The organism is Marispirochaeta aestuarii, from assembly GCF_002087085.1.
Classification (GTDB): Bacteria; Spirochaetota; Spirochaetia; order JC444; family Marispirochaetaceae; genus Marispirochaeta; species Marispirochaeta aestuarii.
On the sequence record NZ_MWQY01000009.1, the window covers coordinates 57,672 to 114,544 of the forward strand.

The 56,873-nt window shown below is 51.2% G+C and carries 60 protein-coding genes and 1 tRNA gene (2 of these 61 cut by a window edge); 20 read left to right on the forward strand and 41 right to left on the reverse strand.

Translation table 11 applies throughout. The features are described from left to right. The 4 genes in view from B4O97_RS09190 to B4O97_RS09205 are tightly spaced (at most 11 nt apart) and all read right to left on the reverse strand, a layout consistent with a single transcriptional unit that may run on beyond the window. Positions 1-946: the 5' portion of an NADH-quinone oxidoreductase subunit NuoF gene (locus tag B4O97_RS09190; protein ID WP_083050254.1), read on the reverse strand. It extends 842 nt beyond the left edge of the window; only the first 946 of its 1,788 coding nucleotides appear in the window; its start codon is at positions 944-946; the stop codon falls past the left edge of the window. 1 nt (position 947) lies between these two features. After that, entirely contained in the window at positions 948-1,340 is a 393-nt protein-coding gene (locus B4O97_RS09195; protein WP_083050256.1) for a (2Fe-2S) ferredoxin domain-containing protein, read from the reverse strand. An 11-nt stretch (positions 1,341-1,351) separates the two neighbouring features. After that, positions 1,352-1,915: an ATP-binding protein gene (locus tag B4O97_RS09200; protein WP_083050257.1), complete on the reverse strand. Its 564-nt coding sequence runs from the start codon at positions 1,913-1,915 to the stop codon at positions 1,352-1,354. Next, the gene (locus B4O97_RS09205; RefSeq protein ID WP_083050259.1) at positions 1,915-2,400 is read right to left on the reverse strand and encodes an NADH-quinone oxidoreductase subunit NuoE family protein; all 486 of its coding nucleotides are present in this window, start codon (positions 2,398-2,400) and stop codon (positions 1,915-1,917) included. Before B4O97_RS09205 ends, B4O97_RS09200 begins: the two co-directional genes overlap by 1 nt. A gap of 198 nt (positions 2,401-2,598) precedes the next feature. Between B4O97_RS09205 and B4O97_RS09210 the strand changes: the two genes are divergently transcribed. After that, entirely contained in the window at positions 2,599-3,255 is a 657-nt protein-coding gene (locus tag B4O97_RS09210; protein ID WP_083050261.1) for a redox-sensing transcriptional repressor Rex, read from the forward strand. A gap of 15 nt (positions 3,256-3,270) precedes the next feature. Further along, a complete protein-coding gene (gene rmuC, locus B4O97_RS09215; protein WP_083050262.1) occupies positions 3,271-4,146 on the forward strand; it encodes a DNA recombination protein RmuC in 876 nt (291 codons plus the stop codon). A gap of 13 nt (positions 4,147-4,159) precedes the next feature. On the opposite strand, the gene B4O97_RS09220 is transcribed toward rmuC, so the two are convergent. The 3 genes from B4O97_RS09220 to B4O97_RS09230 are packed head-to-tail and all read right to left on the reverse strand — an operon-like array spanning position 4,160 to position 6,779. After that, on the reverse strand, positions 4,160-5,182 hold the full coding sequence (locus B4O97_RS09220) for an endonuclease/exonuclease/phosphatase family protein (protein ID WP_143305622.1): 1,023 nt from the start codon (positions 5,180-5,182) through the stop codon (positions 4,160-4,162). A gap of 51 nt (positions 5,183-5,233) precedes the next feature. Beyond that, the gene (locus B4O97_RS09225) at positions 5,234-6,190 is read right to left on the reverse strand and encodes a phosphoribosylaminoimidazolesuccinocarboxamide synthase (protein ID WP_083050266.1); all 957 of its coding nucleotides are present in this window, start codon (positions 6,188-6,190) and stop codon (positions 5,234-5,236) included. Between the two features lies 1 nt (position 6,191). After that, positions 6,192-6,779 carry an ATP-dependent Clp protease proteolytic subunit gene (locus tag B4O97_RS09230; RefSeq protein WP_083050267.1) on the reverse strand — a complete coding sequence of 196 codons (588 nt, stop codon included), beginning with the start codon at positions 6,777-6,779 and terminating at the stop codon, positions 6,192-6,194. 101 nt (positions 6,780-6,880) lie between these two features. Between B4O97_RS09230 and era the strand changes: the two genes are divergently transcribed. Next, positions 6,881-7,777, forward strand: coding sequence for a GTPase Era (era, locus tag B4O97_RS09235; protein ID WP_083050269.1), 897 nt, complete (start codon positions 6,881-6,883; stop codon positions 7,775-7,777). Between the two features lie 137 nt (positions 7,778-7,914). Then, positions 7,915-8,733: a cytidylate kinase-like family protein gene (locus B4O97_RS09240; RefSeq protein WP_083050270.1), complete on the forward strand. Its 819-nt coding sequence runs from the start codon at positions 7,915-7,917 to the stop codon at positions 8,731-8,733. A 50-nt stretch (positions 8,734-8,783) separates the two neighbouring features. Here the strand turns inward: B4O97_RS09240 and B4O97_RS09245 are convergent, their stop codons facing one another. The 5 genes from B4O97_RS09245 to B4O97_RS09265 form a co-directional block, all read right to left on the reverse strand. After that, positions 8,784-9,923, reverse strand: coding sequence for a hypothetical protein (locus B4O97_RS09245; RefSeq protein WP_083050272.1), 1,140 nt, complete (start codon positions 9,921-9,923; stop codon positions 8,784-8,786). A gap of 55 nt (positions 9,924-9,978) precedes the next feature. Beyond that, positions 9,979-11,556 (reverse strand): lysine--tRNA ligase, encoded by a 1,578-nt coding sequence (gene lysS, locus B4O97_RS09250; protein WP_083050274.1) that lies wholly within the window; start codon positions 11,554-11,556, stop codon positions 9,979-9,981. 45 nt (positions 11,557-11,601) lie between these two features. Then, positions 11,602-12,330, reverse strand: a complete 729-nt coding sequence (locus B4O97_RS09255; protein ID WP_083050275.1) for a hypothetical protein — start codon at positions 12,328-12,330, stop codon at positions 11,602-11,604. Beyond that, positions 12,327-14,099, reverse strand: a complete 1,773-nt coding sequence (locus B4O97_RS09260; protein ID WP_083050277.1) for a hypothetical protein — start codon at positions 14,097-14,099, stop codon at positions 12,327-12,329. Before B4O97_RS09260 ends, B4O97_RS09255 begins: the two co-directional genes overlap by 4 nt. A gap of 101 nt (positions 14,100-14,200) precedes the next feature. Then, positions 14,201-14,395, reverse strand: a complete 195-nt coding sequence (locus B4O97_RS09265; RefSeq protein ID WP_083050279.1) for a hypothetical protein — start codon at positions 14,393-14,395, stop codon at positions 14,201-14,203. 50 nt (positions 14,396-14,445) lie between these two features. Between B4O97_RS09265 and B4O97_RS19485 the strand changes: the two genes are divergently transcribed. Beyond that, on the forward strand, positions 14,446-15,081 hold the full coding sequence (locus B4O97_RS19485) for a septal ring lytic transglycosylase RlpA family protein (RefSeq protein WP_083050280.1): 636 nt from the start codon (positions 14,446-14,448) through the stop codon (positions 15,079-15,081). 23 nt (positions 15,082-15,104) lie between these two features. Here B4O97_RS19485 and B4O97_RS09275 read toward each other — a convergent pair whose 3' ends face one another. From B4O97_RS09275 to B4O97_RS09290, 4 genes are all read right to left on the reverse strand, one after another. Then, complete coding sequence (locus tag B4O97_RS09275; RefSeq protein ID WP_158084229.1) at positions 15,105-15,677, reverse strand: chemotaxis protein CheD; 573 nt, start codon at positions 15,675-15,677, stop codon at positions 15,105-15,107. A gap of 149 nt (positions 15,678-15,826) precedes the next feature. Beyond that, positions 15,827-16,456, reverse strand: a complete 630-nt coding sequence (locus B4O97_RS09280) for a class I SAM-dependent methyltransferase (protein ID WP_083050283.1) — start codon at positions 16,454-16,456, stop codon at positions 15,827-15,829. Between the two features lie 115 nt (positions 16,457-16,571). Next, positions 16,572-16,877 (reverse strand): AzlD domain-containing protein, encoded by a 306-nt coding sequence (locus B4O97_RS09285; protein ID WP_083050285.1) that lies wholly within the window; start codon positions 16,875-16,877, stop codon positions 16,572-16,574. Next, the gene (locus B4O97_RS09290) at positions 16,874-17,572 is read right to left on the reverse strand and encodes an AzlC family ABC transporter permease (RefSeq protein ID WP_158084230.1); all 699 of its coding nucleotides are present in this window, start codon (positions 17,570-17,572) and stop codon (positions 16,874-16,876) included. The genes B4O97_RS09285 and B4O97_RS09290 overlap by 4 nt, the downstream gene beginning before the upstream one ends. 83 nt (positions 17,573-17,655) lie before the next feature. On the opposite strand from B4O97_RS09290, the gene B4O97_RS09295 reads away from it, so the two are divergent. Continuing rightward, positions 17,656-17,982, forward strand: coding sequence for a thioredoxin family protein (locus tag B4O97_RS09295; RefSeq protein ID WP_083050289.1), 327 nt, complete (start codon positions 17,656-17,658; stop codon positions 17,980-17,982). 9 nt (positions 17,983-17,991) lie between these two features. On the opposite strand, the gene B4O97_RS09300 is transcribed toward B4O97_RS09295, so the two are convergent. Then, on the reverse strand, positions 17,992-19,173 hold the full coding sequence (locus tag B4O97_RS09300) for a CsgG/HfaB family protein (RefSeq protein WP_083050290.1): 1,182 nt from the start codon (positions 19,171-19,173) through the stop codon (positions 17,992-17,994). 100 nt (positions 19,174-19,273) lie between these two features. On the opposite strand from B4O97_RS09300, the gene B4O97_RS09305 reads away from it, so the two are divergent. From B4O97_RS09305 to B4O97_RS09315, 3 genes are read left to right on the forward strand one after another with little or no spacing between them, the layout of a single operon-like run. Further along, complete coding sequence (locus tag B4O97_RS09305; protein WP_083050292.1) at positions 19,274-20,743, forward strand: NAD(P)/FAD-dependent oxidoreductase; 1,470 nt, start codon at positions 19,274-19,276, stop codon at positions 20,741-20,743. After that, positions 20,740-22,029: an NAD(P)/FAD-dependent oxidoreductase gene (locus tag B4O97_RS09310; protein ID WP_083050293.1), complete on the forward strand. Its 1,290-nt coding sequence runs from the start codon at positions 20,740-20,742 to the stop codon at positions 22,027-22,029. Before B4O97_RS09305 ends, B4O97_RS09310 begins: the two co-directional genes overlap by 4 nt. Beyond that, positions 22,026-22,385 carry a DUF1667 domain-containing protein gene (locus B4O97_RS09315; RefSeq protein ID WP_083050295.1) on the forward strand — a complete coding sequence of 120 codons (360 nt, stop codon included), beginning with the start codon at positions 22,026-22,028 and terminating at the stop codon, positions 22,383-22,385. The genes B4O97_RS09310 and B4O97_RS09315 overlap by 4 nt, the downstream gene beginning before the upstream one ends. Before the next feature lie 51 nt (positions 22,386-22,436). On the opposite strand, the gene B4O97_RS09320 is transcribed toward B4O97_RS09315, so the two are convergent. The 6 genes from B4O97_RS09320 to B4O97_RS09345 form a co-directional block, all read right to left on the reverse strand. Next, entirely contained in the window at positions 22,437-23,114 is a 678-nt protein-coding gene (locus B4O97_RS09320; RefSeq protein WP_083050296.1) for an RraA family protein, read from the reverse strand. A 105-nt stretch (positions 23,115-23,219) separates the two neighbouring features. Then, complete coding sequence (locus B4O97_RS09325; protein WP_198947046.1) at positions 23,220-24,395, reverse strand: enolase C-terminal domain-like protein; 1,176 nt, start codon at positions 24,393-24,395, stop codon at positions 23,220-23,222. Further along, the gene (locus B4O97_RS09330; protein ID WP_083050300.1) at positions 24,382-25,902 is read right to left on the reverse strand and encodes a tripartite tricarboxylate transporter permease; all 1,521 of its coding nucleotides are present in this window, start codon (positions 25,900-25,902) and stop codon (positions 24,382-24,384) included. Before B4O97_RS09330 ends, B4O97_RS09325 begins: the two co-directional genes overlap by 14 nt. Positions 25,903-25,914: 12 nt before the next feature. Beyond that, positions 25,915-26,394 (reverse strand): tripartite tricarboxylate transporter TctB family protein, encoded by a 480-nt coding sequence (locus tag B4O97_RS09335; RefSeq protein ID WP_083050302.1) that lies wholly within the window; start codon positions 26,392-26,394, stop codon positions 25,915-25,917. 68 nt (positions 26,395-26,462) lie between these two features. Then, positions 26,463-27,443, reverse strand: a complete 981-nt coding sequence (locus B4O97_RS09340; RefSeq protein ID WP_158084231.1) for a tripartite tricarboxylate transporter substrate binding protein — start codon at positions 27,441-27,443, stop codon at positions 26,463-26,465. A gap of 342 nt (positions 27,444-27,785) precedes the next feature. Next, on the reverse strand, positions 27,786-28,793 hold the full coding sequence (locus B4O97_RS09345) for a uroporphyrinogen decarboxylase family protein (protein ID WP_158084232.1): 1,008 nt from the start codon (positions 28,791-28,793) through the stop codon (positions 27,786-27,788). Positions 28,794-29,126: 333 nt separating this feature from the next. Between B4O97_RS09345 and B4O97_RS09350 the strand changes: the two genes are divergently transcribed. The 5 genes from B4O97_RS09350 to B4O97_RS09370 all read left to right on the forward strand — a co-directional run bounded on the left by B4O97_RS09350 (position 29,127) and on the right by B4O97_RS09370 (position 32,043). Next, entirely contained in the window at positions 29,127-30,308 is a 1,182-nt protein-coding gene (locus B4O97_RS09350; protein ID WP_083050307.1) for a uroporphyrinogen decarboxylase family protein, read from the forward strand. Then, entirely contained in the window at positions 30,292-30,504 is a 213-nt protein-coding gene (locus B4O97_RS09355) for a hypothetical protein (RefSeq protein ID WP_083050308.1), read from the forward strand. Before B4O97_RS09350 ends, B4O97_RS09355 begins: the two co-directional genes overlap by 17 nt. Positions 30,505-30,516: 12 nt before the next feature. Beyond that, the gene (locus B4O97_RS19820; RefSeq protein ID WP_408606641.1) at positions 30,517-30,642 is read left to right on the forward strand and encodes a hypothetical protein; all 126 of its coding nucleotides are present in this window, start codon (positions 30,517-30,519) and stop codon (positions 30,640-30,642) included. Positions 30,643-30,887: 245 nt separating this feature from the next. Beyond that, on the forward strand, positions 30,888-31,238 hold the full coding sequence (locus B4O97_RS19825) for an NAD(P)-dependent oxidoreductase (RefSeq protein ID WP_083050310.1): 351 nt from the start codon (positions 30,888-30,890) through the stop codon (positions 31,236-31,238). Positions 31,239-31,425: 187 nt separating this feature from the next. Next, positions 31,426-32,043, forward strand: a complete 618-nt coding sequence (locus B4O97_RS09370) for a GntR family transcriptional regulator (RefSeq protein WP_083050312.1) — start codon at positions 31,426-31,428, stop codon at positions 32,041-32,043. Here B4O97_RS09370 and B4O97_RS09375 read toward each other — a convergent pair. The 5 genes from B4O97_RS09375 to B4O97_RS09395 all read right to left on the reverse strand — a co-directional run bounded on the left by B4O97_RS09375 (position 32,029) and on the right by B4O97_RS09395 (position 37,524). Beyond that, the gene (locus B4O97_RS09375) at positions 32,029-32,736 is read right to left on the reverse strand and encodes a GntR family transcriptional regulator (protein WP_083050313.1); all 708 of its coding nucleotides are present in this window, start codon (positions 32,734-32,736) and stop codon (positions 32,029-32,031) included. The genes B4O97_RS09370 and B4O97_RS09375 overlap by 15 nt on opposite strands. A 93-nt stretch (positions 32,737-32,829) precedes the next feature. Beyond that, entirely contained in the window at positions 32,830-33,933 is a 1,104-nt protein-coding gene (locus tag B4O97_RS09380) for a carbohydrate ABC transporter permease (RefSeq protein ID WP_096348873.1), read from the reverse strand. Next, positions 33,930-35,012 carry a carbohydrate ABC transporter permease gene (locus B4O97_RS09385; RefSeq protein ID WP_083050315.1) on the reverse strand — a complete coding sequence of 361 codons (1,083 nt, stop codon included), beginning with the start codon at positions 35,010-35,012 and terminating at the stop codon, positions 33,930-33,932. The genes B4O97_RS09380 and B4O97_RS09385 overlap by 4 nt, the downstream gene beginning before the upstream one ends. Positions 35,013-35,093: 81 nt before the next feature. After that, the gene (locus B4O97_RS09390) at positions 35,094-36,428 is read right to left on the reverse strand and encodes an ABC transporter substrate-binding protein (protein WP_083050316.1); all 1,335 of its coding nucleotides are present in this window, start codon (positions 36,426-36,428) and stop codon (positions 35,094-35,096) included. Between the two features lie 58 nt (positions 36,429-36,486). Further along, positions 36,487-37,524, reverse strand: a complete 1,038-nt coding sequence (locus tag B4O97_RS09395; protein WP_233143005.1) for a LacI family DNA-binding transcriptional regulator — start codon at positions 37,522-37,524, stop codon at positions 36,487-36,489. A gap of 233 nt (positions 37,525-37,757) precedes the next feature. On the opposite strand from B4O97_RS09395, the gene pgmB reads away from it, so the two are divergent. The 3 genes from pgmB to B4O97_RS09410 all read left to right on the forward strand — a co-directional run bounded on the left by pgmB (position 37,758) and on the right by B4O97_RS09410 (position 40,971). Further along, complete coding sequence (gene pgmB, locus B4O97_RS09400) at positions 37,758-38,408, forward strand: beta-phosphoglucomutase (protein WP_083050319.1); 651 nt, start codon at positions 37,758-37,760, stop codon at positions 38,406-38,408. Positions 38,409-38,460: 52 nt separating this feature from the next. Further along, positions 38,461-40,845 (forward strand): tetratricopeptide repeat protein, encoded by a 2,385-nt coding sequence (locus B4O97_RS09405; RefSeq protein ID WP_083050321.1) that lies wholly within the window; start codon positions 38,461-38,463, stop codon positions 40,843-40,845. Positions 40,846-40,897: 52 nt separating this feature from the next. After that, a tRNA-Ile gene (locus B4O97_RS09410) sits at positions 40,898-40,971 on the forward strand. 229 nt (positions 40,972-41,200) lie between these two features. On the opposite strand, the gene B4O97_RS09415 is transcribed toward B4O97_RS09410, so the two are convergent. The 3 genes from B4O97_RS09415 to B4O97_RS09425 form a co-directional block, all read right to left on the reverse strand. Further along, positions 41,201-42,067: an aldo/keto reductase gene (locus B4O97_RS09415; protein ID WP_083050322.1), complete on the reverse strand. Its 867-nt coding sequence runs from the start codon at positions 42,065-42,067 to the stop codon at positions 41,201-41,203. A 65-nt stretch (positions 42,068-42,132) separates the two neighbouring features. After that, positions 42,133-42,576 (reverse strand): cupin domain-containing protein, encoded by a 444-nt coding sequence (locus B4O97_RS09420; RefSeq protein WP_083050324.1) that lies wholly within the window; start codon positions 42,574-42,576, stop codon positions 42,133-42,135. 383 nt (positions 42,577-42,959) lie between these two features. Further along, positions 42,960-43,718: a carboxymuconolactone decarboxylase family protein gene (locus tag B4O97_RS09425; RefSeq protein WP_083050326.1), complete on the reverse strand. Its 759-nt coding sequence runs from the start codon at positions 43,716-43,718 to the stop codon at positions 42,960-42,962. Positions 43,719-43,909: 191 nt separating this feature from the next. Between B4O97_RS09425 and B4O97_RS09430 the strand changes: the two genes are divergently transcribed. Next, on the forward strand, positions 43,910-44,794 hold the full coding sequence (locus B4O97_RS09430) for an AraC family transcriptional regulator (RefSeq protein WP_083050328.1): 885 nt from the start codon (positions 43,910-43,912) through the stop codon (positions 44,792-44,794). 22 nt (positions 44,795-44,816) lie between these two features. Here B4O97_RS09430 and B4O97_RS09435 read toward each other — a convergent pair whose 3' ends face one another. Continuing rightward, positions 44,817-45,182 (reverse strand): cyclophilin-like fold protein, encoded by a 366-nt coding sequence (locus tag B4O97_RS09435; RefSeq protein WP_198947047.1) that lies wholly within the window; start codon positions 45,180-45,182, stop codon positions 44,817-44,819. Positions 45,183-45,664: 482 nt separating this feature from the next. On the opposite strand from B4O97_RS09435, the gene B4O97_RS09440 reads away from it, so the two are divergent. Both B4O97_RS09440 and B4O97_RS09445 read left to right on the forward strand, forming a co-directional pair. Continuing rightward, positions 45,665-46,780, forward strand: a complete 1,116-nt coding sequence (locus B4O97_RS09440) for a pyridoxal-phosphate-dependent aminotransferase family protein (RefSeq protein WP_198947048.1) — start codon at positions 45,665-45,667, stop codon at positions 46,778-46,780. A gap of 72 nt (positions 46,781-46,852) precedes the next feature. Continuing rightward, the gene (locus B4O97_RS09445) at positions 46,853-48,340 is read left to right on the forward strand and encodes a B12-binding domain-containing radical SAM protein (RefSeq protein WP_083050331.1); all 1,488 of its coding nucleotides are present in this window, start codon (positions 46,853-46,855) and stop codon (positions 48,338-48,340) included. Between the two features lie 57 nt (positions 48,341-48,397). Here the strand turns inward: B4O97_RS09445 and B4O97_RS09450 are convergent, their stop codons facing one another. From B4O97_RS09450 to citF, 9 genes are all read right to left on the reverse strand, one after another. Continuing rightward, a complete protein-coding gene (locus tag B4O97_RS09450; RefSeq protein ID WP_143305626.1) occupies positions 48,398-49,522 on the reverse strand; it encodes a helix-turn-helix domain-containing protein in 1,125 nt (374 codons plus the stop codon). Positions 49,523-49,554: 32 nt separating this feature from the next. Then, a complete protein-coding gene (locus B4O97_RS09455; protein ID WP_083050334.1) occupies positions 49,555-50,109 on the reverse strand; it encodes a hypothetical protein in 555 nt (184 codons plus the stop codon). Positions 50,110-50,196: 87 nt separating this feature from the next. Then, the gene (locus B4O97_RS09460; protein WP_083050336.1) at positions 50,197-51,675 is read right to left on the reverse strand and encodes an acyl-CoA dehydrogenase family protein; all 1,479 of its coding nucleotides are present in this window, start codon (positions 51,673-51,675) and stop codon (positions 50,197-50,199) included. A 71-nt stretch (positions 51,676-51,746) separates the two neighbouring features. Continuing rightward, positions 51,747-52,268 carry a citrate lyase holo-[acyl-carrier protein] synthase gene (gene citX, locus B4O97_RS09465; protein WP_083050337.1) on the reverse strand — a complete coding sequence of 174 codons (522 nt, stop codon included), beginning with the start codon at positions 52,266-52,268 and terminating at the stop codon, positions 51,747-51,749. Next, on the reverse strand, positions 52,255-53,193 hold the full coding sequence (locus B4O97_RS09470) for a triphosphoribosyl-dephospho-CoA synthase (protein WP_143305628.1): 939 nt from the start codon (positions 53,191-53,193) through the stop codon (positions 52,255-52,257). Before B4O97_RS09470 ends, citX begins: the two co-directional genes overlap by 14 nt. Further along, complete coding sequence (locus B4O97_RS09475) at positions 53,150-54,655, reverse strand: tripartite tricarboxylate transporter permease (RefSeq protein WP_083050340.1); 1,506 nt, start codon at positions 54,653-54,655, stop codon at positions 53,150-53,152. The genes B4O97_RS09470 and B4O97_RS09475 overlap by 44 nt, the downstream gene beginning before the upstream one ends. 9 nt (positions 54,656-54,664) lie before the next feature. Then, positions 54,665-55,129 (reverse strand): tripartite tricarboxylate transporter TctB family protein, encoded by a 465-nt coding sequence (locus tag B4O97_RS09480; protein ID WP_083050342.1) that lies wholly within the window; start codon positions 55,127-55,129, stop codon positions 54,665-54,667. 72 nt (positions 55,130-55,201) lie between these two features. Continuing rightward, entirely contained in the window at positions 55,202-56,206 is a 1,005-nt protein-coding gene (locus B4O97_RS09485; protein ID WP_083050343.1) for a Bug family tripartite tricarboxylate transporter substrate binding protein, read from the reverse strand. Between the two features lie 54 nt (positions 56,207-56,260). Then, positions 56,261-56,873 carry the 3' portion of a citrate lyase subunit alpha gene (citF, locus tag B4O97_RS09490; RefSeq protein WP_083050345.1) on the reverse strand. It continues 926 nt past the right edge of the window, so only the last 613 of its 1,539 coding nucleotides appear in the window; its start codon lies beyond the right edge, outside the window — the gene reads right to left on this strand; its stop codon occupies positions 56,261-56,263.

Here is a 56,873-nt window from a genome sequence, read left to right on the forward strand (position 1 = left end):
TGGGCTTGCCCCAGATACCCTGAACTGCGGGAAAAGGAGGCCTGACTCTCGGCATACCCCGTTCTCCCTCGAGGGAAGCGATCAGGGCGGTTTCTTCACCGCAGACAAAGGCTCCGGCACCGAGGCGAATCTCTATATCGAAATTGAAACCGCTCCCCAGTATGTCATCACCCAGCAGATTCATATCCCGCGCCTGCTGCATGGCGGTTTTGAGGCGCTTGATCGCCAGGGGATACTCGGCACGGATGTAGATATATCCCTTGCTGGCACCGACGGTCCGACCGGCAATGGTCATGGCCTCGAGAATGGAGTGAGGGTCTCCCTCGAGGGTCGAACGGTCCATGTAGGCACCGGGATCGCCTTCATCGGCGTTACAGGCGATATACTTTTCGCTCTCATCCACATCCTTGGTGAACTTCCACTTCATCCAGGTGGGAAAGCCGGCGCCGCCGCGTCCCCGGAGTTTGGACTTTTTCAGTTCCTCCAGGACATCCTCGGGGCTCATTTCGAAAAGAACCTTCTCCAGGGCGGCATACCCGTCCCGGGCAATGTATTCGTTTATATCATCGGGGTTGATGAATCCGCAGTTCCTTAAAACGATACGGAACTGCTTCTGATAAAATTCGATATCCTCGAGGCCGGTACGGCTCATGCTCAGGGACTTGTCATAGAGCAGCCGGGGGACCTCGCGGCCTTTTACAAGGTGTTCAGCGACGATCTCTTTGGCGTCGTCCGGTTTTACCTGCACGTAAAAGGATTCGTCGGGAAGAACTTTAACGATGGGGCCCTGTTCACAAAAACCGAAACATCCGGTCTTGAGAATCTGGACTTCTTCGCGGATTCCAGCCTTTTCAGCTTCGTGGATAAGGTTCCTGAAGATATCATCGGCCTTCGCGGACTCGCATCCGGTACCACCGCAGACAAGTACATAATGTTTGAAGCTCATCCTACTTTTCCCCCTTCTCGATGATGTCGACGGCGGGCCGGTCGTAGATATGATCGTTCACCAGCTCATGTGCCATTATATGTTTGTGAACAATCTTGCGGGCCACCTCGTCATTCACATTCCCGTATATCACCGTCGGCATGCCGGGCATCAGAACTTCCACCGTCGGTTCTGCGTGGCAGAGCCCCAGACAGCCGGTCTGCTTGACGACAACGTCGGTCAGATTATTCTCTTCCAGTTCATTCAAAAAGGCTTCGTGGGTTTTTCGGGCTCCGGCGGCAATACCGCAGGTTCCTCCACCCACAACAATCTGGATGCTTTTTCCGGAAACATCCCGCCTGTCCATCTCTCTCTTTTTTTGCTCCCGCAGGGCGCGCAGCTCTTCCAAAGTCATGGTACCGCTCCTTATTTCTCTTTACCTTGTATCTCTTCTTCATGGGACGCCATATATCGGCGAACCAGGTTCTGGGAGGCAACACTTTCCAGCTCTCCCAGAGCATCTGTCAGTTCCGATCGTGTAATCCGGTAACTCCGCTCTCCTGAGCTGTCAAGTACACGGTGCAGCAGAACCGCTTCGTACTCCGTCGGTTTCAGTACAGCCCCGGCGAATGTTTCCGCCAGGTCTCCGACCGGGGGGGTATCGATATTATCAGCAGGAAAGGAGAAGAAAACCTCCGTGCCCTTTCCAGGTACTGACTCAATCCTGAAATCCCCGCCGCACTGTTCAGCCGCATGTATCAGAAAGGGAATTCCCAACCCGACCTTTCGTCCGGGGTGCTTTATTCCATCGGTGAAATAGGGATCCCGAATCCGGGACAACAGTTCCCTGTCCATTCCTGTGCCGTTGTCCCGCAGGGTGACCGAAATCTCCTCATTCGATTCAAGGATCTCAACCTCAACCAGGTTTGCGCCTGCTTCGAGGGAATTATCCACCAGATCGATGATAAAATCACCGACGGAAAAATGCATCAGGTATTCCGGAACTGGGCAATAACGTCGGGCAGGACGTCCTTTGTTACCTTACCGAAAACCTCTTCCCCTACAACCATTACCGGTGCGAGTCCGCAACAGCCGACACAGCGTACAGCCTCGATGGAGAATTCCCCGTCGTCGGTAACCTGGTTCACCCCTATTCCAAGGAGGTTTTCCAGTTCCTGCAGCAGATCTTCTCCGCCTTTCAGGTAGCATGCCGTTCCCATACATACCTGAATATTGTGCCGCCCCGGTTTATTCAGCTTGAAAAAATGATAAAAGGTAACGACACCATAGATTTTCGCCAAAGGAACATCCAGCAGTTCCGCGACCTTCATGGCCGCCTGTCGCGGGATATACCCGAACTCTTCCTGTACTCTGTGCAGGATCATAATCAGGTTCCCGGGTTTTTCTTTCCATTCCTCGATAAACTTCAACAGTTCGGAGGAGAACTGGATATCCGCCACCATTTGAGTAGACATGCAACCTCCCTTATCATACAATTGCAGTATTAGCCTAGCCGCCTGCAGTGTATCGGGAAGCGGCTGTTGTGACAAGTATTTGTTGTCCCGGAGGAATGAAATATTGCGAAATTTGTAGAAATAATCTTGTCTAAAATACTAATTTTAAGTAACTTAGCGCAGTTTATGTGAACGATTTCACTTTATTGAGAAGGTAACATGAATAAAGAACTTATATTGAGACTGACAAAATACAAACGGATACTGAGTAAACTGAAAGCCCTCGGACTGGAACGGGTTTTTTCCAACAACCTGGGAGATGCAATCGGCGTATCCCCGGCTCTGGTACGGAAAGATTTTTCCAATCTCAATCTCCCCGGCAACAAACGGGGGGGGTATAATATAGATGAACTGACCGAAAGGCTGGACCGTGTTCTGGGATACGATGAGAACCAGAACGTTATAATCGTCGGCTGCGGTCGCATAGGCACTGCACTGATGCGTTTCGATGAGTTCCATCACGAAGGCATCCGAATCAAGGCGGGCTTTGATGCCTCCCCTGAGAACGTGGACAACTCCACAGAAATTCCAGTATATCCTCTGGAGAAACTACCCGAGTTTGTAAAGGAAAATGACATCCGGGTTGGAATCATCGCCGTACCCGACAGCGCGGCATCCCAGGTCTTCGATCTGATGGTATCCGCGGGAATCAAGGGCATCCTCAACTTCGCCGCGGTCGAGCTGAAATGCGCCGGCGGTGACAAGGACTGCCCGGCAAACTGTACGGTCCACAACGTCAACATCGGTCTGGAAATCGAACATCTCTTTTACCAGCTCAATCTGACCGAATCCGGCATCGGCTGTGAGGACACCTGAGACGGGATATTCCCTGTGGAAACTCTTCAGATCTATCTGATTGCTGCCATAACAGCGGCCTGTCTGCTTGCCCTGCTCTCCCTTGTTCTTCTTATACAGATCAGGACACGTAAGCGGGAGACAGCCATGCCGGCGGAACTGATAAGCAGGATGGACCGAATCGACTCAATAGCCCGGGAGATGGAGACCCTGACCCGGGCTTTTCTTGTTCCCAGGACCAGGGGCGGTATGGGAGAGCAGCTGCTTGAAGATCTGCTCAAGGCATGGCTTCCTCCCCAGTATATTCTGCTTCAGCACCGTTTCAATAACGGAACCCGGGTGGACGCGGCGGTCAGGGTCGGCGACAGGATAGTCTCCATCGATGCAAAGTTCCCTTACGAGAGTATCGCTCCGCTTCTGGATAGGGAGACCGGCGGCCAGAACAGAACAAGAACCGGAGAACTGCGAAAGATATTCTGCGGATATGTGGATGATATCGCCGCAAAGTATATCCGTCCCGAAGAAAAAACCTTCCATTTTGCCCTTCTGTATATTCCGTCGGAGAACCTCTACTACCGGGCCTTTATAGAAAACCAGAACGGACTTATGGACTATGCCCTGAAAAAGAGCGTGGTTCCCGTAAGTCCCGGGAGCCTGTTTATCTACCTTCAGACCATCGCCGTGGGACTCAAGGGTTTCGCCCTTTCCCGGCACCAGCAAGAACTGATGGAGAGCCTCTATATGCTGCAGCGGGACTTCCGCTCCTTTGCGAAGAGCTATACCGTAACAGGGACCCAGCTGAGAAACGCGGCAAAAAACTTCGAGGATTCCCTGGGATCTTTTATTCGCCTGGAAACGACCCTGGAGCGGCTGGTGGAAAAAGGTCCGGAAAAGAGTCAGGACGAGACCTGATTCTTTGCTGTCTTTATCGCCTTTCCAACACAAGAAGCAGGGGCAGATGGTCAGAGTAACCCCTCATGGTTTTTCCACTGTATGCAAGCGGAGTCCCGTACTCGTTCAACAGCATCGGATCGTCGACCAGAATGCACCCGGCAACATCCCAGCCTGAACCGTCTGAAAGGCTCCGGTTCCAAAAAAAGTGATCGATCCTCTCCCAGGTGCCGCCGTAAAAATAGCTCCCCCCTTCCGGTATTTCCGACCAGAAGGCGTAAAAATCCTGAGCAGCAGCTGATTCCCCCCCAACACAAATCACGGGAGGAGCAACGCAGTCCTCCTGTGTCCCCAGAGCGGTCGGATATTCCCGCCCCGTCTCCCAGGGGTCTTCGTTAAAGTCTCCGGCAAAGAGAATGTTAATACCCGCGAAGTCCCTGTTCAGTTCCTCTGTCCGGCGCTGCAGCAGCAGGGCGGAGCGGAGGCGCTGTGGTTCGGTCGCTTCGGCTCCTCCAAGGCGGGATTTCCAGTGGTTGTTCATGAGTACGATTCTCTCTCCCCGTTCATCGCCCTCCGGATTAAGCCATATCTCGAGAATATTGCGCTCGGAGTCGCTCCCGCCGGGGCGATGAACCAGCAGCTTTTCCACCGGAATCCGGGAGAGCAGGCCGGTCTGAACAGCAGCGCCCTGGGCCCGGGGGGCGGCATGGAAATCGTAGCCCCCCAGGGGGAGAAAATCCCGGGACAGCCGTTCCAGGGTTCCGCTGTTCTCCACCTCCTGGAGAAGGAGAATATCGGGCTCCTCCGGGGCTTTCTGAATCGCCGCAGCCAGGGCGGCGAGCTTTCCAAGGTAGGTCTCGTTGGTCCATTCCCCCGAAGAGGGATCGTATTCGGGGTATTCTCCGCCCTGCCGGACGTCATCGAAGAGGTTCTGACAATTATAACTTAAAATAACGAGCCGGTTGTCGCCGTTTCCAAAAGGATCCATGGGACAACCGGCGCATCCGGTAAGTACGAAGATAATCAACACTGAAGCCCGGCGGATATTCCTTTTCACAGAGGCACCTCCACAGGGAAGAACCGCGGAAAAGCCCCGGCGCTTCAGGAATCAGCGCATTTTCTTTACATATTCGTCAACGGCCGCAACCTCGTCCAGGCCGCCTGCTTCAGGTGTAAAGGTAGTTCCGGTAATACCTTCATAGGCGCCCACATAACGACGGGCCGTCTCGATACGGACCTCATCGGGGATCTCCGGAGCTTCTCCGTCTCCCATGAATCCCTTGTCCATGAGCCACTGACGAAGGTACTCCTTATCCAGCTTGTGGGGGTCCTTTCCCGCCCTGAACTGCTGATCATAGGAGTCGGCAAACCAGAAACGGCTTGAATCAGGGGTATGGACCTCGTCCACCAGGTACACCTGTCCGTTCAGGATACCGAATTCGTACTTTGTGTCCACCAGGATCAGCCCCTGACGGGCACAGTCGTCGGTTCCACGTCGGAAAAGAGCAATCGCCGCCTTCTGGACGGTGTCCCATACGGCGGGATCAACCAGCCCCTGACGCAGGATCTCCTCGGAAGAGATCGGTTCATCATGCAGTCCCTGTTCAGCCTTCGTGGAAGGGGTAATAAGGGGTGTTTCAAAGCGCTGGTTCATCTGCATACCCGAAGGCAGGGCGATCCCGGAGACGGGCTTGCCGGCCTTGTAATCCCGCCAGGCGGAACCGGTCAGGTATCCCCGGACAACGACCTCCACCGGGAGCATCTCGCATTTCCGTACCGCCACGGTTCGGGGGGTAACGCTCTCGATTATATGGTTGGGCAGGATGTCTTCGGTTCGGGAAAACCAGTGCAGCGCGACCTTGTTCAGGACCTCGCCCTTGCAGGGAATAGTGGACAAAACCCGGTCGAAGGCGGAGATGCGGTCCGATGTGGAGATAACCAGGGTGTCGCCAAGATCGATGATATCCCGGACCTTTCCGCTGAATACCCTGCTTCCGCAGGGCAGGGTTTCCGGAAGCCCCTGAAAGGTCCGCTTGATCTCTTTTTCCAGAAAAGAATAGGCCATATTATTCCCCCAGTTCGGAACGGTTTGAGACAATCCGCTTGATCAGGCCGTAGTCTTCAGCCTCAGCGGCATTCATCCAGTAATCCCTGTCCGTATCCTTTTCAACCTTTGAGATATCCTGACCGGTCTCATCAGAGATAAGCTTGTTGATCTTGGCCTTCAGCTTTTCAATCTCCCTGGCGTGTATCTCGATTTCCGTGGCAACCCCGCGTACGCCGCTCAAAGGCTGATGAATAAGATAGTGGGAGTTGGGCAGCCCCAGACGCCTCTCTTTGGGGGCGGCCAGAAGAATCAGCGCTCCGGCACTGGCAACCAGTCCCATACCGATGGTATAGACTTTGGGAGAGACAAAGCGGATCATATCAAAGATGGCATAGCCTGCATCCGCGTCCCCGCCGGGGGAGTCGATAAATACCCTGATGGGATCATCCCCTTCTGTTTCAAGCAGGAGCAGCTGACGTATTACCCTCTCGGCAAGCTCCTTGTTGACCTCTCCCGAAAGAAGAATGTTCCGGGTCTTCAGCATCCGTTCAATAAGGGGTTCCGGACCTTTCTGTTTATCCTGTTCATTGTCATCTTCGAGACGCATTATTCTCTCCTAATAAAAACTCCCCACCGGGGTGGACTATATACATACTACCGTAAAGCACCTATTGTCAATCAAAGTTAACTAAGAGTAGGATCAGAGCCATGAAAGCAGCCTTTGCGGCCATTATTGGACGCCCCTCGGTGGGAAAATCAACATTGCTCAATACTTTATGCGGAAACAAGGTTTCCATTGTCGCGCCATCCCCCCAGACAACCAGGAACACGATCCGTGGAATTCATTCCGATGAGAGGGGCCAGATCGTCTTCCTGGACACCCCCGGATTCCATGATTCTGAAAAGAAGATGAACCGCTACCTCAAGGAAAACGCTCTTTCCGCCCTCCAGGAGATAGATCTGGTCGTCTACATGATTGATCCTACCCGGCCGGCGGGGGTGGAAGAAAAGACCCTCATGGCTCTTCTGGCTCCACGAAACAGGACAACCATCGCTGTTATAAACAAGAGCGACCTTCCGGGGGCCAGGATCGAACAGATCAGCGAACTCCTTCGCAGCGAGCTCGATCCGGCGGAGCTGCTTGTCCTGTCCGCCAGGACGGGAGAAGGGACAGAAAAACTGCTGGAGGTCCTGTACAGCCATGCACCGGAGGGGGAACCCTTCTATCCGCCGGAATACTATACTGACCAGGAGCCCGGTTTCAGGGCCTCGGAGATCATCAGGGAATGGGCGGTTAATCGCGTAAGCCAGGAGGTCCCCCACGCCATCTACGTGGAAATAGCCGACATGGAAGAACGGGAGGTGCAGACCTCCGCAGGAGAAACCCGCTACAAGCTATGGATACGGGCCTTTCTGGTGGTGGAACGGGAGAGCCAGAAAGGCATCCTGGTGGGGAAGAAGGGCAAGCTGATAAGCGAAATCCGCAAGGGGGCCCGGAAGGACCTGGAGAAGATATTTCCCCACCGCGTAGAACTGGATCTTCGGGTAAAAGTCAATCCAAAATGGCGAAACAAGGACCCGCTTTTAAAACGGCTCCTCTCATGATAAAAATTCGGTCACGAAATTCTCTCCATCCCGTATTCTCGGGATCGATATAGCCGTATATTACTGGTATAGACACCGACCGGCTGCGTCCGGGAGGGGCTTCCGACTCGGCCGATTATCGGTGGAGGAGGTGGAGTATGGCGGTTATATGTATTTCCCGCGAACTCGCTGCGAACGGTGAAGAGACGGCCAGAGAGCTTACGAAAATCAACGGATACCGTTTTATCGAACGCGAATTCATCGAATCCCGCATGCTTGAAAAAAAGATCGAACCCCAGGACATCAGGCATTTTGATGAACACAAACCCGGTCCCTTGAGTCTGATGCCGGAACGGCGTTTACGCTTTCTGCAAATCCTCAAGGAGATAATCCTCGATGAAGCCTCAAAGGGGAACTGCATAATTCTTGGACGAGGGGCCGGCGCGATACTGCGGGGAATTCCGGGAATTGTTTCGGTTCGGCTCATCGCCCCCCATGATGTCCGGATACACCGCATAAAACTCGCTCACAAATGCGACGAACGGACAGCTGAACATCAGATTCGTCAGAGCGACCACGACAGAAGAGGATTTCTGAAATACTTTTTCGACCTGAACTGGCAGGACGGGGATATCTACGATCTGACCGTAAATACCGCATCCCTCAATCCCGCGGGAACGGCCTTGCTCATCGACAAATATCGGGAGCTCACCGTCAGTTCTGCGGATGAGAAACTGGGTATCCAGCGCATGAGGGACAGAAAAATTGAAGCCGCGGTTATAACCGAGATTATTTATACCAGAAAAATCCGGGTTCAGGGTTTTTCCGCCGTAATGGACAAAGGCAGACTGATTCTGAACGGCGTGGCCTCTTCCAGGGAGGAAGCCCGGGAAGCAGAGGCAGCGGTACGCGGCATCGAGGGCGTTGAAGCTCTGGACAACCAGATTGCGGTCCTTCCCCACGCCACGGCGAGCTGATTAATCGGGTATCCTTTCAGAAAGCCCCAAAGGATACCCTCTATCAGCACTTATTCAAAGAGAAATCCCCAGGATACGGGTACCTCGACCCTGTTCTCATAGGCGTCGAAAAAACTCACACCGGATTTATCAAAACGGGCATGGGTAACCTTTCCGAAGCTTTTGGTGATTCGTGCAACTCCCTGGATATACGGAACGGTGAGAGCCTGATTCTCCTTCAACCGAAGGGATGTGGAAATACCGATTTCTGAAAGAGGGTTCTTTCTGGCGGAATATTTCAGTCCCTCGGCGAAATAGGACCGGACATCCTCCAGTCCGAGGCAGCAGGTCCTGCCGCTCCAGGGAACCTGATGCCGTCCGCGGTTCTCCATCCACAGGATGGTGGAATTGAGTATCTCCGGATTCTTTAAGGCAAACCAGAGGTAACCTTCGGACGGGGCGCCGGCACAGATCCAGGCGGGTTTCCCCTGGGCCCTGGGCTGGCGCTGGTAAATCTGCAGGACGTCTCCGAAACCTTCCCGGGCAGGAAAAACAGAGCAGTCCGCGTAGGGATCCTCCTTCCAGATGGTAGGGACCTTTTCGATACGGGTAAATCTGGCAGAAGGCGACAGGGAGTAGTACTCCTGAGTTCTGTACGCAGGTTCCCTCCTGGGAGCAACCATACCGAACCGGATCGGACTGTGGCTTATCAGGAAACGTCCCTTTCCCGGCTCAGCGAGAATGGCATGGTGCCCGAGACTCAAGGGACCGGTGAAACCTTCGATGATATGCCGCTGGTAGATGACGGATTCATCCTTCTTTAAGAAGATCTCCTTTCTGACAGAACCCTCCCTGATCCTGGTCCTGATGCGTGTGGAAAGAAAGACATCCTCCCCTTCAATGGTTACCGTGGGAGACTCCCACTGGCCGACAGCCGACTCGCCATGGGAGGGATGTTCCTCTTTGCGGTAGGCATTATCGATACCGAAGGGTACACAGAAAAAATCTCCCCGCATGGGCCGCAGCACCGGCCGTTCGGGTATCTGGTGCTCATCCTGCCAGGGACTGATAAAATACGGTTCCAGGGGCTTTTTTGAGGAATGGAAAAAGCTGACCGGGGCCATATGGCCCCCGGTTTCAGTCAGAAACAGTCTGACAGTATTGTTCTCCAGAAACCACCCGTTTTGACCGTGGGAGACGCTTTTTCTCACCTTTGTGCCCTCCTCATCTGTCCCGGGTCACCGAGTACCCCGCCGGGGAAAGAAATCAATACTTCTCCAGTAAGGGAAGTATACGCTCCCTGCCGGCGCTCAGGATAAATGCGGCCAGCCGGGGTCCCTTTTCTTTTCCGATAAGCGCCCGATATACCAGGGCAAAGAAATCCGGAGCTTCGAAGCCATGCCCGCCGGCAACAGCATATATGGCCTCGCTCAAGGTTTTTTCATCGTAGTCCTGCAGATTGCCGACCACTTCCGCCAGAGCCTTCAAAGAGGACTTCTCTTCCCCGGAAAGTTCGAGGGGTGCAGTGTCCGCGGACTTCAGGGAGAAGCGGAAATCCTCGGGAGCATAGGAGGTAATCCAGTTCCAGGCGCATTCCGCACGCTTCCTGAGCCTCTCCTGCTGATACTCCTGTACATCCGGCAGGGCGGCTATGGTCTGGTCGATATCTCCGTTATAGGTCTGAAGCAGATTTGTCAGGTGGCGAATGGGAATTTGATAGGGAATCTTTTCGGGAGCGGCCCCCACCTGGGACAGCTCGTAAATCCTGGCCTGCTTTTCCCACTTCTTGCGCTGTTTTTCCGTCTCCGGCTTATCGAAGAAGATGCGTTCACATTTGTCGTAGTCCTCATAAATCTTGAGAACATCCAGATCGAAGGAGATGGCGAACTCGGTATTCGGCCGGGTTCCTGCGAAGAGAAAACGTGTGACCTCGGGGGTGTAGATCTCGAGGACATCCGCGAGGCTGACGACCTCACCCGAGGACGATGATATCTTGCCTCCCCTGCCCTTGATGCGGACAAAGTCGTACTGGAAGGTTACGGGGGACTCTCCGCCGTATACGGCCTGGACAATCTTCCTGGCGGTATCGAAGCTGCCCCCCTCGGAATGGTGGTCCTTTCCGGCGGGTTCAAAATCCACCCCTTCCCTGAACCAACGCATGGGCCAGTCGATGCGCCAGGGCAGCTTGACCGTGGATGCCTCCCGGAGATCCAGGGTCTCACTGTTGCCGCAGGAATCGCAGCTGTAGCTGACCGACCAGTCGCCGTCCCAGGAATCCACCCTTGTTGTGTCCCGGCCGCAGGCGGTACAGAAAACGGACAGAGGGATCCACTCATCAGGGAGAGGACTCGTGCGGTGCTCGTCAAGAATGGCCCGGACCGCTTCCTGATGCTCCAGGGCTGTGCGTATTTCCGAGGCGTATCCGGAGGCCCCATACTCCTTTGCCTGGTAGATATATTCGGGATTGATACCCACCAGGGGCAGCAGCTCTTCCACGGCTTTCTCATTGGCCCGGGCATAGCTCTCTTCCCTGCCGTGGGGATCGGGAACTTCGGTAATGGATTTACGCAGGTATTTTTCCAGCTCCTGCGGATCGGGCATGTTCTTTGGAACCTTGCGGAATACGTCGAAGTCGTCCCAGGAATAGATGAAACGAACCTCTTTGCCCCGGTCCTTCAGTGCCCGGGCCACCAGTTCGGTGGAGATAATCTCCCGGAAATTGCCGATATGGACTGTACCGGAGGGGGTAATTCCGGAAGCACAGGTGTACACGGGCTTGTCGCCCTTTTCTCTGATGATCTTGTCTGCGTTGACGTCTGCCCAATGGGAAGTTTTCGGTGCCATGAGAGCTACTATACCGCAGCAGCGGCAGGAACTTCAAGCAAGCGCTCAGTCGGGAAATACATTGATTATGTAGGTGTAACTGCCTGCGGGAAAATAACTGGAAGCAGCCGATCCGCTTTCGTCCGTCTGATACGCCATGGTCGCCTGACCGCTGTCATGATGGAAAATCATGTACAGGAGACCCCAGTTGTCCGGCCCGTTTCCGAAAACAAAAGTCCCTTCTCCTCGAAGTTCGTCCTTAAGACCGTCAGCTGATATTTCCACTACCGCCAGGTCTCCGGAGAGACTGGTGGTGCGACCGTTTTCGTTTATGCCTTCAGGTGCGGAAAAGGGCAGATCGTAGTCGCTTGCGGTATACGAGTTATAGGTAAACGAAGAACTGTAGCCATGAAACATGGTGGCACCGCTGCCGCTTCCGCCGTCAAGGGGAACAGCATTGGCGGAATCGAAAAACATACCGAGGAATTCCGACACCCCATGCCAGGATTCGTTATCAAACTCCAGGGAGCGCAGGGCGGGGATATCCCTGCCGGTGGTATTCGGGGGACTGACCTCCAGAGGATTACCCGGACCGGCATATGCCCATGTACCGTAGGCAGTCTCTTCGCCATCGTAAAACTCCTGATAGTCAGATGGAGTTATGACCCTGAGTTCCGTTTCACTTACCACGGGCATAAAGGCGGGAGAATAGAACAGGTATTCACAGCCGGCAAGGGAGAGTATTGATGCAAGGGCTGCAGGCAGAAATACTGCCTTGAAAATCAGCTTTTTCATTTGAGTTTCGCTCCGAACCCGATCATGGGAAATCCTCCCACGGGAGAAAAGTAGTACTCCGCTTCAAAGAAAAGCGTCATTTTCGGCAGCCGGGGAAGATCCGTGGGGACCTCGATTCCCAGGGCAGGTCCCGCAGCTCCGGAAAACATCAAATCCTTCATGCCCACATGAAGAAGAGCGGCCAGGTATGGCTTAATCGGAACATCAAAAGGGGCCGCCGGAAAGAGCAGGGTCTTCGCCGTTGCGGAGGGAATGGGTTTGAGGGGTTCAAAGTAATCGCCGCTGATTCCCGCGTAAATATTGAAGGAGAGAAAATCCTTAAGAGCATCAAAACCGGCTCCGGCCATGAACCAGGCGCCGCCCCCCACCTGGGCCGCCGTGTAGGGTTTACTGATCCAGGGACGTCGTCGCTTCTCCGTATCCGGCAGTCCCTCTTCCTTGATCCTGCGGAGGGTGGCCCGGTTGTCCGCCGCCGCGGAAAAGGGAGATGCTATCAGATCATACAGAACAAAGGACCAGAAGGGAATCTGCCAGAGGGCAACACTGAGATCGTCCTCCATGTAGTCCGTTTCGCTGGCCCACATAATCAACCCGAGGGAGAGGGCCGACCCTGCGCTGAGGATTCCGGAGGTCACGAGATCATCCTGCAGGGCATACCCGAAACGCGGGGCCGCAGCCAGCATCATGGGCCAGGGCGGCGGGCCGTCTTCAACCCCGGGCAGAAACATGAAGGCCATCTGTCCGGCGGTGAGCAGGACATTCGTGGCGGCCCCCAGCCAGACCCTGTTCAGGGCCGGCTGTATTGCAGGATCCCGGGGATCAGGATAGAGCTCGAAAAGCTGGTTCGGTTCCCTGAATTCAGCTTCCAGGGGGATAAGATGCTCTCCCTCGAGCAACAGCTGAGTTCCGAGGCCGGGAAAAGCAGGATCCGTTACAAGGGGCGTACGGCCGAGAAAGACCTCGCCGGAATAGACAGCCGCGTTCCTGGGCCGGGAGGTAATTACATTTGACCCTTCCACGGGGACCGGAGGTGCAAGGCCGTCGTTCCAGTCTCCGAAATCAAGGCCCGGAGAGACCTGTACGGGAATCAGGTATTCCCGCCCCTCTTCTATGTCGAGGAGATAGCTGACAAGATGGTAGGGTTGGTTTTCTCCTGCTCCCGGGAGAATATAGACGGAAACCTTCCGTTCGCCGTACAGCACATCCCGCCGGGGGATATCGTCCCCCACGGGAATTCCGTCCACTTCTATTCTGTAGGAGAATCCCCGGGTCTGATTATCAAAAACAAGACGGCCATAGCCGACATGAATCCCGGTAAACTCCCGGGCAGCCTGGGCTGTCGCCATGTCCATGGCGTCAAAGAGGTCGAAAAAACTCCCGGCCTCAACTGCTTCATGGGGGGTTTCGGTATCATTGGCGGAATCCCAGGAGAAGGTCTGAATCCTATACCCTCCCCCGGGCAGCACCTCCAGGGAACCGTATAGTGCGTAATCGATGAACCCCTCCTTAAGATCCTCAAAGGCTGTTTCGGAATCCAGGGGAGAGGCCGAATCCATGGGCACGACCTTGTACCGATCAAGGAGCTGAAGGGTTAAAACCAGGGTTTCCCCTGCAGTCTCGGCAAGGCTGATAATTCCCGGATCCGCCGAGGAGGTGCTGAAAGAGTAAACCCCTACCCGCGTACGCGCCTGCTGGGCATACAGTAGAAACCCCGGGAAAAATAAAAGAAACAAAACGACTGCCGCTGCAAAACTCTTTTTCTGTTTCACTTACTATCAATAGTAGTCGCTTTTTCTAGCTTTCTCAAGAAAAAGTATCATGGAAGAATCTATGGGCACATCTCCATTTAAGGTGCCCCTGTTAAGCATAATCAGGCAAACTCGTCTATCTGATGTTCCCGCCGCATTTCTTCTTCACGTCTCCGGGCTTCCTCTTCCTCCTGCCGGATACGCTCCTCTTCCCGGATGCGTTCTTCCTCCCGAATACGTTCATTATCGGGAGCCTCCCTCCTGGGCGAAACAGGAGACGAAACAGGTGTCATGGGGCCAATTTCTTCGACACTCACAGGCTGCCTCCTCTGGGATTTTTTCCCATTTCCTGTTAAATTTACTCACTATGAAGAGTCCAGTCAAAGTTCTTGCCCTCCTTAGTTTCCTGATTGCCCTGTATTCCCTCCCGGGCTGGTCACAGGATCAGCTGTACAGGGAAAGCGGCGGTGCCTCCTGGTATGGTCCCGGCTTTCACGGGAGGATTACCGCAAGCGGAGAACGCTTCAATACCAACGACCTCACTGCAGCTCACAAAACCCTGCCCTTCGGAACGCGGGTTCGGGTAACGAATACCGCCAACGGAAAAAGCGTCACAGTGCGTATCAACGATCGCGGACCTTTCGTTCAGGGAAGGATAATCGACCTGTCCAGGGCAGCGGCGGAACAGCTCGGCATGCTGGAGAGCGGTACGGCCCAGGTCCTGGTGGAAGAACTCGGGAGCCGGGGAGTCGCAGAAGCATCTCCCGCAGGAGAAAGGGCAAAACCCTCAGGCTCCGAAAAATCCGTTCAGGTGGCCTCCTTTGGAGACAGGAGCAATGCCGAAAGACTTGCATCACGCCTTGACGGGGCAGGTTTACAGGCGGAGATCCGCCAGGCTGGTAGTTTTTACCGGGTCATCGTTCCGGGCGTATCTGAAGAGAAGCTTGACGGAGTTCTGAAATCCCTTGACGAGCTCGGATTTTCCAATCCACTGGTTCGATAGAAGAAAACATCCCCTGCTCCGGATTATTCCAGGAGGCTGCGAAAATCCCGCTCACCATGGAAACGGTAGTAGAGCCGTCCCGTGGCGGGAAAGAAATAGAGGCTGCGGCCGGTCTTACCTCCGGTATCCTCAAACACGACGGAGATCCTGTGCTGCCGGAGCAGGGATCGGGCCATGTCAATATTCCCCGCTCCCACGCGAAAGAAGTCTTTACCCGCCGGAGCCACTTCTGACCCTCCGATGAGATATGCCGAGAGACTGGAAGCGGGTATCCCCTGATTTGTAAGAACCTTGAGCATCTGTTTGAAAGCGCAGGTCATGTACCTGAATTTACCCGGTTCTCCGGAAAGTCTTTCACAATCCTCGGGGCAGTCCTTACTGCAGTCCAGGTTCTTCAAGCGCCGCTGAGGCAACTGGGCGTGACAGATTGCCCCGATTCCCGCCTTGCGGTTAAAAAGGGCCACTGCGACACAGGATCCCAGAAGGGTCCAGACCCGGGGCCCCGGGCCGCCGGTATGAATGTATAATTCGCCGGGATAGAGGGATATATCCTCCGTCTCGCCGGGAGGTACTGTCTTGATTATGGATTCCTTCACTGTATCAAGCATATACAAAAAGAGGATTAAAATACAGACACACAGAAATTAATCAAAAACTAATACTTTCCTGACATTCTACCTTCACACTCGGCCCATGAAGATCAGCCGAAAACTCCAGATTGAATCGATCATCATCCTGATGCAGCTTATCGGCGACCGATCCCCGCGCTGAGGACACAGCCTGCTTCGGTCATACGTTCCTCAATAACGAATCCGGAACCTGCAATAAGATCGAAGGTCTCCCTGTTCAGGTGACAGTTTCCGCTGATCCGCCGCCAGAATGGCGTCAGGGAGTGCTGGACCGCCCGGGTAAGAGGGGAGCATCCGAGCACATGCTCGAGGAAGAGGATTCTGCCCCCCGGTTTCAACACACGCTGTATTTCTGCGAGTCCCGCAGCCGGATCTTCCACGGAGCAGAACAGCAGGGTGAATACCACGGTATCGAAGGTTTTATCCTCAAAGGGGAGACGGGAGACATCTGCCTCCACCACCTCTGCTTTATACCTGAAGGCCCGCCTGAGAAGAAGTCGGCCGGGTTTATGATCGCTGAGAATCAGCGAAGAAAGCTGTGCTTGATTGTAGTATTTCAGGTTTGCCCCTGTTCCTGCACCGGTTTCCAGCACATCTCCCTCTGCCCGGGGAATAATCCTTCTTCGCAGTCGCGCGATTCCCGCCGCTTCCAGAGGGACCATGAAAAGGTCGTACAGGCGGCTGGAAAGAAGTCTGTTTGAACCGGGCGAAGACGGAACCCGGGAACCGGTGTCGGTATCCTTCATAAGAGTTAAAGTACTATATTCGCAGGCAAAAATGTAGCAGCCTGGCGCAAAATATCCTGCCCCGGAGATGTCATCCCTTCCGGCATAATCCGGATGCAGACGGCATCAAAGCGCCTTACAGACTCAGTATGATATAGGCGGAGGCAATGGAGCTGAGGACAGGAATGATAAGTCCTCCCCGCACCCAGGCGACAAGGGCAGCCGCAGCGACTCCCGCGATACCGGCGACGGGACGCTCCGGAAAGGACAACAGCACTGCGGGAAAAATCAGAGCCCCCAGCGCGGCGACGGGCATTACCGCAAGAAGCCGGCGGAGAAATCCGGGTATATTTTCCGGAAAACCGACAAGGAAGGGGATCGCCCGGGGAAGATAGGTTGCCAGAGCGGCGCCGGCTATAATCATCACAATATCGCTTCTCACAGGGCCTCCCGGTACTCCGGCGATGGGGGAATATAGAAAGCACCGAAAAGAGCCGCCGCAATCAGGGCCACGACGAAGGACCAGCCGATGGAGAGACCGGCTCCGTATACCATTACGCAGTTGATTGCTGCGGCCAGTCCGGCTACCACCAGGTTCCTGCTTTCCCGCTTGACCTCCGGGACAAGAAGGGCTGCAAAGAGGGCATATAAGGTTCCCCCCACCGCCGCCTGAACAGGCCCGGGCAGTACCGCACCGAAGAGATACCCGGTGACAGTCCCGGAAATCCACCCGGCGTAGGAAACAGCTTCGAGTCCGGCCATAAACCGGGGTTCAAGGTAAGACTCACGGAGAGAGGCAACCGCAAAAACCTCGTCGGTATTACCGAAAGCCGCAAGACCGCGCAGCAGAAGACCGCAGCGCAGTTTGGGACGCAGGGAGGCGCTCATCAGGAGGTAGCGCAGGTTGACAAGAAGCACACCGGTAATAATCTCATAGAGGGCCGACCCGGTTAAGGTTAAATTAAGGGCCAGAAACTGGGAGGCCCCCGCGAAGTTGGTCATGGAAAAAAGAAGAACAGCGGGAAAATCCAGGCCTCCGTTGCGGGCAAGAAGACCGAAGGCGACAGCCGCCGGAAAGTAGCCGATAAAAATCGGCACTCCCTGGAGCAGCCCCTGTCTGAAAGATGATTGACGCATTATGTTGTCCACCGGCATGGGCTACACGTTACAGATATCCAGCTTGCCGTGTCAATCTGATTGAGGTATAGTCTTCCTTGAATATGATTAGCCTGAAGAATCTTGAAGAAGCTGAACGACTGATCAGCGAAAACCCCATGGCCCTGCTCTATCTCAGCAGGCCGGACTGCGGTGTCTGCACGGCGATCAGGCCCAAGGTGGAAGGACTTCTGAAGGAATACCCACGGATCAGAGCCGGGTACGTCGATCTTGATCAGATCCCCGAAGCGGCGGGAAGATTCTCCGTTTATACCATCCCCGCTATCCTGGTCTACGCCGAAGGGAAGGAGACCGTCCGGGAGGCCCGTTACATTAGCCTGGACGATCTGGAGACCAGGATCGCCCGGCCCTACAGGTTCCTGTTTTCCTAGAAGCCGGCATCAGGGTACACCGGCACCCTGCTTCCCCTCTTCCCGGTGAAGTCCCTGGTATACATCGGTTCTGTCCACATAGACGCTTACACTGCAGGAGTTCGTGTAACGGGATTCAATGCTCAGACGAAGGGAGCTGAGGCCGATCTCTGTTTCAATGGAAGAATCCGGCTTTGCGGTATCCAGGGAGAAACTGTGTTCTTCTCCTTCGTAGCTGTACACAACATTGAGAGTCCCCCTGGATTCGCTGAATCGCGCCTCCCCGGAAACAGCTGCCGCAACGGAATTTCCCTTTCTGTCCGTAAAGGAAAGATCATCCCTGAAACTCATTTCATTTTTCCCGTCGGAATAGAGGGTTTCGCTCAGACGGAACAGCTGCTGCAGATCGTAGAGGATGGAATTGAAATGACGCTCGTTGGCCCGCAGGACGGAACGACCTCCGGGACTCACCTGAACCTTTGCAGACCAGTTGTGAAAGCTTATCTCCGGAAGCCTGACGACACCGAAGTCTCCACCGAGATCTGTCTCCACCACGTGGGTCCCCGGACTGATGCCGGTAATTGCAAAGGGGACCCTTGAGTCACCGGTGGTATAACCGATAAAGTCCCCGTCCACTCGTATCTCCGCGTCCACGAGATTGGAATAGAGCAGGATCTCCCCGGGTTTTTCATCCTGGAAAGACAAGATTGAACGACCGCTGTCAGGGTCGGTAAAACTGATCCTTCCCCCGTTGATGGCTGCCACCGACTTTTCGGCGAGGCGATGAAGAGTATTCTCCGTGGCCCCCCGCTCCGAGACCGCCCGTACCGAGCCGGATTCCACATCGGTTATGGTCAGGGAAAAGAGTACGTCCCCGCCCATGAAAACATAACTTCCGTGAATCAGAACATCGGCCCCCACCAGGCGTCCGATCTGAACCGACTTCTCCTCCCTGGTAAGACCGGTCAGGGCCAGTCGTTGCTCCTCCAGCACATCATCAATGCTGCTGCGGTTTACAAGGACAATACCCGGTGCGCGGGAAAGGTCAAAGAGCAGCAGGCCCTCGACGATACCCGCCAGGTAATCGTAGCGGGGATCCCCGCCGGCGTTTTCTATTCCCGACAGCGCAACAGCACTCTCGCTCCATGCGGAGAAAACCGGCATGGCGGCAATCAGGAGCAGCAGAAGGAGGACAGAAGATATTCTTTTCACGTAAAAACCTCACTTTTACATGAATCAGCTTAGCCGGAAATCGAGCCTTTAGCAATAATTCTTTGCTTGACAGGGTGAAGGGGCGATTCTATGGTTGAATATGATGAAAAGATACGATGTCGTCGTTATCGGCGCAGGCGTCAGCGGCGCTGCCATTGCCAGGCGGCTTTCGGCCTACCGGCTTTCCATTGCCCTTCTGGAGAAGGAGATCGATGTGAGCTTCGGGGTCTCCAAGGCCAATTCCGGAGTGATTCACGGTGGATTCCACCACTCGCCGGATCTGCTGAAATCGAGGCTCGAGATTCAGGGAAACCTGATGTATGACAAGCTGCAGCGGGAACTCCACTTTCCCTTCCGACGCTGCGGTATACTGGTTGCCGCCTTTTCCACTGAAGAGATGCGTATTGTTCAGGAGCTCTACAATCGGGGCGTTGCCAATGGAGCGATCGGCATAGAACTGTGCAACGGCGACAGGATGCATATGCTGGAACCCAAACTGAATTCCGATGTGATGGGAGGACTTTTCGCCCCCGGCGGCGGAATCGTGGAACCCTACCGTCTGGTATTCAGCCTGGTTGAATCAGCAGTCCTGAACGGAGTGGATCTTCATACGAATTTCGATGTGGCGGGAGTAGAAAAATCAGGAAAAACCGGATCCGAAGACCGGGAATATGTTCTGCACGGTTCTGATGGACAAAGCATCAGGGGCCGATGGGTAATCAATGCCGCCGGACTCTTTGCCGACCGGATCTCCGGACTTTTCGGTGCCGAGGACTTCCGCATACATCCCCGCAAAGGGGAGGAGTTTCTGCTGGACCGGGAGGCCTCGGCCCATACCGGCAGGGTGATTTTTCCGGTTCCGAATCCGGTTTCCAAGGGCATGCTGGTCATTCCCACAGTGGAAGGCACAACCATGATAGGACCCACCGCCCTAGAAACCGACGACAAGGAAGATCTTGCTACCAGCAGCGAGAATTTTGAAAAGGTCTTTTACTCAGCCCGAAGGCTGATCCCCTCCGTGTCAGAGCGGGACATCATTACCTCCTTTGCAGGCCTGCGGCCCTCCCTGGAGGACGGAGATTTTTATATCGCCCGTTCCGAAAAGGCGGAAAGATTCGTTCAGGTTGCGGGAATCCAGTCTCCCGGACTGACCGCGGCCCCGGCAATCGCAGAATATGTCAAAGACCTGCTGAAGCAGGGGGGACTCGAGCTGACTGAAGATCCGGATTATCAGGGAGAAATTCCCGCAGTCCCCAGATTCCGCAGCATGAGCCTTCATGAGCAGGACGCCGCCGTAAAGGCGGATCCCGCCTATGGAAATATAATCTGCCGCTGCGAAAACGTAAGCGAGGCGGAGGTCGTTGCAGCCATCCGACGGGGTCATACCAGCCTGGACGGCATAAAATTCTACACCCGCGCCGGAATGGGCCGATGCCAGGGAGGCTTCTGCAGCTATAAAATCCTGCAGATTCTCAGAAGGGAAACAGGTCTGCCCTGGGAGAAGATAACAAAACGGGGGAGGAAGAGCTGGATTGTCCGGGAGCGGATCAGTCCCGCGAAAACATCATGAAGCACACCGAGTTTGATGCCGTGGTTATCGGCGGCGGAGCCTCCGGATTATCCGCTGCTGCGGAGATGAGCCGCGGAGGAGCTTCCGTGGCTGTAGTGGAGAGGGAAGAGACCCTGGGGGGCATTCTCAATCAGTGTATTCATAACGGGTTCGGTCTTCACCAGTACAACGAGGAGCTTACCGGTCCCGAATACGCCGAACGCTGCATCCGGGACCTGGATGGACTCTCCGTTAAGGTGTTTACCGGCATGACCGTTACCCTGATGGAGACGGAAGAGGGAACTCAGCTGCTCTACGGTTTTTCCAGGGAATCGGGAATGGTCCGTTTCCGCTGCAGAGCCATCGTGCTTGCCATGGGCTGCAGGGAACGCAACCGGGGCAACCTGGGCACCCCCGGGACGCGTCCTTCGGGTATTTTTACCGCCGGCCTTGCCCAGCGCCTGGTCAATATTGACGGTATGGTTCCGGGCCGGGAATGTGTTATTGTGGGCTCCGGCGATATCGGTCTTATAATGGCCCGCCGGATGACCTGGATCGGGGCCAGGGTTCGGGGAGTAATAGAAATCCAGCCCTACCCCGCCGGAATAACCCGCAACATTGTGCAATGTCTCCGGGACTTCGATATTCCCCTCTACCTGTCCCACAGCATAACGCGAATATATGGCAAGGACAGGATCAGCGGCGTCGATGTCGCACCGGTGAGAAATGCCGGCGGTGAAGCTTCCGGGGCTTTCCATATACCCTGCGATACCCTGCTGCTCTCCGTCGGCCTGGTCCCGGAGAATGAGATCTCAAGAAAGGCCGGAGTGCGGCTCCATCCTGAAACAGGCGGTCCGGTTGTTGACGCACGGTACATGACCTCGGTAACGGGGATCTTTGCCTGCGGAAATGTTCTACACGTTCACGATCTGGTGGATTACGCCTCGGAAGAGGCCAGACACTGCGGCCAGGCGGTTCTCGATTATCTGTCCGGAGTCTCCGCCGGAGAACAACTCCGGGTCGGTGCGGGACGCAATGTCAAGTATGTGGTTCCGGGACGTTTTGCCCTGACCGGGAAAAACCGCTTTTATCTGCGCAGCATGATTACCGGAACCGGAGCTCGTCTGTGCGTCCGGCTCGGCGGAATCGAAGTCCTCCGCCGGAAACTGCCCTATGTTCAGCCCTCGGAGATGATCAGTTTTGATCTCGCGGCCGATGAGGATGCGATTTCCTCCCGTTTTACCACCGGAGGGGACGAGACTGATCTGGAGGTTTCCCTGGAAATCCCCGAAAAGGAGGGGGCATGAAAAAAGACCTGATCTGCATCAGCTGTCCCATCGGCTGCAGGCTCACGGTGGAAGGGGAGAATCCCGAAAAGATATCCGTCAGCGGTAACCGCTGTCCCCGGGGGGAAATTTACGGCAGGGAAGAAGCCCTTGCTCCCAGTCGCATGGTCACAGCCACGGTGGCTATAGAATCTGAAAAACTAGCCCGTCTGCCGGTAAAGACTGACAGGCCCATCGGCAGGGAGCATATTCCGTCACTGCTGAATCAGCTCTACGCCCTGGAGCTTGTGCCCCCGGTATACTGCGGAGATATCATTCTCGATGATTTTGCGGAATCCGGGGTCAGGATCCTGGCGACCAGGACAATAGAAGCATAGAAAAGAGAACAGGATCCCCCTGCCGGGGTATGTCCGGCAGGGAAAACCGGACTATTTTTTTGCCCGCAGACGGCCCATTTCGGCCCTCCACTCCTTCAACTGGGAAAGATCCACCTCTCTGCCTTCAGCAAGAGCCTTTCTGCAGTTTTCCAGTACCGGCATCTCCGCGTCTCCCGCCAGTTTGCAGGCTGCGGCCAGTTCCGGAGCGATTTCCCGGGGAATCAGCACAACACCGTGCCGGTCGGCAGCCAGCAGGTCCCCCGGATTGACCGTAACGCCGCCGATGCTTACAGGAGTATTGTACTCCTCAATGTGGATGTAGGCGTGGGTCACCAGGGTACATTTAGCGAAGAATCCGAACCCAAGTTCCTTCACCTCGTTGAGGTCCCGCACACCGCCGTTGGTTATTACCCCCACAGCCCCCAGGGCCTTATGGGTGGTGGCGTTTACCTCGCCCCAGAAGGAACCCACCGGTTCCGGATCAAGGTCCTGGATAAGGGCGATGGCAGGACGGGGGGTCTTCTGCAGCACCTCAAAATACTTCATCCAGTTTTCCAGCTGCTCCTGAGTGGGGGGTGTAGATGCGGAAACCTTGGCCGTACAGGCATAGCCGATCATTGTTTTGCCGTAGGGCAGTATACACTTTATCTCCGGGGTCATGGCCCCTTCCGTGCGGGGACGGACATTGAACCTCTCTATCGCGTTGGCGATAGTAGGGGTATCAAACATCCGTAATCCCTCAATCTGTTGTTGCGTCAGTTCAGACAATTCAGTTACCTCCGAAAATATTATCAAACACGAAAACTGTATAAAGACTCCAGGATCTTTATTGTTTTAATTAGAAAATACATGACGCTGAGTTGTATGGGCATTCAGCCAATCCCAATCGTATACTACACCAAGTCCTGGATCATCGGGAATAGGTACACACCCATCCGCGCCGATGGAATCTATATCGTCCTTGTATCCACAGGCATAGCAAGGTGGTAGAATATTGGGTAGCTTAGGACCCACAGTTGCGATTTCGTAGAAATTGGTATTTTGCACAGCACCTACAACCTGACGATGAGCCGGGCCACAAGCATGTACTTCTACATCAAGTCCAAAAGCTTCGGCCATCCGTGCCGTCTTAATAGCTCCAGTAATACCCATATCGTACTCAGGATCAGTTCTAACAAAGTCTGTCCCATCTGCAAGAATAAAATCACATTTAGATTCCAAAGCCCGGACGTGCTCGGTAATCAATAGCGGTGTTTTAATCAGTGAGCGAAGTTTTCTGTGAGAAAATGATGACATTGAGTTATCTTTGTAAGGATCTTCATACCAAAAGTATTCTGCATCATCGCAAGCCCTCCCAACATAAAGCGCATCTCCAAAGGTTTGAAGGTCAGATGCCGCGTCGTACATTAAGGTCAGACTCTCACCTATTTGTTCACGGAGCTTTTGAATCAGGGTTGCTTCAACCTTTGCGTCCCCTTCAAACCAACCATGATGCTTAAAGGCTTTGTACCCCATTTCGCGGCACTGGACAGCAAAATCACAGTAGGCATCATAGCTGTCAAGCATTCCAGTGTGATCCCCATGATAGGTGCTTGCATAGGCAAGTATTTCACTGCGGTATCTGCCTATCATATCAGCTACGGACTTTCCACTCTGTTTTCCCGCCAAATCCCAAAGTGCAATATCGACTGGTCCTTGGCCCATATGATCAGTATGACAGAGACGGCGGTTCCACTCCTTATAGAAAAACTCCCTTTCATCCGGATCTCTGCCAGGTAAATCAGCAACGAGTTGCAGGGTTTGAGCCAGTGCCGATCTGGTGCCACCCCACTGAGTAACGTATTCACCCCTCGAGCCATCATCACATACGATTATGATAGCGTATTTAGACATCGGCATTCTTCCACCTTTCAGATATCCTACATGGTTATGAGCATCTTGAAAGGCTATACCGATATTTTCAACAATATAGGTAAAATCAAATACTTCGACTCGTTCAATTCGTGACACTGCCTTCTCCGCCATTTTGTTCAGATAGCATCTTTGTTTCCTTGAAATTGTTCCTAATAGACACTATCAATGAGACGAGGGCTACAGAAAGGAAAATAATAGATATGGGCTTCTGAATAAACGGTAGATAACTGCCATCGCTAAGCTGCAATCCCCTTCGCAGGTTCAGTTCAGCAATCGGACCAAGAATAAAACCTAAAACCACCGGAGGAAGAGGAAATTTTAACTTCATCAGCAGATATCCGGCTAATCCAAAAACGAGTAAACAGATGACATCGAACATCCTATTATTTGCCGCATAGGCACCAACAACACAAAGCATCATAATTATAGAAAATAAAATGTGTCTAGGGATTGCTAGAAGCCGTACGAACCCCCTCATCCCAAAAAACTCAAGAATCAGCATAGCGACATTGGCTACAATAAGGGCAGCAAAAATACTGTAGACTATGTATCCGTTTGTAGTAAAAAGAAGCGGGCCCGGCCGGATTCCATGGATCATTAGACCACCAAGGAGCATTGCGGTTACAGTATCTCCTGGAATTCCTAGGGTTAATAGAGGGACTAGAGCTCCTCCTACAGAAGCATTGTTCGCAGATTCAGATGCGACAATTCCGTCCATGATGCCTGTCCCAAATTTTTCAGGATGGCGGGATTGATTTTTTGCTGTGATATAAGCCACGATATTTGAAGTAGATCCTCCGATACCTGGTAGTATACCTATTCCCGTCCCTATAAGGCTTGATCTGATCCAGTTGATTGTCTGTTGGGCGAACTCCTTTGGACTGAATCCGAATCCCCTAATTCTGTAGTCAGCGATCTCATCTTTTGTAATTGCTTTTCCCTTGCGTTCAGAATTCTTTAGGATTTCCCCAACCGCATATAAACCTATGAGAAGGGGTAGAAGACCGAATCCTCCATCTAAAACATGTACACCAAATGTGAAGCGCGGATAACCGTCCAGAGGCGCAACACCTACAAGAGAAAATCCAACTCCAATGCCCCCCGCTATCAACCCTTTTACCAGTGACCCTTGAGAAAGACTGGCTATCATGGTTAAAGCAAAGACTGTGATTGAAAAATAATCATAGGATGAAAACTTTAGAGCGATGCGCGCTAGTGGCGGTGAAACAAAAATCAGGATTAAGATACTAATTAAACCTCCCAGAAAGGAGTACACAATACCGATACCAAGAGCTTTACCCGCCTCTCCCTTTGCCGCCATTGGATGTCCGTCAAAGGTTGTTGCAATAGATGCCGGAGTGCCTGGAATCTTCAGCAGAATGGCGGTTATTAACCCTCCGGAAATACCTCCGATATAAAGTCCAAGCAACAGAGAGATCCCGTTGATCGGCTGCAAACCAAAGGTAATAGGTAAGCATAGTGCGACTGCCATCGTTGCTGTCATACCCGGTATGGCACCGAAGATGATCCCGATTGATACACCGATGAAGATCAATAGTAGCGTTTTTATGTTCAGTACTGCAAGAATACCTGTCAGTAGCATATCATTATCTCCTCACCCCAGAATTCCCGCCGGCAAGAGCAGATTGAAAACATTCACGAACAAAAAATAGACAGCAGTCGGCAAACCTGTAGATAAAATAAGAAAAAGCAGAATGTTACGATGATTCCTAGGTGCAAGGATATACATCTCTCCGAACAGGAATACTGCAGACATTATAATGAATCCTAAAACTTTAAGAAGAAATATATATGAAATAAGCAAGATAACCGATGCCACAAAAGTGCGTACCTCTAAGGGGCCTTCGTCTTTGTCTTTCTTTTCCTTTGTTTTCTTTATATTCAGTTCATACAGTGAGTTAGAAATTAAAATTAAGCTCAGTATACTGATGTAGATACCAACAGCTTTTGGTAAATATTCAGGCCCCACACCGGCAAGGCGTGTCTTATCAATACCAAAAGAAGCGATAAGGACAGCTAAGCCTAAAATTAGTGAAAAAAAACCTGACCAGATATCTTTTTTTTGTTGCACCATATCATGTCCTTACTATTCAAATAACATCCCTGCTTGAAAAGCATCAGGCAGGGATATATGGATAAGATTTAGTTTACTTTGAGAAGTTCAGCATACTTCATGATTACTTCGCGTTGACCATTTAATGCATCAAGCGCATCATTGCCGCGAAGGTAAAAGGGCTTCTGAAAATAAGCTTTATGGATCTCTTCTTGGTATTGAGGATTCTTGGCGACCTCTTCCGCTGCATCAGCCCAAGTTTCTACTATCTCCCGGGACGTTCCTTTTGGAAAGGCAAAGAAATAGAGCATATCCAAAGTAGAATCGGGAAATCCCAGCTCAGCAACAGTTGGTACATCAGGGGCCTCTTCTATTCGTTCGGAACCGAGACTTGCCAGAGCTTTCACATCTCCGCTGTCAATATAATCCTTCATCATGCCATACGCATTAGGAATAATATCTACATGACCACCCATAAGGGCAGCAAGCCGATCTGAACCGCCTCCGAAGTCTGCCAACTTGAATTTGACTCCCTGTTCATACAGGGTTACTCCGGCGAGATAGGTTGTAGCCCCGGTGTTCGCAGCAAAGGTTATTGCATCGGGGGTTTTCTTCGTTGCTGCAACGACATCGTCGAATGAATTGTAGGGTGCGGATCCGTCAGCGTAGAGGAGTACTCCTGCACTTTTTGCCCCGATACATGAAATCTCATAGTCATTGGCGTTTTTATCCCACAAGCCTGCTGCTTCACTAACCATCATAGCTGAATGGTGCCACAGTACAGTATATCCATCGGGATCACTGTCAAGAACGTGCCTCATTCCTATCGTCCCTCCGCTACCAGTAACATTTGTAACGACAACTGGGACTCCAAGAATATCCTTCAGATATTTTGCGTAAACACGTGCGTTATAATCTGTATCTCCGCCGGGGTTAAAAGCTACAACAATCTGCACAGACTTTGCAGGCCATGCTTTTTCTGACTGTTCCTGTTCTCCATTAGCGAAAAGTGATGCTGCTAAAAATACCAAAAGTAGCCCTATTCCAAAACTTCGATTTTTTGTGATCATACAATACCTCCTGTCTTTTTTGCATGCTAACAGTAACCTCCCTAAAATACACACTATATAATTTTGCATGCAATATTTATGCTAATTGTACAATTGAAATTTATTTTCTGCAAGAAAAACTTCAAATTAAACTCATTTATATGGATATTTACTAAAAAGCAAAAGATTATCTAATATGCCAATCTCTGAAAAACAGTTAAATTGGTCTTAACCAATCCTGTCGTCAAAGAAAGATAGTTGTTAAACATATTGCTGTTTTAGTTCAGATGCCCTCAACACTAATATGCTGTTCTGCTATCTATCATTTTCGTTCATATTCCACAGAACATTCCCTTAGAATCCTTACCAGCAATTACATAGAGCTTCTATGTTTTCAATGGAGACATCCACTCCGGCAACACTCTGACCAATAAGTCCTCCGCCATTAACAGTGAGCATCTCCTTCATTTTTGACGCACTTTTGTAAATTTCCTCCGGACCTTTGAAGGCTAGGACATTCTGACGATCGATCTCTCCCCAAAAACATATTTTTCCCCTGAAATTCCTGCTGATCTCATCAAGGTCCATTATCCAGATCTGACTATTAACCGCATCTACCCCAAGATCAATTAAATCCTTGTATAAATTATATATGTAGCCGTCGCTATGGAAAAAAATGTATTTACCCTTGGCTTGTATCTTATCTATGATCTTCCGGTAGATGGGTTTGAACATCGCTGTGAAGTCTTTAGGCGATATGAGTAGACTTATCTGAGATCCCCAGTCTTCTGTAAAAAAGATACCATCTACATCTTTATCAAGCCAGTAATCAAGGTATCGATCAAAATACTCAGCTATTTTATCCAAGAAGATAAAAAGCCCCCTCTCTTTTAAACCGATATCCATGAAGAGGTTTTCTGTCCCCCGGACAAACTGCATGCGCTGAAAAGGCTCAACCTTAGCACCGATTACAAAACGGCCTTTGTTACGAGATTGCTCTATCTTTTTGTTAATCAGATCATTATGCTCCTCCCATTCAGAATCCAACCAAAGGTAGGGAGGAGACCAATTATTCACATCATCAAGATCCTTCAAAGCTGGTTCTTTTACCTCTCCCACCATTCCATCGGCAAGGACAAGCCATGAACTGCCCCAGGTATCAACGTAACGCCCGCGTTGTGTCGATCGGCTATAAAAGTTTCTATCCCCGGGACCGGCAATAAGATCAATATCGTTTGGATAGCGCTGAATAAGATTATCAAGCTGCTGACCATAGCGGTTCCGTGTAGCCTGGTGGAACCAGAGATTAAGAGGGATCTTGCCCGGACTTTTAAATTTCAATGCAGCAATAACTCTTTCCCTGCTTGTCATGTACCCCTCCAGATCTATTTTGAATGCAATATTAAACATGCAACTATTTGTTGTATATAAAATTTCGGTTATTATTTGTAAATTATTGTTATCGATTACCTTCAAAGCAGTTTGCTCAAATGATCTTACAAATAGTGTCAACACATGTAACTTTCATTATGAGGAATAATTCTCGGAATTCACGATTTTTTTTAATAGACTATCATAATCTACTTTACGGCATGGCACCAACATAGTACAATCACTGCACACAAACAAATACTGTATGCAATATTTATTTGATGTCATTTTTGAAGTGTCTTGACAAATAAGAACTAGTTAATAGGAGAAGGAATGAAAACTAATCGTCAGATCAATCGAATACGTGGGCTGATGGATAAGTACCTGGAAATAGTACACAGCGACCGCAACAAACAGAACCTAAAGATGTGGAAGGAAGTTGGATCATGGAATCGAGACAAACCCCGTGGATTTGTACCTCTTAAACCAAATGGACACTTGCCCTATGTTATTGAACTGGATATTTCCCTGTGGAGAAAGCTTACAAACGATACAAATCTTGTTGAATATTACTCTGATCCCTACACCCACATGGAATTTCAGCTACAGCGAAGTCTGAACCATCACCAACTTTATAAGGACAACTTTGTTTTTACCGACGAACTGTACATTTGGTTCGGTGTTATAACGGAACTTAGCCTTTTTGGAAGTGAAGTTGTTTGGCAGGAGCATAAAGAGGGTTGGATCAAAGAGCCGATTCTCAGCTCACTGGAACAGGTAGAAAAACTGACACCTCCAGATTTCTATAAAAGCGGGTTGATGCCTAAAATTCATGAATTCTATCAAGTGATGAACGAAGTTGCTGATGGAAAGCTCAAAGTACTATTTCCGGAACTTGCCCGAGGCCCCTTCTGTATGGCTGTTCATTTGCGCGGGATTTCAGATCTTTTCTGTGATGTTCTGGTGAATCCTGAGGGTGTGCACAAGCTGATGCGTTTTATTGTTGACAGCGAGATAGAATGGACCAAAGAGCGTACCAGGTTTACCGGAGAAGAACCTACACGATTGAAGCTTTTTAATGATGAGATTGATTGCCCTTCAATCGGTCCCCAGATTTACAATGACCTGATTTTTCCCTATGAGGAGGAACTTGCAAAAATATCTGGAGGTGTTCGCTACTGGCATAGCTGCGGAAATATATCTGCCTTTCTACCAAAAATAAACAAACTCCCGAATCTAGAGGTTTGTCATGTAGGCCCCTGGACATCGTATGAAGAGGCGGATGCTATTTTTGGAAGTAAAACTGCTTTGGAAATATGTCTACATCCGGTAAACGATATTGTCATGGCTGATACCGGACAAATGAGATCGAAATTAGAAGACATTATCAACAAGTGCCCTCATGAGAACTACTCTGTACGAGCTGATGCCCTTATGCCACAAGGAGACGATCTTGAATCGCAGTTAAGTAAAATCAAAGAATGGGAAGAAATAGCCCGTGAATATTTCGGATAGGAAGGGAAAATGGCCTACGAAGTTTACGTTCCCCAAGATATTGACAAAACGGGAAAAGGATATTATTGAGCGTGGTGATGAGATAGTCATGGGAATAGAGATTACTTCTGCAATTTTTATGGATGAAATCTCCGGTCATGACGCATCTTTACTTGGAACAGCTAAGAGCACAAGGGAGATAATGGAGAATTGTTAGATAATCAAGGTAATTTCGCGTTATTGCGTTAGCTATGATAATGTAGATATTGAAGCAGTTAAGGATTTGAGGATACTTGTCACCTCTTCAGCTGTAGGATATGTGATTATTATAGCTGAACATACCATCAATTACTGATAGCCTGTGCCCATTATTTCCATAATGGAGATCTATCAACTAGGAACGGCGATTGAGATTTCAGAAATCATAGCATAGGAGCAGATCTGGAAGGCAAATACTCGTATTGATCGGCTTGGGGAAGATTGCATCCAAAGTGGCAAAAAGTCAATCCTTGGCCTGGAAAAGGAAGTCGGAGCGTACGATCCTTTTGTAGTACCTGATCAGGTTCCTTAAGGGGGGCAAGATCAAAAATAACCGTGTCGATGTCTTTAACAAAGCCGATTTTGTCAGCGTTCACGTATCGGTCACCTCCGGTACCCGAGAAAGTATCGAGAAAAGGGAGTTCTCTTAATGAAAAGAGTGCATTCTTCATAAATTGTGGAAGCGTCGCAGTGATAATAGAAAATTATCTTATACAAGCACTTAATGAAAACTGGATTGCTGGTACCGCATTGGATGTTTTCAATCCTGAACCGCCGGGATCTGTTAGCCCAGTGCTACACCTTGAAAATGTCATACTCTCACCTCACAACGCTGTAACAACGAAAGAGTCTGCCATACGTGTAGCGTTAGGCAGGGCCCGGGGAATTGATGATGTGTTAAGCGGGACGTAGTTTTCAATTTCCATTAGTCATACCAGAAAACATCAGGAAGGATAAATATATTCTGAAATATTTAGTGGTCTACAAACCCAGTCGTAGAGGCGAATGGAGAATTTCTATTTACTGAACAGAACATAGCGGCCAGTTCATCGAATGAATGAAATGATAAAATTCAGTATCAGTATACAAGGAGGCGATAATGAACGTTGTTGAATATGAAGACCTCGAGGAGGGGGTATATGACAGTATACTTTCTTTTTTGTTGCAGAGAAAGCTTAAAGCTGGTGATAGGCTAAATCAACTCCTCCTAGTCCGGGAGCTATCCATATCAAGAACCCCAATCAATTCTGTGCTTTCTCACCTGGAAGGACAGATGATAGCAGGAAAAGCTCCCCGTCATGGTTATTCTGTAAGAAATTACAGTCGAGAGGAACTGTGCGGGATTTGCAATCTTTTTGAGTTGATAGGTATAGATATACTTAACCAGGTGTGCCAGTTAAGTGACATAAATCTTGGGAGAATATACCGTATAATAAACACTCAGGAATCTAATGATGACAACGGTCGTTCCTTCGAATTCCTCTACAAATTTTTTCAAGCAATCGTTGTCAACTGTGCCAATGAAGTCCTTGAAAACATATTCTGTTCTCTTTTAGTGATCATGATTACGAATGGATTGCTCGATTCTACTGAATGGGAGGAACATCTATCTTTTGCAAAGGATCTTTTTAGCGCCCTCGAAAGAAGGGATGCTAAAAAAACTATAGAAAGGTTTAGTTCGTTAATTTATAAATTCAAAAAATCAATCAGTAACTGAATTTGATGAATCAGTGAAAAGCAGATCAAACTTTAAATCGCCTTTAGTAAGATGCTCTGAAAGTGATTTTCTGGAACGCATATGATGCTCCATCATGAGTTTCTGAGCAAGTGCAGCCTCTCGTCGGCGCATTGCATCAATAATTTCAAGATGTTCAACTATAGTTTCGTCAGGGGAACGCATAACACCCATGTTAAGAGAGGTAGTGAGCATATTAAAAGTCTTAATGAAGCGGATGAACATGCGATTACCAGATTTCATGAGAATAGACCGATGGAATTCCCGATCTACTCGTAGATATTCAACGGCATCCCCTTTAGTATGTACTTCTTTGAGTCGTTCACCAAAGTCGATTAGACCAAAGAGTTCGTCATCATCGAGATTTTCAATGCACCGTCGCAACGCCATACTCTCCATGGCAGCCCGTGCTTCATAAAAATCAATCAAATACTGGGGAGTATATTCCCGGGCAAAAAAACCACTATTGCCTCGTTTTTCTATCAGATCCTCCCCTACCAGCCGTTTTACTGCCTCGTTTACTGGAGTCAGACTAACACGCAATTGTCGACACAACTCAGATTTATCGATCCGATCCCCCGGAAGAATTGACCGCTCGATCAACATTCGTTTTATTTCACTATAAACCCGGTCTCCGATATAGACCTTTTTGATCGGGGATTTTCCCATGCTCATAAAATAGGATTATTCCCTCTAATAGTAAAAAATGCAACACCGTTTTCTATAAAATAGGATGGCGGAACCGTTAAGCCCCGCCAAACACAGAAATCACCCCTTTACACTGCCTGCCATAAGACCACGGACAAAGAAACGCTGCAGACCGAAGAAGACGATCAAAGGAAGTATCATGCTCAGAAAGGCACCGGAGGTCAGCAGATGCCAGTCCTGCCCCTTTTCGCCAACCATGGCAGCCAGGGCACTGGTTACAACCCGGTTTTTGTCTCCCAGGAAGACCAGGGCAACAAGGTAATCATTCCAGACCCAGAGGAACTGAAAGATTGCAAAGCTCGCCAGGGCCGGAACGGACAAAGGCAGAACCAGGCGCACAAAGGTAGTAAAGGGTGTTGCGCCATCGAGATAGGCTGATTCAAAGATGTCCCGGGACAGGGTACTGATGTAGTTGTACAGCAGGTAGATTGCCAGAGGCAGACCAAAGCCCGTGTGCGCCATCCACATACCCAGGAAGGTACCGGTAATTCCCCAGTTGGTAAAATCCCGCAATATGGGTATCAGGGCAATCTGTAGCGGTACGACCAGAAGTGCCACCACCATGGTAAAGAAGGGTCTGCGCATGGGGAACTCCATCCAGGCGAAGGCATAGGCCGCAAAAGCTGCGATAAGAATGGGGATTATTGTAGCGGGAATACTGACTGCCAGTGAGTTCAGAACAGCATCGGCAAAATTGCTCCCCTGCCGTGATATCGTGTTACCCTGGGCATCTACAAAAGAAACCTCTCCGCCGGAGAGAACATCCTTGTAGTTCTGCATAGTCAGGTTAGCACCGAAGCCGATCCATTTTTCCTCATACACCCTGATCGTTCTTGAGCGCTTATTTCCGATCCAGCGAATCTGCTTGCCCTCTTCTACACTTATACCCTGTCGCCACTGTTCAAAAGAGGCCGTGTGGTCTTCGATGGTAATGGGCGCATCGGGATTCGTATCCTCAGGCAGCTCGTACTCATGGGTAAGGACCCAGTCTTTGTGGGGCAGCACCGTCCACCAGCCAGACCCGTAAATATCCTTGGAATCCCGAAAGGAGGTAACAAAAATCCCCAGGGTGGGAACCGTCCAGCTAAGCACGATCGCAACAAGAATAAGTTCTACAAGCAGCTTGCCCGGAGAGAACAGTTTTTTTTCCGCTCTTTTTTTCATTTCAACACACTCCTGGCACGGAATTGCTTCAGGTTATAGATAAGGACCGGTATGATAACCACCAGCAGAATAATAGCGATAGCCGATGCACGGCCCGAATTATTGTAGGAAAACTGCTGCAGGTAGAACTCATTGGCAATAACATTGGTTCCGTAGTTTCCACCGGTCATAACCCGGACGATATCAAAGAGTTTGAGGCTGAAAATCAGGATCGTCGTGGTTACTGTAACAATGGTAGGCATGATGGACGGAATCGTAATATTGAAAAAAATCCGTATGGGTCCTGCACCATCCACTCTGGCGGCTTCGTTGATGGATTCCGGAATACCCTTTATTGCCGCCGAGATTATCACCATCGCGTAGCCTGTCTGCAGCCATACCATAATGATAATCAGAAAAAAGTTGTTCCAGAAGGGAACCAGCAGCCAGGCCTGGGCTTCGCCGCCGAAGGCTGTGACGATGGCATTCAGCAGACCGATTTCAGCGATATTGATCCCTTCGCCCTTATAGGCGTAGATAAACTTCCAGATAACACCTGCACCGACAAAGGAGATTGCCATGGGCATGAATATCAGGGATTTGATGACCTTCTCGAAGCGGCTCTTGTCTGCCAGTACCGAGATTATGAGACCAAGAATAACACAGGCGGATGTTCCGAAAACAATCCAGAGCAGGTTGTTTCTGAAGCTTTCCAGCATGATGGGATCAGTAAAGGCGAACTTGTAATTATCAAGAAATACGAATTCTCTTCCCGCGGCATCCATAAAACTCAGCGCAAGGGAGCGCAGGGTCGGAAGAACCAGGGCCCATAGCAGAAAAATAACCGCCGGACCTGCAAACACAAAGGCCACTGCAATTGAACGTATACTTCTGGGCATGGACTGGGCTATCTGGTTGAGTACAAAATAGAGAAGTGCCACAGAGCCGAGACCCCAGACAACAGCGAAAAAGGTCATCAAAACCTTGGCATTCTGCAGATTCTGCAACAGCAGGAATCCTCCGATGAGTACTACAGCCGTCAGTACAAGAAGTACAAACAGTACCGCGTAGCGCCGCGAAGGCGTAAGGTCTTCCAGCATACTTGCCTCCTCCTATAAAAAGGTTGAGCCGCAGGGGGGCATACAGCCCCCCTGCGACGGGAGAAATACAGGTAGCCTGTATCAGTTCGGCCAGGAGGCGTCGATGGCCTTCAAAGCCTCATCCAAGGGTTTTGATCCGGATACATAGGCGGTCATCTCTTTCCAGAAAGTACCGGCACCTACAGCCCCTGGCATTAAATCCGAGCCGTCGAAACGGACACTGGTGGCGTTCTGAATGACCTCCGCAACCTTGCGGTCAACTACGTTGCTGTACCAGCTGAGGTCGGAATCCTTGTGGGGAGAGATCGCTCCACCGGCCCGGACCCAGCCCTCAACGGAAGCACCGGTGGCAAAGTACTGCATTACCATGCGTACCTCCGGCCGGTCGTCGAACATTGCATAGATATCTCCTGCAACCAGAACAGGCCGACCGTACTGGGGGTCCACACTGGGCAGATAGAAGAAGTCGTAGTCTTCACCGGCTGTCAGGTTTTCGGGAAAGAAGGAGGTAATAAAGTTGCCCTGCTTGTGAAGCCAGGCTTTGGGCGGATCTTCGAACATGACCTTGGGGGCATCCCCAAAACTGGTTGTGGCTATGCTCTTGCGGCCGCCGTAGACCATACCGTCGGCGAACCAGATATCCGCCATGGTCTCGATTGCCTTGCGGACCTCGGGGGAGTTGAATTTCAATTCGCCGGCAACCCACCTGTCATAGTTCTCCAGGCTTGTGGTGCGCAGCATCATCTCTTCCACCCAGTCGGTGGCCGGCCAGCCGGTTGCGGCACCGGACTCGATGCCCACGGCCCATGGGCTGTCGCCGTCTGACAGAATGGTGTTCTGCAGTTCAACCAGCTCCTCCCAGGTTTCAGGAACCTGGTAACCGGCTTCGTCGAAGGCCTTTTTGTTGTACCATACCAGGGATTTACCGTTAACACGGCCCCAGACACCCGCCATAATGGGTCCATCCGGGGATTCCATGGTGGCCATATCGAGCCAGCTCTGAATGTAGTTCGACCGGACCTTGTCCATATCCAGTACCTTGTTCAAGTCAATGACATAACCTTTGCCCGCAAAGGTCTCGAGCAGACCGGGCTGGGGAAAATCAACGATATCCGGAGGATTCCCACCTTCAACACTGATGGAGATGGAAGCCTCGAACTCCTTGCTTCCCTCATACTGAATATCGATTCCGGTTTCTTCTTCGAAGGATTTTATGGATTCCTCGAATTTGATGGCATCGTTATCCGTAAAAGGTCCTGCCATGGTAACGACCTTTCCCCTGACCTCTGCATAGGGATCATCGGCAGCAGTCTGTTCCGGCTCTGCCGGGGCCGAGGCTGCCTCTTCGCTCTTGCTGCATGATGTGAAGGCCATGAGGAGACCTGCAATCATGATGAGAAACATGATTTTTTTCATGTTTATCACTCCTTTTGCTTTTTTTTAATCCCTCCAACGGAGGGTTTTCCACCACATACTAATTCCTCCGGTTTACACCGCAGGATTCCCTTATTACCAGTTCCGGCTTGATCATCTCCTGAAGCGGATGCTCACCGTTACCATCCACAAGACGCACAAGACGTTCGCAGGCATCACTTACCAGCCGTTCCCGGGGCTGGTGTACCGTTGTAAGGGAGGGCCTGAAAATCCGTCCGAATTCGATATCGTCATATCCCACAACAGCAACGTCATCAGGTACGGTCAGGCCCATATCCAGCAGAGCAGCGATCGCCCCCAGAGCCATGATGTCCGCTTCTGCGAATATGCCGTCGATATCGCTCAGAATACCCCGGTGATCCATGATGGTCTGGTAGCCGAACTCATAGGTGCAGGAACCGTACAGGATGTTCCGGTTCATAACGGGAATATCATATTCGGCTAGGGCTTTTTTATAACCGGACATCCGCTCGATAAACTGGAGCTCCGATGAATCTTCGTTGATGCAGAGGATGTTCCTCCGTCCATCCCGTATAAGATGTTCGGTGGCCAGATACCCTCCGTATTCATGGTCCACAAAGATATAATTCATATCGTTATAGCTTACGTTCTGGGGTTTGAAATGAAGAACGACGTTCGGAACCCGCCGAAGATTGATAAACTGCCAGTCCTCGCTGCTGATATTCGGATGGATGAGCAGAAGTCCGTCGACCTTGCGCCGGTTAACCAGCTTCTGGATATTACTCTCTCCGGTGTAGCTGTTTCTGGCGAAGGTGATGATCGTATCCATGGACGCCTTCTCCAGACTCTGTCGGACAGACCGCATGAGAAGCTCCATGTAATAAAAAGAGCCGAAACGCTCGAAAATCTCCGGACAGATAACACCGATGGTGCCTGTTCGATTGGTGGAAAGACTGCGGGCGTTGGCGTTGAACTCGAAATTAAGATCCCGGGCAATGCGCTTGATCAGCCGTTTGGTCTTTTCCGATACATTCGGGCTGTCATTCAGACAGCGGGATACCGTCGAGTGACTGACCCCTGCGATTCTTGCAATGTCCTTTATTGTTACCTTTTTCATCAATATTTGCACAGGTTATGCACACGTCTGCATACCTGTAATCACTGTAACGCCGCCGGAGCCGGTTGTCAAGAAATTTATCAGTACATAAATCTTTACTATTATGAGAGTTAAGAAATATTTCCGATATTCTTCAGCTGATTATTCATTCAGGACTTCCAGGGATGAAACAGGCGCAAACTTTGCACACGTGTGTATTATTGTATATATTTATTGCATACAAGGAGGAGAGCATGATCAGCGCTGTAATATTCGACCTGGACGGTGTCATAGTTTCCACTGACGAGTATCACTTTCAGGCATGGAAAGAACTGGCAAAGGAGCTGGGTATAGACTTTTCACGGGAAGACAACAGCCGGCAGCGGGGGGTCAGCCGCATGGAGAGTCTGGAGGTTCTTCTGGAAAAAACTGAACAAACTTTCAGCAATGACGAAAAGCTCGCCATGGCCGAGAAAAAAAACAGCATATACCGTGATCTTCTGGACCGGCTTTCTCCTGACCAGATACTTCCCGGGGCACTGAACTTTGCTGAAGAGTCACGCAAACTGGGTTTGAAAATCGCTGTCGGCTCCTCCAGCAGAAATACCCCGTTTATTTTAAAAAAGATCGGTCTGTCCGACTATTTCGATGCCGTGGCTGACGGAAACGATATTCAGCGCTCCAAACCTGACCCACAGGTTTTTCTGATCGCCGCAGAACGTCTTGCGGTACGCCCTGCGGAGTGTCTTGTAGTCGAGGATGCCGACGCGGGAGTGGAAGCCGCAAAGGCCGGCGGAATGTTTGCTCTGGCCCTGGGCGCCGCAAAGGGCCATCCGGGAGCTGACCTGAGAGCCGATTCCCTGGAAAGACTCAGTATAGAGAAGCTGCTTCGGGAGCTGGGCTGATACCTTTTACTCACCTTGCTCCCGGGATTGCCGTAATGCTATAGTTGAACATATGCTTGATCGAACTTCTGCCCTTATCCAGTGGGGGCGTTACTATACCGGAAGCGGAATCGAAACCGGGATGTCCTTTACAGCTGCTGCTGATGAATACAGGCAACGCATTGAATCCGGTACAGCAGATACGGAAACGATGAATCGCGCTGCGGAGTTTCTCTTTTTCAGCGGTCGCGTCAATCTTCTGCGGGAGCTTGAACCCCTTATGACCGGGAATGATTCACCGGCAGGACCCGACGTCTTTGCCCTCTGCGCCTACGCCTGGGGGGGAACAGATATTTCCCGGGCGGCGGAACTCATTACCAAGGCAACAGGTCTCTACCCCGATGACCCCGAACTCAGCAACGATTTTCTACGCTTCAAACTGATTCAGGGAACATTGGCTCTGCCGGATATCGATGAAGAATCGGAACTGCCCGCCGGTGTTGAGAGTTTTGCCGGACTCCGATCCAGCATCTACCTTCTTTTTTACCTGGCAGATAACAATCTTCTGGAATCCCTTCCTCCGGAAATCGAAGCTGCGGTGGAAGCCCTTGAAAGCCTTGCTTCAAGCAGGACCGAACGAAGGGAAGCACTCCTTGTTAAGGTCGATTATGCCGGTATGCAGGAAAACGAGGAAGCGGAAACCCTGGCCATGGATGAAGCCCTGAGGGAGTTCCCGGAAGACTTTGAGGTCGTAAGTGCCGCAGTGCGGCTGGGAACACGCAGGCTCTCGCTGCATCGGGGGGGAGACCAGGACAGGATTCTTGAATACGCCGACAGATTGTGCAGCTTGCGCCCCTGGCACCCTGAAGGCCACTCCCTGTATGGCACCCTGATGCTGCTCATGTCGTCTGAAGAAATTTCCTCATCACGGAAGCTCTCCCCTTCCGAGCTGCTTCAGAGGGGGATAGAAGCCTTCGAGCAGAGTCTTGCCATCGAAGTGCAGGATCAGCGCAGCTGGGAAGAACTCTTTTTGTCCCTCACCTCATTATACAAACTCATGGAATCCCCGGCAGAAATTGAAGATATTCAGAAAAGAACCCGGGACCACCTGGAACTTCTGCCGGAGGATTTCCGCTCCCAGGCCGATTTTCTGGCAGAGATAGGAAGAAGCCTCTTTGAAAGCGGCATGGAAGAGGAAGGAGATTCTGTTGTTCGCCGGGCAGTGGAACTGGCACCCTTTGATCCGGGAGTAATGCATGCTTCCGGTACAGTGGCCTTTCTCAGGGGGCTGCGCAGCGACAACTCCCATGAACGTCAGGAACTCCTCTATGCTGCGGCTCATGCCTTCCGAAGGTCCTGGAAAACAGAGGAGGATCCCTTCGAAAAAAGCCGTTACCTGATAACCCTGGGGAGTGTGTATAACGAACTGGGAGAAACGGAAGAGGAGCTGGAAGTCCTCACCGAAGGACTCAGGGAGGAACTTCCGGAGGATGAAATATACCTGCGGATCTCCGAGCTGCTGCACCAGAAAGGAGATATACACGGAGCCGTAAAAGCCCTCGAGGAGGGATTCAGGCTGCTGCCGTCTTCTGCAGATCTGGGTATAGAAACAGCCAGGTGCTATTCCAGGGACGGCCGTTTTACCGAGGCCCTTGAGATAATGGACGACCTTCTTAAACGTTATCCCAATACTCCATGGATCTGGAACCAGGCAGGGATAATTCAGATAGAAAAGGGAAACAGCGTCTTCCCCAATTCCGAAGAACAGCAGACAGCATACGAGACCGCCGTCAGGGCCTATGACCAGGCCAGGAGAATGTCCCCCGAGGAGTATACATACCTGGGCAATTACGGTGATGCCCTCCGTCTGTGCGGAAAGCTGGCTGCTTCACAGAAAATCCTGAAAAAAGCCGTTGAACTCAATAAATCTGATGCCTTCAGCCTGAACTCCCTGGGACTTGTCTACAGCGAGAAGGCCAGGCAGGAGAAATCGAAGGAAAAACAGGAGGAACTGATCCTGGAGGCGGAGCGCTTTTTTTACAGAGCGGCGGAATCCGATCCGGAGAACCAGATATTCCTGATTAACCTGGCGGACCTCTATTTTGACCTGGGCTTCTTCGAAGACACAATCGATATATACCAGAGGATAATAGAGACCGATGAGGCCCCCTGGCAGTATTACGATATAATCGGGCTGTGTTATTACAATACAGGGCACCTGGATGAGGCTATCCACTGGTTCAGCCTGGCCATGGAAAAGGAACCCCAGGCACCGGAGGTGGTCAACTCCCTGGGTCTCTGCTATTTCGGAACAGGAAAAATCGACGAAGCCATCGAATACTTCAAGCAGGCCTCCCTGCTGGACCCGGAAAACCCGGTATACCTGGACAACATCGTTATGGCCCAGTACAACCAGATCGGATACTCCGCGGACCCCGGTGATTACCCCAGAATGTAAGTCCGATTCGATTGACAAAATACCCCCGCTTATGCTTTTATATACGCCTGTCGGGCCTATAGCTCAGTTGGTTAGAGCAACGGACTCATAATCCGTGGGTCGTAGGTTCAAGTCCTACTGGGCCCAGAAAAGAGGTTGCCTCCTCAGGAGGCGGCCTCTTTTTCTTTATACGGGACATGGTACAACCGGTCATGGTTTTGTCCTGAATCTACTTAGCTGAAGGTAACGTGCGCCCGGCCGGAATCCCGCGGAAGGTTGTCGTATTTTACTTCGGCGTCATTCGAAAAAATGAGCTGTATGCCGGTAAGAAAACATCCGGCACCACAGCTCCCTTCGCAAAACTTCTCAGGAAATCTTATTTCAGCCTGCCTCCGTAAACGGGAAACATGCTGGCCTCTCCATAGTCCTTGATCTGCTCCATGTTTTTTAAGGTTTCCATGTCTTCTTTGGATATGGAAAAATCAACCTCAGCATTGTTCTTCATGTGGGCCGGATTCGCTGTTTTTGGCAGCGGCAGAAGTCCAAGCTCGAGGCAGTAGCGGAGACCAAGCTGGGGTATGGAAACACTGTATTTTTCGGCAATATCACGTACTGCCTGATTTTTCATCAGCTCTCCATGGGCGACCGGGGAATAGGCTTCTACAAGAATGTCGTTTTCCTGACAATAGTCGATCAGCTCTTTTGGAGTGTTGGTAATATGTGCCAGTATCTGGTTGACCATCGGTTTTACCGTGCAGGATTCAAGAATATTCTCCAGATCTTCCTTCTGAAAATTGGAGACTCCGATGGCGCGCAGCTTGCCTGCTTTATAGGCTTCTTCAAGGGCTCTCCATGCTTCACGATTCCCTTGTGCATAGGGATCGTCCTCGTGGAATTCCATCCAAGGTCGAGGGCTATGGATAATCATCATATCAATGTAATCCAGCCCCATCGTTTTACGAGAATTATCAATGGATGCCACAGCCTCTTCATATGACTTGACTTCAGCAGCGAGCTTGGTTGTCACAAACAGATCTTCCCTTTGTACGCCGCAGGCCCTGACACCTTCACCTACACCCCGTTCATTCTGATACGCCTGGGCGGTATCAATATGCCGATACCCCATCTCCGCAGCATCTTTTACGGCCTGTACAACATCGTCATCGCTGATAAACCATGTACCCAAACCCAGCTTGGGAATCTCTACACCATTCGACAGGGTAAAATTTTCCTTTAAAATCATACTATAATCTCCTCTTGTCTTTTGTTTTCTTGTCAGCCGTTGCTGACGCGTTAGTGTTCATTCTTTTATTGTTCTCCCAGTTTGCCGTAGTACTCGTCTGAAACAGGTTCAAGCCACTCGTTACCGGTCTCGTCACCGGGAATCTCTAGCGAGATATGACTGAACCAGCTGTCGGACTTCGCTCCGTGCCAGTGTTTTACTCCCGTCGGGATATACACAAAGGAACCTTCAGCAAGACTGACGGGGTCTTTCCCCTCTTCCTGATACCAGCCCTCTCCCGCCGTACAGATCAGCATCTGCCCGCCGCCGCTTTTAGCATGATGAATGTGCCAGTTATTCCGGCATCCCGGTTCAAATGTAACGTTAGCCAGAAACAGGGGAGTCTCTCCCGGTTTTACCAGGAAATTGAGAAATGAATCCCCAATAAAATATTGGGCGAACATCTCATTCGGCATGCCTGTTCCGAACATATTTGCTTTTTCGAATTCGTTCTTATTCGAGTATTTCATCGTTCTATTCAGCTCCTCGCATAGTCTTCGCGTATAAAATACCGATTTACCCGGCAACAAAGAATGTCTATTTCTCCATAATAGCTGCCTATTCCTGCATTGTTTTGAGTTTTTGTGCTTATTTATTCGAATATTCTTGCATAATTAATGTATGATAGATATCTAAACAGATCACAATTAAGGAACCTTTTTTTACGTCAATCTTACAGAGACTGTTTGCCGACTTCGATCTTTTTGCGATAGTTCAAGGACAGAAGCCCGGCCTCCACGATAATCAAGGAATACATGCTCATCCGAAACCAGTTTTCCGCACTCTTCGTCCCCGGAGATGCTATTCCCTCGATATTGCCCGTGCCCTTCAGTACAGTGACGGGATTGTCCTGTCACGCATCATCCGGCAATGCTTCCTTTAAGGAGTTCAAGGCATTCAGGGTTCTCGGGAAACCGACATACGGCAGGCACTGGGTAATGGCGGAGATAAGCGTATCCTTACTGTTGCCGACACTGGTATTCCCGTATATATGGGACTTCACCTGACTTTCGCATCCCCCTAGAGAAATAAGAATACACAGCGTTAGCAGCTCCCGTGTCTGTACATCCAGCCCGCTTCGCGTATAGATGTCTCCGAAGCAGCAGGCAGACAGATAATTCTGTATGTGTTTCAGGTTATCCGGGGCATTCCTGTGCATCTGATCGATGACATCCCCGAAGATGGATTTCTGGACCTTCAGTCCCTCATCAAAACGGGTTTCCTCTGTTACCCGCTTCTGGCTTTCAACAGGGAGAGTAATACCGGCCTGCTCGAAAACCGCGTTCGCACGGTTCAGGACGTTGAGAGTTTTGGGGAATCCGATGTAGGGAGCGCATTGATACATGGCTTCTTTTATCTCCACCGGTGAGACTCCAGCGTTAAGCGCGGCGAAAACATGGGCCGAAACCTGGTCCAGTGTCTGGCTCGCGGTTAAAACAACCAGGATGATCAGTTCTCTCGTCGCATCTTTCAGGTCTCCCTGATAATACACTTCACCGAATATAAAGCAGTTCAGCATTTCCTGGAAGTCCGGATCAGACGCTGCGGCGGAAGCTGTCACGTTCCCAAACAACTCTTTATATTTCTTCTGACTCCGTTCAATTCTGTTCATAAACTCCTCCTGATTAAGCTTCTTACAGGTTCCCATTGAATACCATGTAAATATAAAGGAATAATCGGCTGCAAAGAATGTCTATTCAGCCACATCTCTTGCCTATTCCTGCGTAATTATGTTATATTATGTTCTAATATGCGGTTTTTTATACATAATAACCCTGACAACAAATCACCATCAAGGACGACATGAATACTACTATTTTAACTATGAAAGATATTTTACTGGAAAAACTCCCCGCGGAAGGAATCATTGAAACTGGCATTAAGGGTGTTGGTCTGTTCAGACGGGACAATCCTTATAAAAAGCGGCCTCAATTGTACAACCCGCAAATTATCCTGTTAGTCCAGGGGAAAAAGAATATCTATCTGGGTGACAAGACCTTTGTGTATGATCCCCAGCACTACTATGTTCAAACGGTTCCCCTTCCAGTGGAATGTGAAGCAGTCATCGAAGAAGGCAAACCAATGCTGGGAATGGTTATAATGATTGATCCTCAAACCATCGGAGAAATTTTATTCGAGATGGACACGGAAATCCCGCCCGCAACCAGGAAGATGCGCAACAGCCTGTACAACGCATCAATGTCCGATGCAATAACAGACGCTGCATTAAGGCTGTTAAAAACTCTCGACTCAAAGAATGAAACACGAGTATTGGGACCAATTTTTCTCAAGGAAATACTCTTCAAGATAATCTCCGGAGAAAACGGTGAAATTCTGAGAGAACTGGCAATTAACAACAGAGGATTTTATCAAATATCCCGGGTAATCAGTAAAATTCATGAAAATTACTCTCGTCCCATTGAAATTCAGGCCCTTGCCAGGGAGGCGGGAATGAGTTCCACCGCTTTTCACGCCTCCTTCAAAGCCATGACCAGTACATCTCCTCTTCAGTACATCAAGAATATCAGGCTTCATAAAGCGAAAGAAATCATACAGAATGAGGGAGAAAAAGCGAACGCAGCCGCTATGCGTGTCGGTTATGAAAGTTCTTCCCAGTTCAGCAGAGAATATAAACGTACCTTCGGGACAACGCCGGCAAAGGACAGGCAGACTGGCTCTGTTTATTAGAATACATCATCTGCCAACGGTATTACTTCTTCTCTATCCGAACCGTACCTGCCATATCCTTAATATACTGTTCCCCTGATACGGAACGCCCCAAAGCGTAGAGCCCCGCTGCAGAGCCGAAGTCGCCGTAGAACATTACTACGTCTCCCCAGGGAGCATAATACGCGAGACTTCCCACAGTATTATTCGACGCCAGGGGTGTGCCGGCAGTATCAAGTTTGTCGGGCGGATAGAAAATCTTTTCGTTACCACCGAAGTCCTCAACCTTGACGCTCAAAGGCAGCTGGTCATACAGCTCTCTGGATGCCCGGCTGTTGTTCAGTTCAAATACTGTTGTTTTTCCATTTGCCGTTAGCTCGATTATCATCATGTTTTGTTCCTCTTTCACAAATCCTGTTTCTTCATTCAACGATGGAGTTGCTGCTGCTTTTTCGCTGACCCAGGTAACGGGAAAAAATATTATGCCTAGGAAAATTAACAAGAAAACTATACGTTTCAGATTATGACTCCTTTACAAGTATAAATATTATATTTTTCAGGAATAATTACCACTCTGGTGCATCTGTTGCTCTTTTGCGTGCCTCTTAGTCTATATACCTGGAAAATATATATTTCCCTGCAATAAACAGAGTCAGAGGTGAGAAATAGAGACAATACAGCTCAAATAGGAAATTCAGAAAGACATGACACATGTAAGAATGGAGCTATGATCCTTGCGGCCGAGCCTCCGATAGTATTTTCAACTCCCCGAACTACAGCATCCGGAAAAAGTATCCGGGAATGACATTCCGGTTGAGCCCGGAGAATATATGATGATACAATCTCGAGAAGAGATCACGGTTCTTATCATATCCAAACCGGAGGAAACCTATGGAAAACAAGCTGAAGGGAATCGAAGAGATATTGCTCATGGGTCCCGGACCATCCCTCACCTATCCCGAAGTATACGAAGCCATGGCCAGGCCGACCCTCGGCCACCTGGACCCCTACTTTATCGAAATCATGGACGGTATCAAGGAGATGCTCCAGGCTGTTTTCCGCACAAAACACTCCCTTACCATTCCTGTCTCCGGGACCGGTTCGGCCGGCATGGAGACTGTTCTCGTCAACCTGATAGAGCCGGGGGATCCGGTGCTTATTATAATCAACGGTGTCTTCGGCAAACGGCAGCTGGATATAGCCCAAAGATTGGGGGCGGAAGCGGATGCCCTGGAGTTTACCTGGGGAAAACCCGTGGACCCCGATACCGTTGCCCAATCCCTGAAGAACAGGAAGTATAAAATCGTCTCCATGGTGCATGCGGAAACCTCAACCGGGGTATGCAATCCCGCGGAAGAGGTGGGAGAACTGGTGGCATCCCGGGGAGACGGCGCCTTTTACCTGCTGGACACGGTTACCAGTCTTGGAGGCATGGAGGTGGACGTGGACGGATGGAAGGTGGATGCCGTCTACAGCGGAACCCAGAAATGCCTCTCCTGCCCTCCCGGCCTTGCCCCGGTCTCCTTCAGCCAGCGGGCCGTTGACAGCATCATGAATCGCAGGACCAAGGTACCAAACTGGTACCTGGACATGAGCATGGTGGCCAACTACTGGGCCGGAAAAAAACGGGCCTACCACCATACTGCCCCCATCAACATGCTCTACGGACTCTACCAGGCCCTTTATCTTGTACTGGACGAGGGGCTCGAAAAGGTCTACAGACGCCACACGCGGGCCCATGAACATCTGGTGGAAGGCCTTGAAAAGCTGGGCATGAGCATGGTCGTGGAGCCTCCCTATCGCCTTCCCATGCTGAACGCGGTCCGGATACCAGAAGGCATAGACGATGCCGAGGCACGAAAGCGCCTGCGTTACGAACACAACATCGAGATCGGCGGGGGGCTGGGCGACTTTGCCGGCAAGGTCTGGCGCATCGGGCTGATGGGAAACACCGCCCGTCCGGAGCATGTCGACCGGCTGCTGAAGGCACTGAAGGCGATTATTTAACCAGGGGTCGTCACTCCCTTTTCATTGCCGTTTTTCGGAAGCAGGGGTATACTGGAGTATCAAGGTACAGCCATGAACCTTCTTTTAGTATACCCGGAGTTTCCCGAGACGTTCTGGAGCTATAAAAGGGCCCTGAAGTTCGTCCTGAAAAAATCCGGAAGCCCTCCCCTGGGACTCCTCACAGTCGCCGCCATGCTGCCCGCCGACTGGAATATTGAACTTGTCGACATGAACGTCTCTTCCCTCAGGACGACCAGTATCCGCAGGGCGGATCTTGTGTTTGTGGGGGGAATGTCCGTACAAAAGGATTCAGCCCGAAGAGTCATCCAGCGCTGCGCCGGAATGGGTGTAAAAACCGTGGCGGGGGGTCCTCTTTTTACCACGGGATGGGAGAGTTTTCCAGAGGCAGATTATTTTGTTCTGAACGAAGCGGAACTGACCCTGCCTGGGTTCCTGCAGGATATTCAACACGGTTCAGCAAAGCGTATCTATTCCACGAAGAAATGGGCGGACCTTGCCGATACTCCCCTGCCCCGCTGGGACCTGATAAAAACAAAGAAGTACGCCTCCCTGTCGATCCAGCACTCCCGGGGCTGTCCCTTTAACTGCGAGTTCTGCGACATAACCCTGCTGTACGGCAGGCAGACACGCATTAAAACGAGTTCCAGGATTACCGCTGAACTGGACAATATTTACTCCACCGGATGGAGGGATAACGTTTTTTTTGTGGATGACAACTTCATTGGAAACAAATCAGTCCTGAAAAAGGAGACCCTGCCGGCCATTATCCGCTGGATGGAGAAACACCGCTACCCGTTTACCTTCAACACCCAGGCTTCCATAAACATCGCCGATGACGAAGAGCTGCTGCATCTCATGGGTAAAGCAGGATTCAACAGGGTTTTTGTCGGAATTGAAACCCCGAACGAAGCCAGCCTGAAGGAGTGCTCGAAGGTACAGAATATAAACCGGGACATGCTCGCTTCCATACGGAAGATCAATAAGCACGGAATCGAGGTCCAGGGAGGATTCATCGTCGGTTTCGACAGCGATCCTGCAAGTATTTTCGAGGACCAGATCCGCTTTATCCAGGAGAGCTCGGTAGTAACCGCCATGGTCGGCCTTCTGACCGCGTTGAAAGGAACACAGCTTTACCAGAGACTGAAGAGGGAAAACCGCCTTACAGCTGAAGAAACCGGGAACAATACGGATCTGTCGATAAATTTCAGACCCGCAATGAAACTGGATACCCTTCTAAAAGGATATAAAAGCATTGTCTCCACCATCTATTCACCAAAATACTATTACAAACGTGTTAAAGAGTTTCTCAAGATATATTCCCCGCCTATCAGGAAATTCTTCAGATTTCGCCCGGTCCATATCTTTGCACTGATACGATCAGTCATACTCCTCGGGATCATCGGGAAAGAGAGGCTGCAATACTGGAAGCTGATGCTGTGGACAATCCTCCGGCGGCCGCGCTGTTTTCCGCTGGCTACAACCCTGGCTATCTACGGTTTTCACTACCGCAAGGTCTTTGAAAAGCTGCCGCGGGTGTAATTTCTTTATAGTGGTTCTCACAGCTCACAGAAAGATTTTTCCCCTGCTCATCAGAAATCACGAATCCGCCGCCCATTCCGTTTCATGCCGGCGCGCATATTCAGAAGGCGAAAGGCCTGTAGTTTCCTTAAAAACCCGGTTAAATGTACTCTTGGAAGAAAATCCTGCTTCCAGGGCCAATTCCAGAATACTGTGATTATTCAGTGCCCCTTCTTCGATACGCTCCCGAAAGTACTGCAGGCGGTAATCGTTGACCAGGGAACAGAAGGACTGTTTATAAACATGGTTAATCACATACGAAACGCGATTCGGGTGTATATCAATTCGCTTGGCCAGTTTTCGCAGGGATAGTCTGGAATCAAGAAAAACACCTGCATCAAAAGCTTTGCGTATCTGTTCAGTGATCAGCTGACTGTCCTGGTCCGAAATATGCGGCTCTTTGCTGCGATCGGCGGTAAAAGCCCTGTCGTATCCTGCAAGCAGCTGAGGTGCTGCAAGAGCAAGAAGTGAGATCACATACACGAGTATCGCCATTGCCGCAGCCAATATGAGGAATGGGAGTTCTCCCCCCGCGGCAAGCCGGGCATTTGCCGGCGGGTTCACAGCAACAAAGGCAAAAGCGACAAGAACCAGGGACGGCAACACAACCAGGAGCTGCAGCCAGAGCCGAGTATGACCGGCAAGATTCCTGCCATCTTTGCCGAATACAGTCCGAAAGGCGAAGACCAGACAGAGGGCGTTTACAACAACTTTAAGTGCGTTTCGTATCGGAAGCCAGTGCGGTGGGAATCCCGCGAAAACAGAAAGCACGAACTCCTTATACTCCGGAAAATCCATACCTATTACTGTTATGGCAACTGCGGTGGTTTCCGAAATATACGGAACAAGATACACGATCGAAGGCCTCGGCAATCGGGTACTTCCGGTACTGATATTCCTGATAAACCACCAGAGCAGCGGTCCAAAGAGAAAAGGCAGCGGAGTAGTTATCGGCCACAGCCAGGGGGCCCTTAGAAGGGTTTCAGGGTTCCAGGAAGGAATCGTACCCAGTCGCAGGGAAAAGACCAGGACAAGCAGGGCCAGGGGCAGATTAGCATAATGCCGAAAGCGTAAACCTATCAGTACGAGCAGCAGAAGTCCCTGAGCCGCACCCAAACCTGCAAGAAACTCTAGAAAAGACACATCCCGAGTATAACCCGGGACGCTTCAAAAGGCTATTTAAAAAACGTTGGAGCTGCAATCGCTCCATCGGCAAGCCGCTCTACGTTAAAGTAACCGTTAGTGATAGTCAGGGTATTCGTACTGCCGTATTCTTCGAGGGTCCCGCTGAAGGAACCTCTGACAGCTCCACCGACTTCTCCGGAATAGGACTCCAGGATAAAGGTGAAATCCCGGTCGCTGACGGCATAGTAGTCGGTGATCCCGTCGATGGTAAATCCTACACCTCCGACATCTTCCGCTCCAGTAAGAGTATAGGTTCCGGGAGTATTGTTTACGAAGCGAAATGCAAAGTATGGCCCCTGATCCATATTCGTAACACCCTCGCCGGAAGCGGTAATGTAATACACATTCAGGCTTGAATGTTTAGCGCCATTGGCGCCTGAGTCGAAGACATCGTCAGCAGTAAATCCGTTGGTTAAAACATAATCCGTACCGTTTGCCGTAAAAGACACGTAAAAATTCGTATCATCCCCGGCTCCGCCGGAACTGCAGCAGGTCAGAATGAGCGCCAGACATCCGGCACATACAGATAATGTTGCTTTTTCCATACCCTCTCTCCTTCATTTTCGATGAATGAAAAAAGAGTATCCCATATACAGCGAGAGATCGTCCCAATATGTAATATGGGACCACTTTTACCCTGGAACAAAGCCCAGCCAGGCGCTCCCCGCTTCGTAGTCCTCGATCAGCTGGATCTCCCGGGAATCCGCAAAGCTCCCAAGCAGCGATTGAATACGGCGTTTCATTATTTCCAGACAATTCTCGGCCAGATCATGCCGGAACCCACGATCGGCCAGGGTCATTACCATCTGCACAGAAATCAGGCGTCCCAGGATACGGCCTAGATCAACCTTTTTTCGCTGAGAAAGACCGCTTTTCAGGGAGAAATCCAGGGATTCCCTCATCCAGGATGATGCGCGGGAAGTAAGATCAGAGTTCTTCAGATACCGATATAGATTGGATTCCTTCAGGCGATTCATTGATTTGAGCACGGTTTCGGCAATTTGTTCATAAAGGATGTCGTTGGAGCCCTCGAATATCTGAAAAGGTCTGCTGTCAACCAGGGACTGCCCTGCAATGTGATCCCGACGATACCCTTTGGCACCGACCAGCTGTAAAACTGTCTGCGCTGCAGACTGCATCATGTCGGTTATAACACTCTTGACGGCATTTGCCGGCAGAGCAAGACCGGAACAATCCTTTTCCACCCCCGCCGTACCCGTGGAGTAGGCGCACATGGCGGAACTTACCGTGTAGTAGGACTGCAGCACCGCCATGCGGTTCTGCACCTGATCGTAACCGGACAGGGATTTCCCTCCGACCTTTCGACTGCGTACATGCTGCCGCGCCTCGTCCAGAAGACGTTTCAGAAAGCCCATGGCCATTCCCGGAAACTGAAGCCGGCTTCGATGCAGAAGATCCAGCAGCATCCGGACACCGCTGCCCTCCGGTTTGAGGCGCCTCTCTGCCGGCAGGCGGGAATCTATCCTGTTGCGTCCGTAGGGGATCATCTCCAGGCCAAGGCTGTCGTAATACTCTTCCACTTCAATACCGCCCAGGCTTTTGTCCCACACGAAGAAATTGATGCTGCGATCCAGGCCCCCGTCTTCCGTTTCTCCCCGGGCGGTCAACAGCCAGTAGTCGGCCCGACCGGTAAGCCCTCCCCAGTGTTTTGTACCCCGCAGACGGTAGCCGCCTTCTTCCTGCCGGAAACTGCTCTGCATCTGCAGGGCATCGGTGCCGAAATCCGGCTCGGTAATCATCAGTCCGCCCATACTCCGGTGATGCAGAAAATCATTAAAGACTTTTTCCTGGAGGTTCTCTTCGGCGTATTTGGAAACGGGCTGTAAAAAAAGGGCGCCGTTTATTCCCGTAATCAGCGAGAATGGCAGGGATTCATAGGAACAGGTTTCCAGTACCGTCAGGCACTCATGTACCTTCTGCCCCCGTCCGCCGAATCTGGAGGGAATAAAAACCGAGAACGGCGAGGCATCCAGGAGCCCTGTACTCCAGTCTTCCGGCGGACTGATAAGGGGATTCTGAAATGCCGATTTGAGCTTAGCTTTCAGGTTTCTGATATATTCCGGGAAATCCGGAAGATTACTGTTTTTCATGCACACTCACCTTGCTTGCCGAAGTTGCATCCAGTTCCTTGTTCGACAGCGTTTGAGTCTACAATATATTACTATTTTTGTAATGTATACCCCTGATCACTCCCACAGGCATCCAAAAGGGACTGGATCATCCGCAGCAGCTCATCGAGTTCATGCCGCCGGCTGCGTGCGCACTCATGGGCAGGTCTGTCGCAGGCAAGGCAGCGCCGGGGTTCCAGTCCCAGGGCACGGCGGTCAGGCTGCGGAGCATCCGGGACGTGCAGGTCGAAGTCAAAGAGGCGTCCCAGGGGATGGGCTTCCTCGATGCCGACGGCCGCTTTTTTGAGACTAAGGGATTCCCCCTCCACCACCCCATACCATTCAAAGCCGCTGGAAGCTCTGCAGGTCTTTTCATGCAGAGGGGAAAATGTCTCCCGGGCTACGCGGATACCGGCGCTGAATACCTGCTCAGCCCACTTTGGGGTCTTGTCAGGTCCAGGAATGTTCAGGGTCAGAACGATGAGGGGCAGTCTGTACCGCACGAGAAAGCTCTTTATTCTTCGGGATCTTGTTTCCCTGGCAGTCAGGATCTCCTGCAGTTCAAGCGCGGCCATGTATCCTCAGCTCCTTTTCTGCTTCATGGACAAAAATGGTTCCCGCCAGAAGATCGGCACAACCACCGGGACTCAATCCCCGGAGGATGAACTCCCTGTTCATGGCGTAAAGGTAATTTCTACCTGCTTCTGTACGGACGCCGCCGAGAGCGACAGCTGCAAGGCTCGAGGACTGCACGAATCTCAGGGCTTCGAGTCCTCCCCGGTGAACGACTGTTGAATCCTCTGCGCTGCACATTATGGCAAGCAATGCCTGAAGGGACGCGTCGTTCACGGAATACCCGCTGCCGAGCATGGCGGTATAGACCGGTAAGCCGCATTCAAAGATTACTGGAAAGCCGGCTTCAGCTTCGCCTCGAACACCGGTGATTCCATGGGAGAGAAATAGCCTTTCACCATGACTGAGTTCATTTTTATTATGCAGCCCATTGCCCAGCTCCTTGTACACCATACCCCGGGTCATGATACGGATCCCCTTCTGCAGCCCCGGAATACCTGAAGCCCCTTCAGAGGAAGCGGCAGCGACCAGGAGCATAAGCACAAAGATCTGCCCCTTGTGAGTATTCACCCCTCCCGTGGCGGAAAACATGGCGGTTTCAGCCTCACAGCCGATTTTCCGGACCTTCCGCCACAGAACCTCATCCGGGCTTTTTCCCGCCGCCAGCGCCCCAGTGGCGGCAAAGTACGGAACCACCGCTTCGATGCTCCGGCGGAAGCAGGCATAGTCCATATCCGCATGCGCACCCTGGTCAGATCTGTCCACCAGGCCCGGCTTCGGTGTGGTGTCGAGCTCCTGCAGCATGGCATACCGTGCAACAGCGGAGAGCTGTACATGCCGGGAAACTACCCGGTCCGGGGAGGACCGGGTAACGGAGCCAGGCTCAGGTCTTTGCAGCGATGTTCTTTCTTTTAACGATAAAATCACGTAGCACCGGCCCCACAATAGAGATAATGGTCAGAGCGAACAGCACGATACAGAGGGGAGAGGCAAAGAAGATTTTCAGGCTGCCGTTGGATATGACAAAGGCCTGCCGGAAGGACTGCTCCATATCGTTTCCGATTATCACCGCCAGAATCAGAGGCGTTGCCGGAACCTTGGCGGCTGACAGAAAGTACCCCACCACACCGAAAATTATCAGCAGATAAAAGTCGATCACACTGTAGCTGATGGCGTAGGTACCCACAAAGGCAAGACCGAGCACTATGGGATAGAGGATCTTCGGCGGAACCGACAGCACTCTTACCAGGGCACCTGCCATGGGAATGTTTATAAAAGCGAGGATGATATTTCCCACGAACATGCTCGCAATGAGGGCCCAGACAATGGTGGACTGCTGCTGGAACAGCATGGGCCCCGGCTGAAGTCCAAGCATGAGAAGGGCTCCCATCATGACGGCGGTGGTCCCGGATCCCGGTATCCCCAGGGTCAGCATCGGAATCATGGCTCCCACTGATGCGGCATTATTGGCGGACTCCGGAGCTGCGACCCCTTCGATGGCTCCTTTTCCAAACTCTTCGGGATGGTCGGAGAGGTTCTTTTCGTTGTTGTAGGAGAGCAGTGAGGCCATGGTTCCTCCGGCGCCAGGCAGGGCTCCGATGAAGAAGCCGAAGGGCGAGGAGCGCAGGATGGGCCACATACAGCGTTTCCACTGGGCCATGCTTATCCAGATCTTCCCGAATTTTGTCTGGGCCTTTTTATGTCCCTCCGCAATGTTCCGGAAGCTCTTGAAGACTTCCCCCAGGGCAAAGACGGCGATGATTACGACCAGAAAATCAATTCCCGCTTCCAGTTCCAGTATGCCGAAGGTAAAGCGCTTGATTCCTGACTGCCCGTCTATACCGATGGTGGCAATCATCAATCCCAGCAGGGTGGCAATAAAGCCCTTCAGACTGTCTCCCTTGCTCATGGAAGCGGTGGCAGAAAGGGCAAAGACAAAGAGCATGAAGTATTCGGCGGGACCGAATCTGAGGGCGAAGCGGGCCACAGGAAGAGCAACCGCCACCATAAGGATTGTCGCTATTACCCCGCCGATAAAGGATGCAATGGCGGATATGGCCAGGGCCGCCTCCGCTTCACCTTTCAGCGTCATGGGATACCCGTCAAAGGTTGCGGCCACTGCGGCCCCGTCTCCGGGGGTATTGATCAGGATCGAGGACCTGGATCCCCCGTACATGGCGCCGTAGTAGACACCCGCCATGGTAATGAGGGACGCCGTAGGGCCCATCACAAAAGTCAAAGGCAAAAGGACTGCCACACCCGTGGCGGGTCCCAGACCGGGGAGCATACCGATGACCGTTCCGAGGATTCCCCCGATGGTAACCCACAGTATGTTCAGCGGCTGTATTGCAATACCCAGTCCCTGGAACAGAAAATTCAGTGTTTCCATGGTGAACTCCTAAAACCAGATGATCGGTGTTTGCGGAAGATAGACCCCCAGGGTCTTGGCAAACAGCAGATAGATAAAAAGACTGAAGGTGAGCGAAACCACCGTATTGATCCTCCATTTGGCTGCTCCGTTGAACAGGAACAACTCCAGCTGCAGAAAAACGAAGGTGGAAAGCACATACCCCAGGGGTTTGAACAGCAGGGCGTAAAGAACCCCGAAGATACAGGTAAATACGATCTTCGACAGAAAAGGATTCCTGGGTTCGTGCTCTGCTTTTCCATTTTTTCTTATCCGGCTAAACTCCCGCAGCAGGAGATATGCGGAACAGATCACCATCAGGAACCCCAGACCCGCGGGAAAAACCTTGGGTGCATGAGGAATACCGACGCTTGCTTCGGGCAGATTCAGGCTCAGCCAGCTTACAACAAGTCCGATAACAAAGGAGACTGTTCCGGAAATCAGTGTCATATTCATTGTTTTCCTCGCAAGAAAGAGCGGAGCGGCTCCCCTTTACTGGGCCGCTCCGCAGAATTGTACTGGACAGAATCAGTCGGCAAGCATGCCGATTTCATCGAGAATGCCGCGATATGACTGGTCTACCTTTTTCAGGAACTCAAGATATTCGGGTCCTTGCATGTAGTAATCATCCCAGCCGTTCTTGATCTTCGCCTGCTTCCACTCTTCGGTTTTGACCATCTGGTTCAGGGTATTTACCCAGAAATCAACGGCGTACTGGGGCATTTCGGGAGGCCCGAACAGTCCGCGCCAGTTGACGAAGGTTTCATGAATCCCGGCTTCCATACAGGTGGGAATGGCGGCGACTACGCCTTCTCCAACCCGGTGGTCAGCAGTCTGAGCCAGAGCTTTGAGGTCTCCGCTCTCGATGAGTCCGCGGACCTCGGACAAACCGGTGGAGAAGAGGTCGATATGACCGCCCATGACCTGGGCTGCACCGGAATCGTTGAAGTTTACATAGTCGATCTGCCGCAGGTTCTTGACTCCCGCTGCTTTTGCCATGATCAGGAACTGGATATGGTCCATGGAACCCGCGGAAGAGGTACCGCCGATCTTAACGCTTTTGGGGTCCTTTTTCAGGGCATTCATAACATCCATGATGCTGTTGTATTTGGAATCCGCTTTGACAACGAATACCGCATAATCCGCTATCAGGTTTGCCAGGGGAGTCACATTCTCGTAGTTGAGATCCGTGGAACCGGAAAGCTTGGTAAGGATGAGAGGCGGCGAATACACAGTAATGATGTTGTCCGCCTTGGGTTTTTCCTGAAGGCTTGCAAGATGTACCGCCCCGCCGGCACCCGGGTTGTTACGGACAGGCATGGGAACTTTTACCAGACCCGTATCCTTGAGAACCTTGGCAACGGTACGGATAGTCAGGTCCCATCCGCCGCCGGCACCGGAGGGTGCAACGAAATCCAGGGCCCCTTTGGGGTACTGAACCTCTCCGCCTTCTCCCTGCCCTTCGGCAAGTATCGGGGCTGCCAGGGCAAAACAGACAGCAAGAACCAGCAGGCTTACAATGATTTTTTTCATACAGACTCCTTATTGGGTATTTTTACGCAGCCAGGCTGCGCGTATGCACTAGAATTAATCCGCGACGTTGCGTATGACATCGATTATTGTTCCGTCCCGGTATTCCACGAGTCCTACGACCTTGTCACCGAACTTTATGGGTTCCGGGGTCCCCGCCACCCGTTCGGCCCGTTCCTTCAGTTCCTGAATGGTGTACAGAGGCAGCTTGCTGCCGTGGAAATAGTCGACCAGGTCCTTGCGCCGGGGATTGATGGCAATTCCCCTGTCGGTAACCAGGATATCCACGCTCTCTCCGGGGGTAACGACAGTCAGGACCCTGTCCACAACACTGGAGATCCTTCCCCGGATCAGCGGGGCGACTACCACGGAAAGGCCGGAACCGACGGCGGTATCGGAATGACCACCGGAGGCCCCCATGATGATGCCGTCGGAACCGGTAAGCACGTTGACGTTGAAGTTCGTATCGATTTCCAGGGCACTGAGGACCACAACATTCAGCTTGTTTACTGCGCAGCCCTTGTTCAGGGGGTTCGCGTAGTAGGAGGCGTCGATCTCCGTGTGCATGGGGTTTACGGCGATGGAGTTCACCGCATCCAGATCAAAGCTCTGGACATCCAGCATCCTCTTTATGAGCCCCTCCTGGTGCATCCTGACTATCTGGCTGGTT

Coding starts and splice junctions, on each gene's coding strand:
- B4O97_RS09195 (WP_083050256.1), bottom strand. CDS start 1,340: ATGACTTTGGAAGAGCTGCGCGCCCTGCGGGAGCAAAAAAAGAGAGAG.
- B4O97_RS09200 (WP_083050257.1), bottom strand. CDS start 1,915: ATGCATTTTTCCGTCGGTGATTTTATCATCGATCTGGTGGATAATTCC.
- B4O97_RS09205 (WP_083050259.1), bottom strand. CDS start 2,400: ATGTCTACTCAAATGGTGGCGGATATCCAGTTCTCCTCCGAACTGTTG.
- B4O97_RS09210 (WP_083050261.1), top strand. CDS start 2,599: ATGAATAAAGAACTTATATTGAGACTGACAAAATACAAACGGATACTG.
- B4O97_RS09225 (WP_083050266.1), bottom strand. CDS start 6,190: ATGGCCTATTCTTTTCTGGAAAAAGAGATCAAGCGGACCTTTCAGGGG.
- B4O97_RS09230 (WP_083050267.1), bottom strand. CDS start 6,779: ATGCGTCTCGAAGATGACAATGAACAGGATAAACAGAAAGGTCCGGAA.
- era (WP_083050269.1), top strand. CDS start 6,881: ATGAAAGCAGCCTTTGCGGCCATTATTGGACGCCCCTCGGTGGGAAAA.
- B4O97_RS09240 (WP_083050270.1), top strand. CDS start 7,915: ATGGCGGTTATATGTATTTCCCGCGAACTCGCTGCGAACGGTGAAGAG.
- lysS (WP_083050274.1), bottom strand. CDS start 11,556: ATGGCACCGAAAACTTCCCATTGGGCAGACGTCAACGCAGACAAGATC.
- B4O97_RS09255 (WP_083050275.1), bottom strand. CDS start 12,330: ATGAAAAAGCTGATTTTCAAGGCAGTATTTCTGCCTGCAGCCCTTGCA.
- B4O97_RS19485 (WP_083050280.1), top strand. CDS start 14,446: ATGAAGAGTCCAGTCAAAGTTCTTGCCCTCCTTAGTTTCCTGATTGCC.
- B4O97_RS09280 (WP_083050283.1), bottom strand. CDS start 16,456: ATGAAGGATACCGACACCGGTTCCCGGGTTCCGTCTTCGCCCGGTTCA.
- B4O97_RS09290 (WP_158084230.1), bottom strand. CDS start 17,572: ATGCGTCAATCATCTTTCAGACAGGGGCTGCTCCAGGGAGTGCCGATT.
- B4O97_RS09295 (WP_083050289.1), top strand. CDS start 17,656: ATGATTAGCCTGAAGAATCTTGAAGAAGCTGAACGACTGATCAGCGAA.
- B4O97_RS09305 (WP_083050292.1), top strand. CDS start 19,274: ATGATGAAAAGATACGATGTCGTCGTTATCGGCGCAGGCGTCAGCGGC.
- B4O97_RS09310 (WP_083050293.1), top strand. CDS start 20,740: ATGAAGCACACCGAGTTTGATGCCGTGGTTATCGGCGGCGGAGCCTCC.
- B4O97_RS09315 (WP_083050295.1), top strand. CDS start 22,026: ATGAAAAAAGACCTGATCTGCATCAGCTGTCCCATCGGCTGCAGGCTC.
- B4O97_RS09320 (WP_083050296.1), bottom strand. CDS start 23,114: ATGTTTGATACCCCTACTATCGCCAACGCGATAGAGAGGTTCAATGTC.
- B4O97_RS09330 (WP_083050300.1), bottom strand. CDS start 25,902: ATGCTACTGACAGGTATTCTTGCAGTACTGAACATAAAAACGCTACTA.
- B4O97_RS09335 (WP_083050302.1), bottom strand. CDS start 26,394: ATGGTGCAACAAAAAAAAGATATCTGGTCAGGTTTTTTTTCACTAATT.
- B4O97_RS09340 (WP_158084231.1), bottom strand. CDS start 27,443: ATGATCACAAAAAATCGAAGTTTTGGAATAGGGCTACTTTTGGTATTT.
- B4O97_RS09345 (WP_158084232.1), bottom strand. CDS start 28,793: ATGACAAGCAGGGAAAGAGTTATTGCTGCATTGAAATTTAAAAGTCCG.
- B4O97_RS09350 (WP_083050307.1), top strand. CDS start 29,127: ATGAAAACTAATCGTCAGATCAATCGAATACGTGGGCTGATGGATAAG.
- B4O97_RS19825 (WP_083050310.1), top strand. CDS start 30,888: ATGTCTTTAACAAAGCCGATTTTGTCAGCGTTCACGTATCGGTCACCT.
- B4O97_RS09370 (WP_083050312.1), top strand. CDS start 31,426: ATGAACGTTGTTGAATATGAAGACCTCGAGGAGGGGGTATATGACAGT.
- B4O97_RS09375 (WP_083050313.1), bottom strand. CDS start 32,736: ATGAGCATGGGAAAATCCCCGATCAAAAAGGTCTATATCGGAGACCGG.
- B4O97_RS09380 (WP_096348873.1), bottom strand. CDS start 33,933: ATGAAAAAAAGAGCGGAAAAAAAACTGTTCTCTCCGGGCAAGCTGCTT.
- B4O97_RS09385 (WP_083050315.1), bottom strand. CDS start 35,012: ATGCTGGAAGACCTTACGCCTTCGCGGCGCTACGCGGTACTGTTTGTA.
- B4O97_RS09390 (WP_083050316.1), bottom strand. CDS start 36,428: ATGAAAAAAATCATGTTTCTCATCATGATTGCAGGTCTCCTCATGGCC.
- B4O97_RS09395 (WP_233143005.1), bottom strand. CDS start 37,524: ATGAAAAAGGTAACAATAAAGGACATTGCAAGAATCGCAGGGGTCAGT.
- pgmB (WP_083050319.1), top strand. CDS start 37,758: ATGATCAGCGCTGTAATATTCGACCTGGACGGTGTCATAGTTTCCACT.
- B4O97_RS09405 (WP_083050321.1), top strand. CDS start 38,461: ATGCTTGATCGAACTTCTGCCCTTATCCAGTGGGGGCGTTACTATACC.
- B4O97_RS09415 (WP_083050322.1), bottom strand. CDS start 42,067: ATGATTTTAAAGGAAAATTTTACCCTGTCGAATGGTGTAGAGATTCCC.
- B4O97_RS09420 (WP_083050324.1), bottom strand. CDS start 42,576: ATGAAATACTCGAATAAGAACGAATTCGAAAAAGCAAATATGTTCGGA.
- B4O97_RS09425 (WP_083050326.1), bottom strand. CDS start 43,718: ATGAACAGAATTGAACGGAGTCAGAAGAAATATAAAGAGTTGTTTGGG.
- B4O97_RS09430 (WP_083050328.1), top strand. CDS start 43,910: ATGAATACTACTATTTTAACTATGAAAGATATTTTACTGGAAAAACTC.
- B4O97_RS09440 (WP_198947048.1), top strand. CDS start 45,665: ATGGAAAACAAGCTGAAGGGAATCGAAGAGATATTGCTCATGGGTCCC.
- B4O97_RS09445 (WP_083050331.1), top strand. CDS start 46,853: ATGAACCTTCTTTTAGTATACCCGGAGTTTCCCGAGACGTTCTGGAGC.
- B4O97_RS09455 (WP_083050334.1), bottom strand. CDS start 50,109: ATGGAAAAAGCAACATTATCTGTATGTGCCGGATGTCTGGCGCTCATT.
- B4O97_RS09460 (WP_083050336.1), bottom strand. CDS start 51,675: ATGAAAAACAGTAATCTTCCGGATTTCCCGGAATATATCAGAAACCTG.
- citX (WP_083050337.1), bottom strand. CDS start 52,268: ATGGCCGCGCTTGAACTGCAGGAGATCCTGACTGCCAGGGAAACAAGA.
- B4O97_RS09475 (WP_083050340.1), bottom strand. CDS start 54,655: ATGGAAACACTGAATTTTCTGTTCCAGGGACTGGGTATTGCAATACAG.
- B4O97_RS09480 (WP_083050342.1), bottom strand. CDS start 55,129: ATGAATATGACACTGATTTCCGGAACAGTCTCCTTTGTTATCGGACTT.
- B4O97_RS09485 (WP_083050343.1), bottom strand. CDS start 56,206: ATGAAAAAAATCATTGTAAGCCTGCTGGTTCTTGCTGTCTGTTTTGCC.